This is a genomic window from Agarivorans sp. Z349TD_8 (assembly GCF_050870825.2).
Taxonomy (GTDB): domain Bacteria; phylum Pseudomonadota; class Gammaproteobacteria; order Enterobacterales; family Celerinatantimonadaceae; genus Agarivorans.
On the sequence record NZ_CP194037.2, the window covers coordinates 2,361,775 to 2,419,445 of the forward strand.

Annotated in this window: 47 protein-coding genes (2 of these 47 only partly in view); 27 read left to right on the forward strand and 20 right to left on the reverse strand. The window is 43.2% G+C overall.

What is annotated here, in order from left to right:
- The 3 genes in view from glgB to msrB are tightly spaced (at most 46 nt apart) and all read left to right on the forward strand, a layout consistent with a single transcriptional unit that may run on beyond the window.
- A protein-coding gene (glgB, locus tag ACRRS1_RS10710) for a 1,4-alpha-glucan branching protein GlgB (protein ID WP_432453199.1) crosses the window boundary here: on the forward strand, positions 1-799 show its 3' end. It extends 1,412 nt beyond the left edge of the window; only the last 799 of its 2,211 coding nucleotides appear in the window; the start codon falls outside the window, past its left edge; its stop codon occupies positions 797-799.
- Positions 800-845: 46 nt separating this feature from the next.
- Positions 846-2,945: a glycogen debranching protein GlgX gene (gene glgX / locus ACRRS1_RS10715; RefSeq protein ID WP_432453198.1), complete on the forward strand. Its 2,100-nt coding sequence runs from the start codon at positions 846-848 to the stop codon at positions 2,943-2,945.
- Positions 2,942-3,340, forward strand: a complete 399-nt coding sequence (gene msrB, locus ACRRS1_RS10720) for a peptide-methionine (R)-S-oxide reductase MsrB (RefSeq protein ID WP_432453197.1) — start codon at positions 2,942-2,944, stop codon at positions 3,338-3,340. Before glgX ends, msrB begins: the two co-directional genes overlap by 4 nt.
- A gap of 10 nt (positions 3,341-3,350) precedes the next feature.
- Here the strand turns inward: msrB and ACRRS1_RS10725 are convergent, their stop codons facing one another.
- On the reverse strand, positions 3,351-4,169 hold the full coding sequence (locus tag ACRRS1_RS10725; RefSeq protein ID WP_432456182.1) for a DUF2989 domain-containing protein: 819 nt from the start codon (positions 4,167-4,169) through the stop codon (positions 3,351-3,353).
- Positions 4,170-4,345: 176 nt separating this feature from the next.
- Here ACRRS1_RS10725 and ACRRS1_RS10730 point away from each other — a divergent pair, with 176 nt between their 5' ends.
- Positions 4,346-4,621 (forward strand): YeaC family protein, encoded by a 276-nt coding sequence (locus ACRRS1_RS10730; protein ID WP_432453196.1) that lies wholly within the window; start codon positions 4,346-4,348, stop codon positions 4,619-4,621.
- A 3-nt stretch (positions 4,622-4,624) separates the two neighbouring features.
- Here ACRRS1_RS10730 and ansA read toward each other — a convergent pair whose 3' ends face one another.
- Both ansA and sppA read right to left on the reverse strand, forming a co-directional pair.
- Complete coding sequence (gene ansA / locus ACRRS1_RS10735; protein ID WP_432453195.1) at positions 4,625-5,635, reverse strand: asparaginase; 1,011 nt, start codon at positions 5,633-5,635, stop codon at positions 4,625-4,627.
- 81 nt (positions 5,636-5,716) lie between these two features.
- On the reverse strand, positions 5,717-7,549 hold the full coding sequence (gene sppA, locus ACRRS1_RS10740) for a signal peptide peptidase SppA (RefSeq protein WP_432453194.1): 1,833 nt from the start codon (positions 7,547-7,549) through the stop codon (positions 5,717-5,719).
- A gap of 157 nt (positions 7,550-7,706) precedes the next feature.
- Between sppA and ACRRS1_RS10745 the strand changes: the two genes are divergently transcribed.
- Together ACRRS1_RS10745 and ACRRS1_RS10750 are read left to right on the forward strand one after the other, a co-directional pair.
- Positions 7,707-9,731 (forward strand): oxidoreductase, encoded by a 2,025-nt coding sequence (locus tag ACRRS1_RS10745; protein ID WP_432453193.1) that lies wholly within the window; start codon positions 7,707-7,709, stop codon positions 9,729-9,731.
- Between the two features lie 192 nt (positions 9,732-9,923).
- A complete protein-coding gene (locus tag ACRRS1_RS10750) occupies positions 9,924-10,463 on the forward strand; it encodes an NAD(P)H nitroreductase (protein ID WP_432453192.1) in 540 nt (179 codons plus the stop codon).
- Between the two features lie 210 nt (positions 10,464-10,673).
- Here the strand turns inward: ACRRS1_RS10750 and ACRRS1_RS10755 are convergent, their stop codons facing one another.
- Positions 10,674-11,357, reverse strand: a complete 684-nt coding sequence (locus tag ACRRS1_RS10755; protein WP_432453191.1) for a DUF3334 family protein — start codon at positions 11,355-11,357, stop codon at positions 10,674-10,676.
- Positions 11,358-11,543: 186 nt separating this feature from the next.
- Positions 11,544-12,944 carry an asparagine--tRNA ligase gene (gene asnS / locus ACRRS1_RS10760; RefSeq protein WP_432453190.1) on the reverse strand — a complete coding sequence of 467 codons (1,401 nt, stop codon included), beginning with the start codon at positions 12,942-12,944 and terminating at the stop codon, positions 11,544-11,546.
- Between the two features lie 153 nt (positions 12,945-13,097).
- On the opposite strand from asnS, the gene ACRRS1_RS10765 reads away from it, so the two are divergent.
- Positions 13,098-13,466 carry a hypothetical protein gene (locus ACRRS1_RS10765; RefSeq protein WP_432453189.1) on the forward strand — a complete coding sequence of 123 codons (369 nt, stop codon included), beginning with the start codon at positions 13,098-13,100 and terminating at the stop codon, positions 13,464-13,466.
- A gap of 51 nt (positions 13,467-13,517) precedes the next feature.
- Here ACRRS1_RS10765 and bioA read toward each other — a convergent pair whose 3' ends face one another.
- On the reverse strand, positions 13,518-14,804 hold the full coding sequence (bioA, locus tag ACRRS1_RS10770) for an adenosylmethionine--8-amino-7-oxononanoate transaminase (protein WP_432453188.1): 1,287 nt from the start codon (positions 14,802-14,804) through the stop codon (positions 13,518-13,520).
- A gap of 97 nt (positions 14,805-14,901) precedes the next feature.
- Between bioA and bioB the strand changes: the two genes are divergently transcribed.
- The 7 genes from bioB (at position 14,902) to ACRRS1_RS10805 (ending at position 23,202) form a co-directional block, all read left to right on the forward strand.
- On the forward strand, positions 14,902-15,954 hold the full coding sequence (bioB, locus tag ACRRS1_RS10775; RefSeq protein WP_432453187.1) for a biotin synthase BioB: 1,053 nt from the start codon (positions 14,902-14,904) through the stop codon (positions 15,952-15,954).
- Entirely contained in the window at positions 15,954-17,117 is a 1,164-nt protein-coding gene (gene bioF / locus ACRRS1_RS10780) for an 8-amino-7-oxononanoate synthase (RefSeq protein WP_432453186.1), read from the forward strand. Before bioB ends, bioF begins: the two co-directional genes overlap by 1 nt.
- Entirely contained in the window at positions 17,114-17,884 is a 771-nt protein-coding gene (gene bioC, locus ACRRS1_RS10785) for a malonyl-ACP O-methyltransferase BioC (RefSeq protein WP_432453185.1), read from the forward strand. Before bioF ends, bioC begins: the two co-directional genes overlap by 4 nt.
- Entirely contained in the window at positions 17,877-18,572 is a 696-nt protein-coding gene (bioD, locus tag ACRRS1_RS10790) for a dethiobiotin synthase (protein WP_432453184.1), read from the forward strand. Before bioC ends, bioD begins: the two co-directional genes overlap by 8 nt.
- A 91-nt stretch (positions 18,573-18,663) precedes the next feature.
- Positions 18,664-19,536: a protease HtpX gene (htpX, locus tag ACRRS1_RS10795; RefSeq protein WP_432453183.1), complete on the forward strand. Its 873-nt coding sequence runs from the start codon at positions 18,664-18,666 to the stop codon at positions 19,534-19,536.
- 275 nt (positions 19,537-19,811) lie between these two features.
- Positions 19,812-20,723: an ABC transporter substrate-binding protein gene (locus ACRRS1_RS10800; RefSeq protein WP_432453182.1), complete on the forward strand. Its 912-nt coding sequence runs from the start codon at positions 19,812-19,814 to the stop codon at positions 20,721-20,723.
- Entirely contained in the window at positions 20,716-23,202 is a 2,487-nt protein-coding gene (locus ACRRS1_RS10805) for a putative bifunctional diguanylate cyclase/phosphodiesterase (RefSeq protein WP_432453181.1), read from the forward strand. The genes ACRRS1_RS10800 and ACRRS1_RS10805 overlap by 8 nt, the downstream gene beginning before the upstream one ends.
- 23 nt (positions 23,203-23,225) lie before the next feature.
- On the opposite strand, the gene ACRRS1_RS10810 is transcribed toward ACRRS1_RS10805, so the two are convergent.
- Together ACRRS1_RS10810 and mobB are read right to left on the reverse strand one after the other, a co-directional pair.
- Entirely contained in the window at positions 23,226-25,364 is a 2,139-nt protein-coding gene (locus ACRRS1_RS10810; protein ID WP_432453180.1) for an FAD-dependent oxidoreductase, read from the reverse strand.
- A gap of 57 nt (positions 25,365-25,421) precedes the next feature.
- On the reverse strand, positions 25,422-25,940 hold the full coding sequence (gene mobB / locus ACRRS1_RS10815; protein ID WP_432453179.1) for a molybdopterin-guanine dinucleotide biosynthesis protein B: 519 nt from the start codon (positions 25,938-25,940) through the stop codon (positions 25,422-25,424).
- Positions 25,941-26,102: 162 nt separating this feature from the next.
- Between mobB and tamA the strand changes: the two genes are divergently transcribed.
- Both tamA and tamB read left to right on the forward strand, forming a co-directional pair.
- Positions 26,103-27,797, forward strand: a complete 1,695-nt coding sequence (gene tamA, locus ACRRS1_RS10820; RefSeq protein ID WP_432467836.1) for an autotransporter assembly complex protein TamA — start codon at positions 26,103-26,105, stop codon at positions 27,795-27,797.
- Complete coding sequence (tamB, locus tag ACRRS1_RS10825) at positions 27,794-31,534, forward strand: autotransporter assembly complex protein TamB (RefSeq protein WP_432453177.1); 3,741 nt, start codon at positions 27,794-27,796, stop codon at positions 31,532-31,534. The genes tamA and tamB overlap by 4 nt, the downstream gene beginning before the upstream one ends.
- Before the next feature lie 57 nt (positions 31,535-31,591).
- Here the strand turns inward: tamB and ACRRS1_RS10830 are convergent, their stop codons facing one another.
- Entirely contained in the window at positions 31,592-32,449 is an 858-nt protein-coding gene (locus tag ACRRS1_RS10830; protein ID WP_432453176.1) for a tetratricopeptide repeat protein, read from the reverse strand.
- 147 nt (positions 32,450-32,596) lie between these two features.
- On the opposite strand from ACRRS1_RS10830, the gene ACRRS1_RS10835 reads away from it, so the two are divergent.
- Positions 32,597-33,397 carry a response regulator gene (locus ACRRS1_RS10835; protein WP_432453175.1) on the forward strand — a complete coding sequence of 267 codons (801 nt, stop codon included), beginning with the start codon at positions 32,597-32,599 and terminating at the stop codon, positions 33,395-33,397.
- Between the two features lie 12 nt (positions 33,398-33,409).
- Here the strand turns inward: ACRRS1_RS10835 and ACRRS1_RS10840 are convergent, their stop codons facing one another.
- Positions 33,410-33,694, reverse strand: coding sequence for an HlyU family transcriptional regulator (locus ACRRS1_RS10840; protein WP_432453174.1), 285 nt, complete (start codon positions 33,692-33,694; stop codon positions 33,410-33,412).
- Positions 33,695-33,810: 116 nt separating this feature from the next.
- Between ACRRS1_RS10840 and rmuC the strand changes: the two genes are divergently transcribed.
- Positions 33,811-35,229, forward strand: coding sequence for a DNA recombination protein RmuC (gene rmuC / locus ACRRS1_RS10845; protein WP_432467835.1), 1,419 nt, complete (start codon positions 33,811-33,813; stop codon positions 35,227-35,229).
- A 47-nt stretch (positions 35,230-35,276) separates the two neighbouring features.
- On the opposite strand, the gene malZ is transcribed toward rmuC, so the two are convergent.
- Both malZ and ACRRS1_RS10855 read right to left on the reverse strand, forming a co-directional pair.
- On the reverse strand, positions 35,277-37,130 hold the full coding sequence (gene malZ / locus ACRRS1_RS10850; protein ID WP_432453172.1) for a maltodextrin glucosidase: 1,854 nt from the start codon (positions 37,128-37,130) through the stop codon (positions 35,277-35,279).
- 95 nt (positions 37,131-37,225) lie between these two features.
- Positions 37,226-37,939, reverse strand: coding sequence for a pseudouridine synthase (locus ACRRS1_RS10855; RefSeq protein ID WP_432467834.1), 714 nt, complete (start codon positions 37,937-37,939; stop codon positions 37,226-37,228).
- Between the two features lie 48 nt (positions 37,940-37,987).
- Here ACRRS1_RS10855 and ACRRS1_RS10860 point away from each other — a divergent pair, with 48 nt between their 5' ends.
- Positions 37,988-38,611 carry a single-stranded DNA-binding protein gene (locus ACRRS1_RS10860; RefSeq protein ID WP_432456181.1) on the forward strand — a complete coding sequence of 208 codons (624 nt, stop codon included), beginning with the start codon at positions 37,988-37,990 and terminating at the stop codon, positions 38,609-38,611.
- On the opposite strand, the gene ACRRS1_RS10865 is transcribed toward ACRRS1_RS10860, so the two are convergent.
- Positions 38,608-39,111: a DUF3087 family protein gene (locus tag ACRRS1_RS10865; RefSeq protein WP_432453170.1), complete on the reverse strand. Its 504-nt coding sequence runs from the start codon at positions 39,109-39,111 to the stop codon at positions 38,608-38,610. The two genes, ACRRS1_RS10860 and ACRRS1_RS10865, sit on opposite strands and share 4 nt — an antisense overlap.
- A 205-nt stretch (positions 39,112-39,316) precedes the next feature.
- Here ACRRS1_RS10865 and ACRRS1_RS10870 point away from each other — a divergent pair, with 205 nt between their 5' ends.
- On the forward strand, positions 39,317-40,480 hold the full coding sequence (locus ACRRS1_RS10870) for an efflux RND transporter periplasmic adaptor subunit (RefSeq protein ID WP_432459361.1): 1,164 nt from the start codon (positions 39,317-39,319) through the stop codon (positions 40,478-40,480).
- A gap of 10 nt (positions 40,481-40,490) precedes the next feature.
- Positions 40,491-43,613, forward strand: coding sequence for an efflux RND transporter permease subunit (locus ACRRS1_RS10875; RefSeq protein WP_432453168.1), 3,123 nt, complete (start codon positions 40,491-40,493; stop codon positions 43,611-43,613).
- Positions 43,614-43,742: 129 nt separating this feature from the next.
- Here the strand turns inward: ACRRS1_RS10875 and ACRRS1_RS10880 are convergent, their stop codons facing one another.
- Positions 43,743-44,975 carry an HD-GYP domain-containing protein gene (locus ACRRS1_RS10880; RefSeq protein ID WP_432453167.1) on the reverse strand — a complete coding sequence of 411 codons (1,233 nt, stop codon included), beginning with the start codon at positions 44,973-44,975 and terminating at the stop codon, positions 43,743-43,745.
- Between the two features lie 186 nt (positions 44,976-45,161).
- On the opposite strand from ACRRS1_RS10880, the gene ACRRS1_RS10885 reads away from it, so the two are divergent.
- Positions 45,162-45,773 carry a flavin prenyltransferase UbiX gene (locus ACRRS1_RS10885; protein ID WP_432453166.1) on the forward strand — a complete coding sequence of 204 codons (612 nt, stop codon included), beginning with the start codon at positions 45,162-45,164 and terminating at the stop codon, positions 45,771-45,773.
- A gap of 35 nt (positions 45,774-45,808) precedes the next feature.
- Here the strand turns inward: ACRRS1_RS10885 and fur are convergent, their stop codons facing one another.
- The 6 genes from fur to ACRRS1_RS10915 all read right to left on the reverse strand — a co-directional run bounded on the left by fur (position 45,809) and on the right by ACRRS1_RS10915 (position 49,172).
- Positions 45,809-46,246 (reverse strand): ferric iron uptake transcriptional regulator, encoded by a 438-nt coding sequence (gene fur, locus ACRRS1_RS10890; protein ID WP_432453165.1) that lies wholly within the window; start codon positions 46,244-46,246, stop codon positions 45,809-45,811.
- A gap of 358 nt (positions 46,247-46,604) precedes the next feature.
- The gene (locus ACRRS1_RS10895; protein WP_432453164.1) at positions 46,605-47,195 is read right to left on the reverse strand and encodes a lytic transglycosylase domain-containing protein; all 591 of its coding nucleotides are present in this window, start codon (positions 47,193-47,195) and stop codon (positions 46,605-46,607) included.
- Between the two features lie 85 nt (positions 47,196-47,280).
- Positions 47,281-47,808, reverse strand: a complete 528-nt coding sequence (gene fldA / locus ACRRS1_RS10900) for a flavodoxin FldA (protein WP_432453163.1) — start codon at positions 47,806-47,808, stop codon at positions 47,281-47,283.
- Between the two features lie 21 nt (positions 47,809-47,829).
- Positions 47,830-48,108 carry a LexA regulated protein gene (gene ybfE, locus ACRRS1_RS10905; RefSeq protein ID WP_432453162.1) on the reverse strand — a complete coding sequence of 93 codons (279 nt, stop codon included), beginning with the start codon at positions 48,106-48,108 and terminating at the stop codon, positions 47,830-47,832.
- Between the two features lie 19 nt (positions 48,109-48,127).
- Entirely contained in the window at positions 48,128-48,349 is a 222-nt protein-coding gene (locus tag ACRRS1_RS10910; protein ID WP_432453161.1) for a DUF2788 domain-containing protein, read from the reverse strand.
- Between the two features lie 55 nt (positions 48,350-48,404).
- A complete protein-coding gene (locus ACRRS1_RS10915; RefSeq protein ID WP_432463203.1) occupies positions 48,405-49,172 on the reverse strand; it encodes an alpha/beta fold hydrolase in 768 nt (255 codons plus the stop codon).
- Positions 49,173-49,358: 186 nt separating this feature from the next.
- Between ACRRS1_RS10915 and ACRRS1_RS10920 the strand changes: the two genes are divergently transcribed.
- The 5 genes from ACRRS1_RS10920 to ydiJ all read left to right on the forward strand — a co-directional run.
- Positions 49,359-49,919 carry a replication initiation regulator SeqA gene (locus ACRRS1_RS10920; RefSeq protein WP_432453159.1) on the forward strand — a complete coding sequence of 187 codons (561 nt, stop codon included), beginning with the start codon at positions 49,359-49,361 and terminating at the stop codon, positions 49,917-49,919.
- Positions 49,920-49,959: 40 nt separating this feature from the next.
- Positions 49,960-51,609 carry a phosphoglucomutase (alpha-D-glucose-1,6-bisphosphate-dependent) gene (gene pgm, locus ACRRS1_RS10925; protein ID WP_432467833.1) on the forward strand — a complete coding sequence of 550 codons (1,650 nt, stop codon included), beginning with the start codon at positions 49,960-49,962 and terminating at the stop codon, positions 51,607-51,609.
- 496 nt (positions 51,610-52,105) lie between these two features.
- Complete coding sequence (locus ACRRS1_RS10930; protein ID WP_432453157.1) at positions 52,106-54,580, forward strand: glycogen/starch/alpha-glucan phosphorylase; 2,475 nt, start codon at positions 52,106-52,108, stop codon at positions 54,578-54,580.
- 101 nt (positions 54,581-54,681) lie between these two features.
- The gene (astE, locus tag ACRRS1_RS10935) at positions 54,682-55,731 is read left to right on the forward strand and encodes a succinylglutamate desuccinylase (RefSeq protein WP_432467832.1); all 1,050 of its coding nucleotides are present in this window, start codon (positions 54,682-54,684) and stop codon (positions 55,729-55,731) included.
- Positions 55,732-55,940: 209 nt separating this feature from the next.
- A protein-coding gene (ydiJ, locus tag ACRRS1_RS10940; RefSeq protein ID WP_432459368.1) for a D-2-hydroxyglutarate dehydrogenase YdiJ crosses the window boundary here: on the forward strand, positions 55,941-57,671 show its 5' portion. 1,320 nt of this gene lie beyond the right edge of the window; the window shows 1,731 of its 3,051 coding nt (coding positions 1-1,731); its start codon is at positions 55,941-55,943; its stop codon lies off the right edge, out of view.

Here is a 57,671-nt window from a genome sequence, read left to right on the forward strand (position 1 = left end):
TGCTTTTGCTGGCGTTTCTCGTCCAACCTTTACCGGTGGCCTTGGTTTTGGGTTTAAGTGGAATATGGGTTGGATGCATGACTCCCTGACCTATATGCAAAAAGACCCTGCCTTTAGAAAATATCACCACAGTGAAATTACCTTTGCGATGGTGTACAACTACGATGAAAACTTCGTATTACCGATTTCTCATGATGAAGTTGTTCATGGTAAGGGCTCATTGATTGGTAAAATGCCAGGTGATGAGTGGCAGCAAGCGGCAAATTTACGCGCGTATACTGCGTTTATGTTTGCCCACCCTGGCAAAAAACTCAATTTCATGGGGACCGAATTTGCGCAGTCAAGTGAATGGAATCATGACACGAGTCTAGAATGGAACGTCTTGAAATACCCTAAACATCAAGGTCAACAAGCACTGGTTAAACAACTGAATACCGTCTATCGCAGTCATGCTGCTATGTATGAAGGTGACTATGATACCCAAGGATTTACTTGGATAGATTTAGATGACTGGGAAAACAGCATTCTAGCATTTCAGCGTAATGCGTTAAGTTCTCAAGAAAGCTTGTTTGTTGTGTGTAATTTTACACCAGTCCCTCGAGATGGTTATCGTCTGGGTGTGCCAGAGCAAGGTAGCTATCGGATTATCCTTAATACCGACTCAGAGCTGTATTGGGGAGGGAATTATGATGCAGGCATAGAGTTCCAAAGTGAGGCGATTACTGGCCATGGTCGAGAAAATTCCATCATATTAAACTTGCCTCCGTTGGCAACATTGTATTTAATCAAAATAGATTAGTTTTTGACAAGCCCCCTTGTAACACGAGGGGGGAAGTAAGGTTCGCATGTCTATAAAAAGTCAACTTCAAGCACTACCCATTCGGCTGAGTGCAGAGCAAGTCTCACCTGGCTGTAGTTTTCCCCTTGGGGCAAGCCTTGATCAAAATGGCTGTAATTTTTCAATTAACGTGGGTGATGCCAAACACGTTGAATTGTGCCTATTTGACTCGGATGAAAACGAGATATCACGGATTGTATTACCGAGTAAGCAGGGAGGGATAAGGTTTGGTCACATCGCAGGAATTAAAGCGGGTCAGTATTACGGATATCGAGTATTCGGAACTTATCAACCTGAACACGGTTGTTGGTACGATCCCCGCAAGTTAATTCTAGACCCCTATGCTAAAGCGATTTCTCGGCCTTTGATTTGGGATGCAAAGGCCTATCAAGAGGATGATGTGACAATGATTCCGAAGTGTATTGTTGTCGACGACGACTTTGATTGGCAAGGAGTCGGTAAACCCAATATCCCACGCCATGAAACTATTTTATATGAGACCCACGTTCGAGGCTTTAGTCAATTAAAACCGGACGTAGATCCAGAATTACAGGGGCGTTATTTGGGGTTGGTGAGTGCCCCAAGCATTGAGCATTTTAAAAACTTGGGCATTACCAGTATTCAATTAATGCCTATCGCAGCATTTATGTCTGAGCCTCGCTTGAAAGCTTTAGGTTTGAGTAACTACTGGGGATATAACCCGATTTTATTTATGGCCGCGGAGCCGCGTTATGCAGCAAATGATGCCTTAGTTGAATTTAAAACCATGGTCCGTGAATTTCATCGCCATGGTTTAGAAGTGATTTTGGATGTGGTGTTTAACCACACAGCAGAATCGGGTGCGGATGGGCCAACGTTGTGTTATCGCGGACTTGATAACAAAAGGTATTATTTATTTGAGCAGATTGGTGACAGCCCTAATTATAGTCAGTATACGAATAATACTGGTTGTGGGAATAGTGTGAGTTTAGATCACCCCATTGGACTGCGCTTAGTGCTTGATAGCTTGCGTTATTGGGTAGATGTTATGCAAGTCGATGGCTTCCGGTTCGACTTAGCGGTTAGCCTGGGCCGAGAAAATAATCATTTTAGTAGTCATGCTGCATTCTTCAAAGCGATCGCACAAGACCCCATTTTGTCTCAAGCTAAGTTAATCGCTGAGCCTTGGGATATTGGTCAAGATGGATATCAATTAGGTCGCTTCCCTGAGCGTTGGATGGAATGTAACGATCGATTTCGTGATACTTGTCGAGCATTTTGGAAAGGAGAGCACGGTTTGCTCGGCCAGATGGTTACTCGAATGATGGGCTCAAGAGATATGTTTCTTGCTAGCCGAAGAAGTATCCATAGCAGTGTTAATTATATTTGTTACCACGACGGTTTTACTTTAGAAGATTTAGTGAGCTACGAGCAACGTCACAATTATGCGAATGGCGAAGAGAATCGGGATGGACATGGGCATAATATTTCAGCAAATAACGGTGTTGAAGGCGTAACTGAAAATAAGAAAGTCTTGGCATTACGTCGTAAACAGAAACGAAATTTATTGGCGACCCTGATGCTTTCTCAAGGCGTTCCTCATTTTCTTGGTGGGGATGAATTGGGCCGCACCCAGCAAGGAAATAATAATGCTTATTGTCAAAATAATAAGATTAGTTGGTTTGATTGGACCTTGGATAGTGCGCAGCAACAGTTTTTGGATTTTACGCAGAAGCTGATTAAATTACGTAAGCGTTGTCCGTTATTTAATCATTTGCAATTGGAAAATGATAGTTACGAGAAATCCCATTATAGGCACCATAGTGTTCGTTGGTATCGACATGATGGTTTACACATGCGCCAAGAAGACTGGCATGATGCCCACGCATGGTCGGTTGCAGTGGAATTACGTTCTGTTCGAGACCCGAAAGAACGTTGGTTTTGGATCATTAATGCCTGTGATCACCCCATTGATTTCACCATTCCGAATGTAGAAAGTAGTTTTATTTGGGTGCAACAAATGGACACAGCCACTGATAATGCTATTTATTCGAAGAAACTTATTGCCCCCGACAGCCTTAAGTTAAGTGCCAACTCCATGTTACTATTAGAACAAATTCCTTCATGAGTCATCGTGTTTTGTTTAAAGAAGAGCAGGAGTGGCAACAGCTACTTGATCAATTAACTTTCCAAGTCACAAGAAAAGGGGCGACCGAACGTCCGTTTAGTGGCAAGTTATTACATAACAAAGAACAGGGCAGTTATGCTTGTGTTTGTTGTCAACAGGTGTTATTTCAATCTGACGCAAAATTTGATTCTGGTTGTGGCTGGCCGAGTTTTGATCGTGTTTCTGACCATCAAGCAATTAAGTTTATAAGTGACAAAAGTCATAATATGGAACGGGTAGAAGTGCGTTGCCAAGCTTGTGATGCTCATTTGGGCCACGTATTTAATGATGGCCCAACGGAAACTGGCGAGCGCTATTGCATTAATTCGGTAGCGCTCGACTTTAAGGCCAAATAGACGGAGAAGTTTACAAACGATATTGTCTATTTATTATTTGTTCAGCAATGGTCTCGGCTTGTTCTTCCAATTTTTCTTGTTGTTGTTCCGTCAGGTTTAGTTGGTAATTGAGACCTGAATAATCCTGTTGAATATGATCATCAAACTGGGAAGCAATTTGAGCCCAAATATAGGCATTGTTGTAGTCTTTTAATACCATGTATTGAGAAACAATCGCTTCGGCATATTTAGCTGGTATGGTTTCATCTTCAGGAAATAGCTTGAAGGTATTTTCTAATATAGTGATGGTTTTTTTCGCGTTCTTGCCATTGTAATACATGGCAAGTGTCCACTGTAATTCAGGTGATTTTAAAGCATCACTACCTTCTAAAGCCAAGAAACGTTGTTTAGCTTGCTTATCGCGGAGCTGCTTCCAGTGATACATGAGTAAAAACGGATAATCTGAATTTGTAGTTTCGGCTTCTAGGCGGGCCAATTCTTCTATCGACGTTAACATGCCAACCACTCGTTTTGTCTTACGTGATTTGTCGTATCTTGGTTCGATACTCGCTGCTAATTCTATACAAGCATTATAGTCTTTATAATCTTTGATGAGTTGGTATTTGTGCGGGTCATTAGGTTCTTTGGATTCATTATAACGGCTGAGTATGACGGCTGAACGTTCTTTTTTACACCAGCCATCTTGGTTTAGGTCTTCGCATAATTCCGGATTGTTGTTACAGACTTTTTTGGCCGATAGGCTACCAAAATTGAAAATATTAAAGCGGAGATCGCAAGCACTGAGTGCTAACGGTAAGAGTAAACATAAAAAACGTCCAGTTAGTTTCATGGTAGACAAGTCTTATTCCTGTATTATTTTTAGTATATTGCGATGCAGCTAAGGTTAGCATATTTTTATTTTATGTTGTCTTCAGCGTTACTTGAATTTTCTTTTGTTCGCTTGCTTATTGCTTGGCAGTTGGTTACTGGTTTGTTAATGTTCTTATTAGATTATAGGAGTGATAAATGGATGTAGAGAAATTGTTGGCTGCAATGAGCCCCGAAATTTACCAAAACATGCTGAATGCTGTTGAAACCGGGCGTTGGCCTGATGGTAAAAAACTGAATGCTGAGCAGCGAGATCATACTCAACAGTTGGTTATTTTGTATCAAGCCAAGCATAACCATCAACCACAACACTTTACGGTTGGTACTGACGGCGAATTAGTGATGAAGTCCAAACAGGAACTGAAACGACAATATAAAGATGAGCAAGTGATTGTACAACTTACTCAATCTTGATATTCAGACTGAAATCTCGCCGCGAATGTCTTGGCAAAGTAATTCGCGGATTCGCATACTTGGTAGGTTTTTGCTTAGTAAGTAATGCAACTTAGCTAAAGCCGCTTCGGTGGTCATATCCCCACCGCTGATGACCCCAGCTTTAGCCAAGGCATTACCGGTTGCATAGCCCCCCATATTAACTTTTCCGGTTAAGCATTGGCTTAAATTTAAAACAATGATCCCTCGCTCGCTGGCCTGCTCTAGTTGTTCGAGCATCGCTGGATGCTGGGGGGCATTCCCCACGCCGTAACTCAATAGAATCAGGGCCTTAACTGGCTGTTGTAATAAATTAGCTAATACTTCTGCAGAGATCCCTGGATATAAACTGACGACCCCAATTGGTTGTGGGACGATGGGGCTAACCTGTAGTGCACTAATGCCAGTGGGCTTTATTTCTCCGGCAATAACTTCAATATCTATACCGGCTTTCAGTAGCGGGGGGAAGTTTGGTGACATAAACGCATCGAAGCCGTCTGCATGGGCTTTAGTACTGCGGTTACCCCTTAATAGTTTGTTGTTAAAAAATAGACATACTTCATGAACCGGATAGTACGCGGCTAGATACAAGGCATTTAATAAGTTTGTTTGTCCGTCAGAACGCAGCTCACTTAAAGGGATTTGAGAGCCGGTGACTATCACTGGTTTGCTAAGGTTTTCCAACATAAAAGACAGCGCTGATGCAGTATATGCCATGGTGTCGGTGCCATGTAGTACTACAAATCCGTCGTATTTTTCATAATTGGCTTGGATGTCATCGGCGATGAATTGCCAGTGGTGAGGATCCATGTCCGCAGAATCGATTAAGGGTGAGAATTCATGTACGGTAAACAGGGGCATTTCTTCACGCTTAAATTCAGGCATGGCTTCTAAGCAATCGCTCATAAAACCCGCTTGAGGAATGTAGCCTTGTTCGCTGCGTTGCATACCAATGGTACCGCCTGTATAGGCGATATAAATAGATTTTCGGTTCATCAGACTATAATTCAAAAATTTTTTGAAATTATAGTCTGATGCTTTGTTAAAGCAATCACTGCGTAGCGTTAATGCTGTAGTTTATAGCTGTTCACAAATAGCGCAGTAACTGTATTGTCCGAGTGGATCGTTAAACATTTCGAGGGCGGGTGCTTGTTCAGAGAGAGCCTTTAATAAGCGCCAATGGGGAATCAAAGCTTCTAGTGAGCGACTAATTTGGGAGTCAAACAATTGGGCAATGAATTGCTCTCTCGGATTTAGCGGAACGGTTAAGCGGTCGATTTGATAGTCTTGTAGCTCACTCATATTTGCCGCATAGGCGATAGCATCATTCAGATCACCAAGTTGGTCGATTAAACCATTTGCCAAAGCGTCTTTGCCAGTCCAGATCCGTCCTTGAGCCAGTTTATCTAATTTTGCTATTTCGATGCCGCGTCCCTCTGAAACTAAGTTTAAGAAGTCATGATATCCATGTTCAATATTTAATTGAATAAGCTGTTTTAACTCCTCCGGAAGGGCTTGAAAAGGACTTAGTTCTGCAAGCGTGGTGGTGGCGTAGCCATCACTATGGACCCCAAGTTTTGCTAGCGCGTTTTCGATTGTGGCAAACATCCCGAAGATACCAATCGAGCCCGTAATGGTGGTTGGGCTGGCAAAAATTTGGTCGGCACTGGCAGAAATCCAATATCCGCCGCTAGCAGCAACACTGCCCATAGAAACCACGACAGGGATCCCTTTGGTTTGGAATTGCTGGAGTTTATTGCGGATCAGCTCAGAGGCAAAGGCACTTCCTCCAGGGCTGTCAACCCGCATCACCAACGCTTTGACTTGGTCATCTTGCAGGGCTTGGTCGAGTTGTCTTAACACTGTATCAGCGGCAATTACCTTCTCTTCACCTTCGCCCGAAACGATCGGCCCTTGGGCGACTAACAGGGCGATTTTGTTATCGTTTGCCTCGCTATGACTTAAAGTTCTTGATTGGGCGTAATCTTGGTAGCTGAGGTAGTGATAACCTAGCTTGTTATCGGCTTCACCAAATTGTTCAACAAAATATTGTTTTGCTTGATCTCGTGTAACCAGTTGATCAACTAAACCAAAGCGTTCTGCATAGAGGGCTGAATCGCCTTCAACCGTGGTTAAACGCTGTATCAGTCGCTTTGGTTCAGGGACTAGCTGCTGGGCATCAAGTTTACGATTTTGAGCAACGGTAATTAAATAGCCTTGCCACAGCTGATCCATCCAATGGGCTAAATCTTGTTTCGCTTCTGGTGACATATCGTTGCGTATGTAGGGTTCAACAAATGATTTGTGAGTGCCAACCCGAAATACATGAGTACTCACATCAAGCTTGTCGATAACATCTTTATAAAATAAACGACGAGAGTTAATACCGCGCATCAATACTGCGCCTTTAGGGTTGAGTAGCAATTCGTCGGCAAAGCTGGCTAAGTAATACTGGTGTTGATCATAATAGTCAGCGTAACTCAGGATTGGTTTGTTGCTGCTTTTAAATCGTTCCAGAGCTTGGCCAATGATAGCGAGTTTGGTTTGACTGGTCGGTGGAAGTTGGTCCAGTGATAGAATAATACCGGTAATATTGTTATCTGTTGCGGCGGCATCGATGGTGTCAACCAAGCGTTGTAGATCGATTTCTTTTTCCTGAGGATTACCCACTAACTCATTACTTAGTTCCGTCATTGGGTTAAGTCGTTGCCGTTGTTCTACAATTTGACCATCTAAATTGATGCGTAGCGCCGAAGCTTCTGGCTCAGTGCTTGGCGGCTCGCTCACTTGATTTATCGCTACGACAACGATAATTATCATGCCGATAAGTAACAAATTAACGATCAGTGAACGAATAAAATTTAAGCTTTTCCAGAATAGACTGAAGAGGTTTTTTATAAATTTAAACACTGGGACCCACTTATTAAAGTCAACGATGGATAAACGTTAACATAGACCCGATAAACAGGCATCTTGAATTATTTAAACAAATGTTTGAAACGTGAGTTTACTTCCGATAATCTATTAACAGTTTAATAACATTAATCATCAAGTTGAGGTGCCAGAGATGACCAAATACCCGCACTTATTAGCGCCCCTGGATTTAGGTTTCACCCAGTTGTCTAGCCGTGTATTGATGGGCTCTATGCATACAGGCTTAGAGGAAGAGAAAGGCGGTTTTGCCAAACTTGCAGCCTTTTATGCGCAGAGAGCAAAGGGAGGTGTTGGTTTGATCGTCACTGGTGGGATTGCGCCAAACTTTCGCGGCCGATTAACGCCTAATGGTTGCCAGCTCAGTTTTCCATGGCAAATCAAAAAACATCGCCTCATCACCGAGGCAGTTCATCAACAGGGGGGAAAGATAGCACTGCAAATTTTGCATGCAGGCCGCTATGCTTATCATCCATTTTCGGTCAGTGCCAGTAAGATTAAAGCGCCAATTAACCCGTTTAAACCTAAGGCAATGAGCGAGCGACAAATATTGAGCACCATTAAAGATTTTGCAACTAGCGCGAAACTTGCTCAACGTGCTGGCTATGATGGTGTGGAAATTATGGGCTCGGAAGGTTATTTAATTAACCAGTTTATTTGCGCGCGAACCAACCAACGCAATGATAGCTGGGGTGGTAGCTATTGTAATCGTATCAAATTCGCGTTGGCGGTAGTGAAACAAACTCGGGCTCTTGTGGGGCAAAATTTCATCATCATTTTTCGTTTATCGATGTTAGACCTGGTTGAAAAAGGCAGTACGTTAGAAGAAGTTATTCACTTAGCAAAAGCTTTGGAGCTGGCGGGGGTGACACTACTGAACACTGGTATTGGGTGGCACGAAGCCAGAGTGCCTACCATCGCGACGAGTGTGCCGCGTGGTGCGTTTTCTTGGGTGACGGAAAAAATAAAACAACACCTTAGTATTCCTTTGGTCGCGGTGAACCGAATTAATACACCCGAGATTGCTGAGAACATCTTAAGTTCTGGCCAAGCGGATATGGTATCGATGGCGAGACCTTTACTTGCCGATCCGCTGTTTGTACAAAAGGCTAAAGCGGACCAGTCTGAGCTGATTAATACTTGTATTGCGTGTAATCAAGCATGTTTAGATCATGTGTTTAAACAACGGCGCGCCAGTTGCTTGGTGAACCCGCAGGCATGTTACGAAACCGAGTTAACGTTCTCGCCGGTGATGGACGCTAAAAACATTGCGGTGGTGGGCGCGGGTCCGGCAGGATTAGCTTTTGCTTGTAATGCAGCACAACGCGGGCATCGGGTGACTATTTATGATGCGGCAGATCAGATTGGCGGACAATTCAATTACGCAAAGCAGATCCCTGGTAAAGAAGAGTTCTATGAAACTTTGCGGTATTTTTCAAATCAGATTAAACATTTAGGGATAATTTTAAAGCTAAATACTAAGCTAGATTCGGCGATGGTGGCCCAGTTGTCGGTCGATGAAGTGGTGATCGCTACTGGGATTGTGCCGAGAACGCCGCCCATCGAAGGCATCGCGCACCCTAAGGTCTATAACTATTTAGATGTACTAAAGGATCATAAAACAGTAGGGGAGCGGGTTGCAATTATTGGGGCAGGTGGTATTGGTTTTGACGTGGCTGAGTATTTGGTGGAACAACAGCCGTCCTTAGCCACCAATCTTGAGCGTTGGTTAGACAATTGGGGCATTGACTCTTCTATGGCCAATGCTGGTGGCTTGAAAAAGGAGGTCTTAAAGCATCATCCTTTACGACAAGTTTTTCTGTGTCAGCGTAAGGCGAGCAGGGTCGGTAAGGGGCTTGGTAAGACCACAGGATGGATCCATCGTGAAAGTTTAAAGCAAAATGGGGTCACAATGCTTGCTGGGGTTGAATATCTCAAAATTGACGACCAGGGTTTACACATCAAAATCGATGGCGTGCAATCGGTATTGGAAGTTGATCATGTTGTGGTGTGTGCAGGCCAAGAAAGCTTACGTTCGTTGCATGAAGAACTAAGCGCTTTAGGTCGTCATTCGCATCTGATTGGTGGGGCATTTTTGGCATCAGAACTTGATGCAAAAGCGGCTATTCGTCAAGGCGCTGAATTGGCCGCAATGATATAAGCAGTCATGCTGGTTATCTAGGCTTACACATCGCTGAAGAGCAAGCAGTTTGAACCCCACAAGCTATCGTTATAGCTACATTTTTGATTAATGTGGGCTTGTTAATCCTTTAGCTAACAAGGGGCAAGCAGCGCTTTACTTTTATGATATTTCAATCACAATGGTGTTACATTTTAACTCTTAAGGATCACAATGAACGCCTTAGACTTATTATTAGAGCGTCAGTCTTGTGCGCGTTTGGCCGCACCAGCTCCAGAGGGGGCTGAACTAGAAGTAATTTGGAATGCAGGTTTACGAGCGCCTGACCACGGTGGATTAACACCTTGGCGTTTCATCCATGTGAGTGGTGAAGGGCTCACTAGACTCTCCTCCATTTTTGAAAAAGCGGCGTTTGCCGAGCAAGCCGATGAAGAAAAAGCGAGAGCGATGCCTTTTCGAGCGCCGCTGATTACGATTGTGATCGCATCACCTAAATCGCATACCAAAGTTCCTGAGATAGAACAGGTGCTCTCTGCCGGTTGTGCTGTACAAGCAATGCAAATGGCAGCGCTTGCTCAAGGTTATAACGGAATATGGCGCACAGGAGCGATGGCTTATAGCTCAATTGTTAACGACGAATTGGGACTCGCTGAACAAGAGTCTATTGTTGGATTTTTGTATTTAGGCAGTCCCCAAGTAAAACCGAATAAACATAAACAGTTAGCCTTTAAAGATTATATTAGCTGGCTTTAGTTTTCCCGGGAAATGTCATTTGGCTTGTTTATCGATTTCAAGACTTGCAGGGTTGCTTGATACAGAGACATTGATGGCTATTTGAAGTCGCGGGTTATTACGTTTTTTATCGCATGACTGGTTACTTTCAGTCTAAACCTAAGTTACAGTTACTTCGGTTTAGACTGAAAAATAGCGATATCACTTAATCAATAGGTTCAGTCGACAGGCTTAAATACCGAGCTCATCGAGTAAATCTTGATCAATAGTTGCGGTCGCAGTGGCTATACTGGCTTGTTCTGATTTTTTATCGAGAGCTGCTTGCTCAATTAGTGCATCAGGATCAACATCATCTTCTGTTTCAAATTCATGCAACTTAATGAACTCAGTTTTGTCCATCGCCAACTCCAAGTAAAAGATGTTATTTTTTGCGGTGGTAAAGGTTACTCGGCGAGCTTGTGGGCGATCCAAGTTGGTATCGATAGAAATTAATACCTGTTTGTTTAACGCTAACATTTTGGGTTGATTCTGGGTGAGCGAAGTTTGCAATTCTTTGCCGATCACTCCGGTAAAGTAGCCGACCATCTGATTCATCAACTCACCCATAACATTTCCCACTTCGTCGGCTGTATGTTGTTGTGCTAGTTCTGACTCAGGGATCCCCATATGCAACATGTAATTTCTATAAATCTCCATGGCAGCAGGAGCGGTAAAATTAATTACCACTAAACCAGAGAATCCACCATCGAATAACACAAAACAACCAATGTCGGGTTTTAAACAGGTTTTGTTAATTTTTTGCACCATCGCTGAGAATCTAATGTCACTGGCGGTCGCCTTACTTAAGACATTGGTGACGGAATTACAGAGGGTTAATAATACATCTTCAGTGGTGACAACTTTCAATCTTTTCATGTAGGTCCTTCTTAAAATCGCGATGACTTTTACATTATTAATGCGCCTAAGTATGGATGATGTGTCGGGTGCTGTATAGTTTTGTTTATCCTCTATGAGGACTCAATCAAGCTCATGCTTAACAAAGTAGGTACAAAAAAGCCCCAGTCTTTGGGGCTTTTCAAATAACCAATCATACCTGAGAGTTTAGTACTCTGCGTTTTTAGGTGCGCGTGGAAAAGGAATTACATCGCGAATATTGGTCATACCGGTAACATAAGAGACTAAACGTTCAAAACCTAAACCAAAGCCTGAGTGCGGCACAGTACCGTAACGACGTAGATCGCGATACCAAGAGTAGTCATCTTTATCTAAGCCCAGCTCAGCGAGGCGTTTATCGAGCACGTCTAAACGCTCTTCGCGCTGACTACCACCAATTATCTCACCAATGCCTGGTGCTAATACATCCATGGCCGCAACAGTTTTGCCATCGTCATTTTGGCGCATGTAGAAGGCCTTAATGTCTTTGGGATAGTTTTTGACGACCACCGGAGCTTTGAAGTGTTCTTCGGCTAAGTAGCGTTCGTGTTCTGAAGACATATCGATGCCCCATTCTACGTCGAATTCAAACTTGCGACCGGAATCGATTAGAATTTGAATTGCGTCGCTGTAATCGACCTGCGCGAAATCTGCTTCAACAAAATTTTGTAGGCGACTCACGGCTTGTTTGTTGACCCGCTGGGCAAAGAAATTCATATCATCCATGCGCTCGTCCAATACCGCTTTAAATACATACTTAAGCATATCTTCGGCGAGTTTGGCGGCATCGTTTAAATCGGCAAAGGCGACTTCTGGTTCAACCATCCAAAATTCGGCCAAATGGCGACTGGTATTTGAATTTTCAGCGCGAAACGTCGGTCCGAAGGTGTAGACCTTAGATAATGCACAGGCGTAGGTTTCCACATTTAATTGACCGGATACCGTAAGAAAAGTCTCTTTACCAAAGAAGTCTTGTTGATAATCGATTTCACCTTTGTCATCTAAAGGTAAGTTGTTCATGTCTAGCGTGGATACGCGGAACATTTCACCTGCACCTTCAGTATCACTACCAGTAATGATTGGGGTGCTTACCCACATATAACCCTGCTGATGATAGAAGCGGTGAATCGCTTGCGCCAAACAGTTTCGGACCCGGGTCACGGCACCAATGACATTGGTGCGTGGTCGTAGGTGGGCATGTTCACGAAGATATTCAATACTGTGGCGTTTGGCTGACATTGGGTAACTATCGGGATTTTCAACCCAACCCAGCACTTCAACTTGCTCGGCCTGGATTTCAAAGGACTGGCCTTGTCCGGGGGATTCTACCACTTCACCACTAACCATTACCGAACAACCTGCGGTAAGCTTTAACACATCATTCTCGTAATTAGATAGAGTATTGGGAGCGACCGCCTGAATTGCCTCAAAACATGAGCCATCATGAATGGCTAAAAAAGAAAGACCAGCTTTAGAATCGCGGCGAGTGCGGATCCACCCTTTGATAGTAACTTGTTGACCAACGCTGAATTTACCACTCAATACGTCTGTCACTGAAGAATGCGTCATAGCAAACAATTGCTCCAATCTGATAGTGCTAAAATTATAAGGGAACCAATGTTACTTGGTGAGGCCAAAGACTCAAGTAAAAATTGATAAAACATTAGAAATCGCTATGTTATCTTAATTAAACTGCTGAGTATTCAGAATATAGGTAAGCGAATGCCAAAAAAACGAATCGAGCGAAGAAAGGGCCCAGACGGCTTACAAAAATTATTTGTGCTGTTTTCTTTGTTAGCTTGGGGGGCTTTCTTGGCAGCTCTCATCGTTTATCACTACGCTCGTCCGGAAATAGCCTATTCGGCATTTCAACCTAATGATGGGGTGGGTTACCGTGATCACTGGCAAGAAAACCTGCGAACGGTGTTTGTTTATTTGTTGTGGACTTGTTGTGGGATTACTCTGACCACGATCGGCTTCAATTGGAGTCGATCCCGCCGCAAGGGGGATCATTTCATTATTAACATGGGCTTATTAGCTTTGATCGTGTTAACCACTTTGTTTGCATACTACTTAAATGTTTTTTCTTAGTATTGTAGCGCCTTGTCCTTCAAGTTATCGCCAACCAAAGACCCTACTTAGTTAGTCATGTCTTGTATCAAGTTCAGCTAACGCAGTATAGATAGCATGGCATAATTTGCTGAGTTGTTGGGCACTGATCACGTAGGGCGGCATGATGTAGACTAATTTTCCAAAAGGTCTGATCCATACTCCAAGTTCAACAAATTTGGCCTGAATATCAGCGACATTTACCGCCATCTCAGTTTCCACGACCCCGATCGCGCCTAATACCCGAACATCGGCCACCGCGTTAAGCTGTTGGCAAATCGCTAACTGTTTTTTTAGTTGCTGTTCGATAGCCGCGACCTGTTGTTGCCATGGCCCATTTTGGAGTCGGTCGATACTGGCGCAGGCAACGGCACAGGCGAGGGGATTTCCCATAAATGTCGGACCATGCATAAATACACCAGCCTCGCCACTACAGATGGTGTTGGCAATGGTTTTGCTGGTGAGAGTGGCGGCCAAACTCATATAGCCTCCAGTAAGTCCCTTACCTAAACAAAGTATGTCAGGCGCAATATCGGCATGTTCACAGGCAAACAGTTTACCAGTACGGCCAAACCCGGTTGCGATTTCATCGGCAATCAACAGTAATCCGTAGTGGTCGCAAAGACGCCTTAGTTGTTTTAAATACTGAGGATGGTAAATTCGCATCCCTCCTGCACCTTGTACAATGGGCTCGATAATTACCGCGGCGATTTGTGAGTGGTGGGCGTCTAACATCTGTTGCATCGGTATAAAATCTTTTGGATCCCATGCTTGATCAAAGCGAGTTTGTGGTGCAGCGCAAAATAGATGTTCAGGCAGGAAACCTTGATAAAGCTGATGCATGCCGCCTTGCGGATCGCATACTGACATAGCGCCAAATGTATCGCCATGGTAACCGTGACGAATAGTGGCAAACTTAGTCCGTTTTTGGCCTTTAGCATGCCAGTACTGCAAGGCCATTTTCAAGGCCACTTCCACCGCGACGGATCCCGAATCGCTAATAAAAACCTGTTCTAAGGATGCTGGTGTTAAGTCGACTAAACGCTTGGCAAGCTCTACCGCGGGTTGATGAGTTAAACCACCAAACATCACGTGTGACATTTTAGCTAATTGCTCGCTGGCGGCTTGATCTAACTCTTTGACTTGATACCCGTGAATGCAGGCCCACCAAGAAGCCATGCCATCAACCAAACGTCGGCCGTCTTCGAGTTCAATTTCACAGCCGGATGCTGACGCCACCGCATAACAGGGCAGAGGAGCAATTGATGAGGTGTAAGGATGCCAAAGATGGTCTTGATCGAACTGAATATCTGTGCTCATTATTTAACCGTTAGTAAAGTTTTGGGTAATTTGAAGTTGACAGCTGGCTGGCTGTGGATAGACTAGCCGAATACTCTATTTAATGAAAGTTTTAGTTATGACTCAAACACTTCGCCATGATTGGACTGTTAACGAAGTTAATGCGCTGTTTTCGCTGCCATTTAATGATCTGATGTTTCAAGCTCAATGTGTACATCGAGCTAATTTTGACCCAAACCAGGTTCAAGTTTCTACTTTGCTATCGATTAAAACTGGTGCTTGTCCAGAAGATTGCAAGTATTGCCCACAGAGTGCTCACCACAAGACCGATCTAAAAACAGAACGTCTATTGGAAGTTGAGCATGTCCTTAAAGAAGCCGAAAAAGCCAAGGCGAATGGTTCAACTCGGTTTTGTATGGGCGCTGCTTGGAAAAACCCGAAACAGCGGGATATGCCTTACCTCGTCAAAATGGTTGAGGGCGTCAAACAGATGGGAATGGAAACTTGTATGACGCTGGGTATGCTAGAAAAACAACAGGCTGAACGCTTAGCCGAAGCTGGTTTAGATTACTACAACCATAATCTCGATACTTCGCGCGAGTTTTATCAAGAAATTATTACCACTCGTACCTATGATCAGCGCCTAGATACTTTAGAACATGTGCGCTCTGCCGGCATGAAAGTCTGTTCTGGTGGCATTATGGGAATGGGAGAAACCGCCACCGATCGCAGTGCTTTGTTAGTGCAACTGGCGAATCTACCGAGTCATCCCGAAAGTGTACCCATCAATATGTTGGTAAAAGTCAAGGGAACCTTGTTGGAAGATGTTGAAGACATGGACCAGTTTGACTTTATTCGTTGCATCGCTGTCGCTCGAATAATGATGCCGCGCTCTCATGTTCGCTTATCGGCTGGTCGCGAGGAAATGAATCAACAGGTGCAGGCACTTTGTTTTATGGCGGGCGCAAACTCCATTTTTTATGGTTGTAAGTTATTAACCACACCAAATCCAGATGAAAACCAAGATTTACAGTTGTTTAATAAATTGGGCATTCGCCCAGAATCGGCAGAACTCAAGCATGGCACCGAAGAACAAGAGCAAGATCTGTATCAGTCTTTGATTCAACAACAGAATCAAGCCGATGATGCTTTCTTTTATGATGCCTCTTAATGGCTTTCGAGTTTATTCATCAGCAAGTCCAGCAACGTAAAGTTAAACAACTGGTGCGCGAGCGATTTTGCCTCGGTAGCGGCCAGGGTCGCTTCATTCAGGTTTCTGATCAGCAATATTTAAATTTCTCCAGTAATGATTACTTGGGGTTGTCGCAACATCCCAAGGTTATTGCCGGCTGGAAGAACGCAGCTGATCAGTACGGAACGGGCAGTGGTGGCTCACCTTTGGTGACCGGGTATCAATTACCACATCATCAACTCGAACAGGCTTTATGTGAGTGGCAGGGAAAAGCTGCGGCTTTATTATTTAGCAGTGGATTTAGCGCGAATCAGGGGATCATTAAAGCTTTGCTCAGTAAGCAAGACTTGTTGTTGCAAGATAAATTGAATCATGCATCGTTAATGGAAGCAGGGAGTTTATCCGCTGCTCAGTTTAAACGTTTTACGCATAATTCGACGGAACGTTTGCAAACCTTACTGGCTAGCCGTAAGGCGAATAATTGCTTAGTGATCACCGAGGGTGTATTTAGCATGGATGGGGATCAAGCCCCGTTAAATGCAATCAGCCGTCTATGTAAGCAGCATGATGCTTGGCTAATGGTCGATGATGCCCATGGCGTGGGTTGTCTCGGTGATCAAGGGCGAGGCAGTATTCAAGATGCAGACTTAGCAGCAGATGACATTCAATTGCAAATGTTAACCTTTGGTAAGGCCTTAGGGGTCTCTGGTGCGGCGGTGTTATGTGATAGTTCGGTGCGAGATTATCTGATTAATTTTGATCGCAGTTATATCTACTCTACCGCAATGCCAGCAGCACAAGCTGCAGCCGTCACTGAAGCTATCGCAGTGCTGCAAACTGAACCGGAATTTCAAGAAACGCTACACCAAAATATCCGATTATTTAAAAATCTTGGCAGAGATTTAGGCTTACCCTTGCTTGAGTCAGATACGGCAATTCAACCGATTATTTTAGGTTCAAGTGAGCGCGCTTTATGGATCAGCGAGCAACTCAAGTTGCGTGGCTTTTGGGTCAGTGCAATACGTCCACCAACTGTTCCGGTAAATACGGCTCGGTTGAGAGTGACCTTAAGTAGCTCTCATCGGGCTGATGATATCTCTCGTTTATTGGACACTTTGGTTGATTTATTAAGAATTGAATGATGAATATTGATAAGCAGCAGGTTGCTCGGCATTTTTCCAAAGCCGTGATTAGCTATAATGATTTTGCGCAGTTGCAAAGAGATATAGGCGATAATTTATTGATGCATCTGCCTAAAACACCGACCTCTCGGGCACTTGATTTAGGCTGCGGTACTGGCCATTTTGCGCACAAGCTGCAAGCGACAGCATCGCAAGTTGTGGGCATCGATCTCTCGTTCGCAATGGCGCAATACGCACAACAACAGAACCATAATTTTTATGCCATGGTTTGTGATGCGGAATGTATTAGTTTGAGCGACCAAAGTGTAGACATTGTATTTTCGAATTTAGCCCTGCAATGGTGTAATAACTTAAGTCGTGCGCTCCGCGAGATCAAACGAATTTTACGTCCAGGCGGGATCTGTGTTTTTTCGTCATTACTTGATGGTACTTTGTGGGAACTTAAACAAGCTTGGTGTGAAATTGACGATACCCCCCATGTAAATCAATTTATGGCTGAAAATTGCCTATATGAGCAAATCCGTTTGGCGGGGTTTGCTGATCCGCAGGTGCAAACTGAGACCCGTACTTTGTGGTACCCCGATGTTTTTGCCTTGTTGGCTGAATTAAAGGGAATTGGTGCTAACTATGTGGTTGATGCAAAACAAGGCTTAAATACCGCCGCAAAGCTACGTCAATTAGCGAAAGTTTACCAACAGCAATTTGCTCAGAAAAACCAGGTGAGTGCCACTTATCAAGTGTGTTATGGAGTACTGATCAATGATTAAAAGTGTGTTTATTACCGGCACCGATACCGAAGTGGGTAAAACCCTCGTGAGTTGCGCTTTGATGCTGGCCTTACAACGCCAGAATACACAGCTAGTGGTGAATGGTTTCAAGCCGTTAGCAGCAGGAGCGGAACAGGGGCCAGATGGTTTGAATAATGAAGATGGTTTGGCTATTCAACAATACACTTCGTTGCCTTTAAGCTACCAACAGGTTAACCCCGTGACACTACAACAGGCCATTGCACCACATATTGCCGCCCGTTTGGAGAATGCGCCGATTGATATTGCGGCTATGGACAGCGGTTTAGATTTACTACAAGCGCAATCAGACATTTTGTTGGTTGAGGGGGCTGGGGGGTGGCATGTTCCGCTTGACGATCAGCAAGCCACATTCTCACAATGGGTTGTCAAACACCAGCTTCCGGTGATCTTGGTGGTTGGCGTGAAGCTCGGCTGTCTGAATCATGCCTTGCTAACGGTAGAGGCAATTAAGGCTAGCGGTGTAAAATTATTGGCATGGGTTGCCAATCATTTGAGTGATGATTCTGAGATAGCGACGCTAAATATTGAGTATTTAAAAAATGCCATTACGGCACCTTGCATCGCAACCATTCCTTATAAAACAAAGGTAAATCCTGAATTAATAGAAAACTATTTTGATTTGAGGGTTTTTCATGGCGCAATATAAAGTGGAAATTATTTGTTAAACTATTGAAAAATGTGAGCCATACCCCATATATTATGGTGTAGTATTTTCCCATATAAGATAGAGGCAAACGATGAAACGTATATTGTTGTTTTTAGCGACGAACTTAGCCGTAGTATTGATACTTGGTATCGTTATGAACATCGTGTTTTCGGCTTTGGGGATCTCTACCCGAAGTGTCGGTGGTTTGTTGGTGATGGCTGCCATTTTTGGTTTTGGTGGCTCAATTATCTCTTTATTGATGTCTAAGTGGATGGCGAAGCGATCGACTGGCGCACAAGTCATTGGTGCCCCACGCAACGAAACCGAAGCGTGGTTAATCAATACTGTAGCGCGTCAAGCTAAGGCTGCTGGGATCGGCATGCCGGAGGTCGCGATTTACCATGCTCCAGACATGAATGCTTTTGCGACTGGCGCTAAACGTAACGCTGCCTTGGTGGCAGTGAGTAGTGGTTTACTAGAAAACATGAGTCGAGACGAAGTGGAAGCGGTTCTCGCCCATGAAATTAGTCACGTGGCTAATGGGGACATGGTGACCTTAACGTTAATTCAAGGGGTGGTGAATACCTTTGTTATTTTCTTAGCGCGGATTATCGCAAATGTGATTAGCTCGACGATGAGCAACAATAATCAAAATGGTCAAGGTTTAGGTATGTTTGCCTACATGGCGACGGTGTTCGTACTCGAAATGGTATTTGGCATCTTGGCCAGTGTCATCGTGATGTGGTTTTCTCGCCAACGAGAATATCGCGCCGATGAGGGTTCGGCTAAGTTGGTTGGTAAACAGAAAATGATTCGTGCCTTACAACGCTTAGGTGGAAGTCGAGAACCTGAAATGGAAGGTTCGTTGATGGCTTTTGGAATTAACGGTAAACGTTCAATGAGTGAATTATTGTTAAGCCATCCGCCCTTAGAAAAACGTATTGCGGCACTTCGCGCTCTCTAATTTGACTAATTATTCATGTTTTTTTGATAAAGCGCCGCATGTGAGGCGCTTTTTTTGACTAGGAACTCATTCTTGAACTGTAAACTTTTAAGTTCGTAATGTTTACTGAAAATTTTAAATAGATTGCTTCCTTTTTACGATTGAGCCAAGCAGAATGGTTGCTTCTGTTTTACTAAATACTCAGGATGAGTTCATAACAAGCTAGGGATATGAGCGTTAACTTACCTTCGATTAACCAGATTCGGTACTTGCTTATACTATTTATGGCAAGTGTTATGGCAGCTTGCCAAGCACCAGCTCAAACTCTGCGCGTTGCGGTGTCGCCTTGGCTCGGCTTTGAATCAATTTATCTCGCTCAGCAACTTGCTTATCCAGGTTTTGACCAATATAGCCTAAACGAATTAACCACTCCCAGTCATGTAATGCATGCTCTTAAAAGTGGGCAAGTGGATGCTGGCTTTTTGAGCCTTACCGAAGTCATTAGTTTATTGGCCGAGCGTGTTGATATTACAGTTGTGGCAGTGATCGACCGCAGCGTTGGTGGTGATGCGCTTATCACACAGCAGCCGATTCGTGATATTGATTCTTTAAAAGGGCAGCGAATTGGCTACGAAAGTCTATCGGTGGCTTCACTGGTGATGGACGATTGGCTCAGAGATAGTGCTTTAAAAGCCGAAGACTTTGTGTTGGTAGAAGCAAAACTAGATGAGCAATTAGCTTTGTTTCGTAAAGGGGAAATTAGCGCAGTGATGACTTCTGGTCCATTGCAGAGCCGCTTAGTCGATAACCTTTCGGCAAACGTTTTATATCAAAGTGCCGCTCATGGACAGCCTTATTATCGAGTGTTGGTGGTTCGTAATGAAGTATTAAAACAGCAACATCAGCATATTCTTAGTTTGCTTGATAACTTTTATTCTGCCAGCTCTTGGTTAGAACAACATTCTCGGGAAGGCTTTAAATTAATTGCCAAGCGAACTCAGCTTTATAGCAAAGAAGTTAAACAAGCCTATAGTAAGATCCAAGTCCTGAATGCTCAGCAAAGTGCTGCCTTATATTCAGATCAATCTATTCTCAAACATGCTCACCTTAAGGCGCAGCGTATGGCTGAGCTCGAGTTAATTCACCGAATTCCTGATTTATCTAATAATTTTTCGAGTGAATGGTTGATGGAGTTAACCGGTGTTTAGATTAAAGAGGATCTCTCTTAGCGTTGTAATTCCAAGTTTTGCACTGGTTTTGTTACTGATTGCTCAAGGTCTACTGTTGCTTGGAACACTTAACCAACAGCATCAACAATTGGCGACTCAAGCGACCCAACGTCTACTCAATATTGGTTATCAGCTACAGCAAAGTTTGTCTGATAGTTTGTCGCGTCATCAATGGGATATTGCCGAACGTCAAATTAGCTTAGTGTCTTTAAACCAACATTTAGATTCACTGCAGGTGATTGATCCTCAAGGTTTGGTTCAATTGTCTAACCATCGTTCCGAAAAAAATGTGTTTGCGGCTGACAATAACAATTATTTTAATGCTGAGATGTTCGCTCAAGTCAAACAGCAGCGCACTCCTATCAGCCAAATATTACCGCAACAGTGGCAGGTGAATTTGTATTTCCCCTTAGATATGGGCCCTCGGGAAGATAGTTTACGCCGAGCAGAGCAGGGCGCAATTTTCTTTAGTTTTAATCTTAAAGATAGCTGGTTGGTGCAGCGTCAAATCATTTTTGATCAGGCGATTAAAAGTTTTAGTTATATGGCGATTGCGATGCTGTTGTTGGTATCAATGTTAAGTCGCGTGCTGGTCAATCCATTGAATAAATTGGTCGGTAAAACCACCCAAATACAAACCCATAATAGCACTTCGATTATTGCGAATAGTCAAGGAGAGCTCGGTGCCTTAGAACTTGCCATTAGTAAAATGGCTGAGGGGATCCACTGTAGTTTTGCTCAGTTGCAACGTAGTGAGCAACGCTGGCAGTTTGCGTTGAATGGCTCGGGTGATGGGATTTGGGATTGGAATTTATTAAGTAATACGGTCTATTACTCCCCCCAATGGAAGTCTATGTTGGGTTACCAAGATGGACAGATTGGCGAAAAGATAGAAGAGTGGGAGTCGCGAATTCATCCTGAAGACTTAGATAAAACTTTGAATGATTTACGAAAACACCTAAAAAAGAACACCAAAGTTTATGAAGCGATGCACCGGATTAAACATAAAGACGGGCATTATCTTTGGGTCTTATCAAGAGGTATGGTCGTTGAGCGCACAGAACGGGATTTGCCTTCTCGAGTGATCAGTACTCAAACAAATATTTCTGAGGTTCGTTCTGCGCAAGAGTTAGTGCGCTTTCAATCTTCCCATGATGATATTACACGCTTATCTAATCGGCGAAAATTGATTGAAAATCTTGATTTGGAAATTGAGCGTGGACGCCGAAGTAATCAAATTGGTGCCTTGATTTATTTGGATATCGATCATTTTAAAAACGTTAACGATATGCTGGGGCATGCCGCCGGTGATTTACTATTGAGGCTGATTGCTCATCGTTTAAGGGAAGGGCGTAATAGTGGAGAAACAGTGGCTCGTTTAGGGGGCGATGAATTTGCTTTACTGGTGCCCAACTTATCTAGTGACCGTGAACAAGCGAAGGCAAAAGCTTCAGAGTTAGCAGTACATTTAGCTAAGGTGATCCATAAAGAGTTTGTGATTAAAGGGAATCAAATTAGCCTTAACTTAACGACTGGCGTCGCTCTATTTCCTAATCTCGACAGCAATGCCACAGAAATTCTTCGCCAAGCCGATATTGCGCTGTATCACGGCAAAGACTTGGCGCGTTCTAGTGTGCATGTATTCTCCGCGAAAATGGCAGATGAGATCCAAGAGCGGCATCAGCTTACGAGCATGATGCGTGAAGCGGTAGAAAAAGAAGATATGGTCGCCTATTTTCAACCGCGTTATAACGCTAATTATGAAATGGTTGGCGCAGAAACTTTATTGCGTTGGTTTGATTCTAAAATGGGTTGGATTTCGCCGGGTCGGTTTATTCCTCTGGCGGAAGAGAGTGGATTGATTGTATTACTTGGTCAATGGGTGATGCGCAGCGCCTGTGAAACCTTAAAAACTTGGCAAGATCGCGGTTTACCCGATAATTTTAAAACCTTATCGATTAACGTCAGTCCTAATCAATTCCATCGCGATAGCTTTATCAAAGAAACCTTAGATATTATTCAGCGTTCTGGCTGTGACCCTCGACTGATTGAATTGGAGATCACCGAAGGGGTACTCGTGGACGATGTTCAGGAAACGGTGGCCAAAATACAAGCGCTGCGTGATATTGGGGTACGCTTTTCGGTGGATGATTTTGGTACCGGATACTCTTCTTTGGCCTATTTAAATAAATTGCCAATTAACTGTCTTAAAATTGATAAGTCTTTTGTGAGTGAACTGCATAGTGGTGGCAGCGAGTGTGCGATTATTACCACGATTATCTCAATGGCTGAGAACTTAGCGCTTGAAGTTATTGCGGAAGGTGTCGAAACTGAGTATCAGCTGGAATTCTTAAAATATCGTCGCTGCACGGTTTATCAAGGCTTCTATTTCAGTGAAGCACTTGAGCCAGAAATCTTTGAAGATCGTTTGTTTATAGATCAGGCTGAAACCGCCTGATCTGATGGTGCGGTTTTTGAAGCTTAAGCCCCTCGATTCCATCGATGATATCTCTCCAATAGACTGAGTAATTTTTGCGGTGCATGATTTCGTTTCCATTCACCGGCGACATATTTATTGGCTTCCATGAGCGTTGGATAAGCATGAATAGTTGACAGTATTTTGTTCAAGCCTAGCTTATGTTTCATAGCGAGGGTAAATTCGGCTAATAGTTCACCTGCATGTTCAGCGACAATGGTTGCACCTAAGATTTTATCTTTGCCGGGAACCGTAAGTACCTTAATAAAACCTTGAGTTTCACCGTCTGCAATTGCGCGGTCTAATTCTTTTAGCTGAAATAGACTAATTTCATAAGCAATTTGTTGCTGTTTTGCTTGCTGTTCGTTGAGTCCAACACGGGCTACTTCAGGATAGCTATAGGTTGCGGCAGGGATCACCGAGTAATCTGCGGCAAAGGTTTTAAAGCGGCCAAACAGTGCATTTACTGCTGCATACCATGCTTGATGAGCTGCAAAATGGGTAAATTGATAGGGACCTGCGACATCTCCCACGGCATAGATGTTCGGATAATTAGTCTGTAGTTTGCGGTTGACTGCTATGGTGCCCTGTGGCGCGAGCAATAAGTCTAGCGCTTCAAGGCCAAAGCCTCGGGTATTCGCGGTTCTGCCTAGGGCTAAAATAACTTTATCAAATACCAGTTGTTGTTGCTGTCCATCTTTTTCTAAGATGACGCTTTGTTCGCCGTTATGTTGGATAAATTGGGTCGCTTTCCACCCCAAGTACAAGTGGATACCTTCTTTGGTAAATTGTTGTTCGATGATAACACTGACTTCAGGATCTTCACGAAGCAATAAATGCTCGCCCATTTCAACTTGACTTACCTGTGAACCGAGCCGAGCAAAACTTTGGCTGAGCTCGCAGCCAATTGGACCTCCGCCCAAGATTAATAAGCGCTGCGGCAATTCAGTTAACTTCCATAAGGTATCAGAGCTGAGATAGTCGATGTTTTCTAAGCCTGCAATTGCAGGAATCAGTGGGCGGGCCCCCGTCGCTATCACAAGGTTTTTTGTGGTGAGCCGCTGCCCATTTATTTCAACCTCCCATGGGCTAACAATGCGAGCTTCTCCCTGTAAACACTCAACGCCCAAATTCGTGTAACGTTCGATGGAATCATGCGGTTCGACTTGTTTTATGACTCTGTGGACTCGCTGCATGACTTCTGCAAAATTTGCCTTGGCGGTTACTTGTTGATAGCCAAAGTGCTGCGCCTGTTGCGCTTGGTATGCAAACTTGGCGCTACGGATTAACGCTTTGGAGGGGACGCAACCGGTATTTAAGCAGTCGCCTCCCATTTTATGTTTTTCTATTAGAGTCACTTTCGCTTTAACTGCTGCTGCAATATAAGAACTCACTAAACCACCAGCACCAGCACCAATCACGATGAGGTTATTGTCAAATTGCTTGGGTTTGGCAAAGCGAGCGTATAGTCGTTGCTGTTTATAACGCTTGATCAAAGCTTGGCTGATATAGGGCAGTAAACCAAGCAGGCTAAACGCCAATATTAGAGAAGGGGATAATATCCCAGCTAAGCCATCTAATTTAGCCAGTTCAGTGCCAGCATTTACATAGACAAGAGTTGCCGGAAACATGCCGACTTGGCTCGCCCAGTAAAAAGTACGCAAGGGCAAGGTCGTGAGTGCCATCACTAAGTTGATTAAAAAAAATGGGAAAATAGGAATCAAACGTAAACTAAGTAAATAAAAGGCTCCTTCCTTTTCAATGCCTTGATTGATTCCTTTTAATTTGTGGGTATAACGGCGTTCTAAACTGGTTCTTAATAGATAGCGGGCCACGATAAAAGCAAGGCTTGCTCCGATGGTGCTGGCAAATGACACGAGGATCACTCCATTTACCACGCCAAATAAGGCGCCGGCTAATAGCGTTAATAACGCCGCGCCGGGAACCGAAAAGGCAGTCACTAAAACATAAAGCAGAAAATAGCCAAGCAAAGACCAGGTGTAGTGTTGCTCAACGATGGTTTGTAATTCTGCTTGTTGCTGCTTAATCGTGGAAAAGCTCAACCATTGCCCTAGGTCAAACCAGCTTGCTGTTGCTATTATCAAGGCGAGGATGACAACTACAACCCATTTATTTTTATTCATATTTTGCTCTATGGTAAGTGCTTATCCCTAATAGACCCTTAACTGAATGATATTCTTTCACTCGGATATTTGGCTGAGATAATCAATAATAAAATCTAGAACCTGTGATGCTTGGTTTAAATCAAGTACTGGTAAAGGTGCATGAAGGGCCTCATTGCAGCTTAGGGCAATAATATTGGGGTCGTTAGGGTAGAGTAGCGCTTTACCGAGTGCCGGACGATGAACTTCAATTTTATCGATGTTACTTTCCCGATAGCCTTCCACCAAAACCAAATCACATTGTTGCCATTGTACCCATTGTAGTTGTTGTTCTAGCTGCTCGCTCTGATGCTGCTGACTAAAGTGATAACGTTGCTGAGGACAAGCTAGAATTACTTCGTTGGCACCACTGTTAAATAAACGATGACTGTCTTTACCGGGTCTATCCAAAAGGATTTCATGGTGACTGTGTTTTATCACGGAGACTCGCAAATCTCGTTGCTTTAACAAAGGTAATACCTGGCAGAGTAAACTGGTTTTTCCACTGCCACTATAACCCGCCAAGCCTAACACTGGTTTGGGCCATTTTTGTCTCATTGAACCTGTCCTGAAAGGGTTTCGATCTAGCTTAGCGAGGCGGAGGATACTTTTCGAGTTTAATTTCTGTCGGAATTTACCATTCACTTTCGATAAGTAGTTTTAAACTGCTTAAAAAACATTAAACTGAGCGCTGCATAAAACTTAATAAGGAATGTTGGCTTGCTTGGTCGTTTATTGCCGATAATTGTTGTGATGATTGCCTTTTCGGTAAAAGCGCTAGACTTTGACTATCAAGGACTCGATGGTTCACTGAAAGACAATGTGAAGGTTTACCTTGAGGCGCAAACTTTCCCCGAGAATAGTAGTGATCGACGCATCATCAGCGCCAGTACTGAACAAACTAAAAATGCTTTACGTGCTTTAGGTTATTACCAAAGTAAAATTTTGGTAAGCCGAACCGATGAGGAGCGATTTTTGGTGGCGGTAGAGGTGGGAAAACCGTTGCTGGTCAATCAATTGAACATTGATTTAACTGGTGCTGCAACGCGTGATAGTCGTTTTAAAAAAGTAATTGTAAACAGTGGATTGGTAAAGGGGCAGTCGTTTTCTCATGTTGCTTACGATAACTTGAAAGCAGAGTTAAATCGTCTGGCTTCTCGTTATGGCTATTTTGATGCGGCTTATAGCCAGGCTGAGATTAAAATTAGTATCAAGCAGAATACTGCCGATATTTTTCTGAGTTACGACTCTGGTCCGCGTTACCATTTTGGCGATATTATTTTTTCCAATCCTGATTTACCTCAGCAAATGTTTGCCAATCTTGCTGATTTTAAGCAAGAGGATAAATATGATGCAAAAAAGGTGGGCCAATTTAATCAGCGTTTAGGGGAAACTGACTATTTTCAGCTGATTTCGGTGCGACCGGATCTGGATAATCGTCATGAGCAACAGATTGATCTGTTGGTTGACTTGGGCTTGAAGCCCAGAGACACCATTGAAGTGGGAGGCGGGATCACCACCGACATAGGACCTCGAGTTCGTTTGAAATGGAATCGACCTTGGGTCAATGACAAGGGGCATAGTCTTAGCTTTGAGCTGGAAGCGGCCCAACCGAAGCAGAGTGCATTGTTTGTTTACCGTATTCCTATGAACAATCCGGTGGATGATTATCTCGATATCCAAGCGGGATATCTGCTTGAAAAAACCAATGATACCGAGAGTGACAAGATTGTGATTTCTACCACCCGCCAATGGAGTTGGGATAATGGTTGGACTCCGTCGGTTTTTGTAAAATGGCAGCATGAAGAATATGTGCAGGCCAATCAGCAATCGGTTAGTAATTTGGTATTACCTGGGGTTAATTGGGCTAGGCTGCGCACTCGAGGCGGTCTTGACCCTTATTGGGGAGATAATCTACAAGCCAGTATTGAAGTTGGACACCCTTACTGGGGTTCTGACGTCGAGTTGCTGCGGTATACCTCGTTAGCCAAGTGGTTACGCGCATATCAAAAGCATCGCTTGTTATTGCGTGTGGATTTAGGTGGGGTGTTAGTCGACAACCTTAGTGATGTTCCAGCCTCGATGCGCTTTTTTGCCGGTGGAGACCAAAGTATCCGTGGTTATGATTACAAAACCATTTCGCCTACAAATAACCAAGGCCAGTTGATTGGGGGAAAATACCTAGTCACTGGTAGTGCTGAATACAATTACCAATTTGCCAAGAATTGGCGAGTCGCCACTTTTGTTGACGCAGGTACCGCAACGAATGACTTTTCTGAGCCAACATCTGTTGGGGTTGGCATGGGGATCCGCTGGATCACTTTAATCGGTCCTTTACGTGTCGATATCGCTAAGGGTTTGCAAAATGAATCCGATCCCTGGAGATTGCATTTCTCTATAGGTCCCGATTTATGATCTTTAAATGTATTAAGTTTGTGGTCATCGCCGTGAGTGCGGTGCTTTTTAGTTTGATTATTGCGCTATCATTTAGTCCAAGTACCGAGTGGTTGTTAGTGCAAGTGTCGAAGGCCGTCGATGGTTTAACGATCCTTCAGCCTCAGGGCAATTTCTATCAAGGTATTCAAGCTCGGCAAGTGGTTTGGCAGCAACCAGGTTTGACTGTACAGTTAAACCAGCTCAAGCTTGGCTTTGATTGGGTGTGCATTAGTCAAACCCAGCTCTGTATCGATCACTTGGATACAAGCCGTATTAGGCTTGATCTTGATTCCGAGGTGATGGCGGCTAGCGTGTCGACCACTGAGCCTGCACCAAGCACTTCGCCAATATGGACGCCGCCAGTTCCTTTTGTTTTACAGCGATTGAATGCAGGGGATGCCTTACTCAATCTAGACGGGGTCGCGCTTAGCTGGCATCAGTTGGATTTGCGGGCAAACTGGCAGCACCAGACGATCGAGCTTGAGCAATTATTGCTAGAGCAATGGGCAGTCGTTCTGCCAGAATCTCAGCTTAATACTACTTCAACTCAGCCAAATAGCTCGCCGCTCCCCGATACATTGACAATATCATTACCCGATATTAGCCTGCCTTATCAGGTGAATGTGAAGCAACTTCGTTTTAGTCAGGGGCGGGTCAATGACGGTCAGAATGACTACCTGTTTCCTGAGTTGACACTCGCCGCGACAGTCGGTTTTTCATCGGTAGATATTCAGGCGCTGCACTTACTTAGCCCTTGGGGCGAGTTAGACCTGAGTGGTCGTCAGGGTTTTCAAGCGAGTTTTGCTTCACAATTAATCGGCTCTTGGAAGATGCAAGTAGAGCAGCAGCCACTTGACATCGAATTTTCGTTACACGGCGACGGTACTGATTTAGTCAGCGATATTCACAGTCGTGGTTGGTTGGCCGCAGAGCTACAGTTACAGAGCGCTTGGCTTAAGCCAAATATTCCTTTCCAATTAGACGCCAAGTTGCAACAGAAATTTCCATTATTGTCCGAGCAACTTTCACTGGCCAGTTTCAAGCTTCATGCCGAAGGCGGACTCAAGCAGTATCATTTACAATGGCAAAGTGAGCTTTCGGGTTTACAGGACTTGTGGCTAAACGGGAAAGTGACAGGAAATTTAAGCCAAATAGAACAGTTTTCAATGCTTGGTGAATTGTTGGATGCGCCGCCGGAAAATTCGTCAACAGTGGCGCCAGAATCGACAGCGAAGCCTAAATCTCTGGGCGGGTTTCAGTTACAAGGTTCGGCATCCTGGCAAGCTCAGTTGCAAGCCAAGGTTTCGCTCAATATAGAGCAATTAGCGCTTCATCATTGGTTGGCCCTAAGTGAAGAGTTTGCATTACCTAAAATAGATGGCAAGCTCAACGCGCAGCTCAGTGAGCAACAATGGCAAGTCTCTCAAGCCGATTTTACTGGCCTTTGGTTTGAGCTACCCTTAAGCACATCATTAACGGCTGAGGGAAACCTGAAGGGGCAAACTAACCAAGGCCATTTAGACTTGCGTTTGGGTCACAGTCAATTACTTGCCGACGTAAATCTTGTCGGTGATAAACTACGCTTGAACAGTACTCTAGATACCCCCCAGTTGGCAGAACTGCCTTGGTTGAGTGGGGGGCGCGCAGGCTTAAATTTAAAACTGAAAGGGCCGCTTCATCAGCCTTTCATCGATTGGGCCTTGCAAGCCGATGATATTGAAACTAAGCAGCTTGGTCTCGATTCACTCAGTAGTAAAGGTCAGTTGAATTTAGACTCGGGTTTGACGGGAAAATTTGGTTTGAATTTGTCCCGATTGACGTTAGCAGAGCAGGTAATTGACAATGCCAGTATCAACTATAGTAGTGACAAAAGTCATCAGCAGTTAGCCCTTAAGCTTGAGCAAGTTGCTCGTAAATTAAGTATGTTATTGCAGGGTCAAGGAGATTTGCAGCAATGGAATGGGCAAGTCAGTGATGCTGATATAGAAGCGGAGCTGGGGACTTGGTCTTTGTCTCAGCCGATTGATTTAACCTTGGTTGAGGGAATAGCCACCGTTGGTGCTCATTGCTGGAGTAAGCGACCGAGCCAGTTGTGTTTGAACGCGCCCTTAAGCAGTGATGGGAATAGTACACTCGATTTAAGTATTGAACAGTTCGATTTTGCCAGCCTTAAATTGTTTATGCCGGAAGGACTAGCATTAGAAGGCCGCGCCTCCTTGCACCTCGATTCTAGCTTGAATCGATGGCGACCCAAAAAAGGGAAACTTAAGCTCAAATTTTCACCGGGTCGCATGCTAAGGCATCATGAAAACGAAAACTTAAGTTTGGCGTATCAACAACTGGATCTGAGCGCGGATCTCGAAAACCAGCGCTTACGTTGGCAAGCACGCTTGTCATCGGAGCAATTAGGAACGATTCGCTCTCAGGGGAATGCCGATTTGCTACGTGATGGTGAGCTTGCAGCCGAGCTTCGCTTAGAAGATCTGCAGCTATCTCCCTTGTTACCTTTTGTTGAAGCGTTGAATCATTTGTCAGGCCAGGTGAATGGAACTGTGAGCGTCGCGGGCAAACTTAAATCACCGAAGTTGCAGGGAGAAATTAAGCTTGTCGAAGGAGTAGTCAGTGGCCCCGATATTCCTTTAACGATAGAGCAGCTGCAAAGTCGTCTGATCTTTAATAATCAAACGGCAAGTTTAAATGGCAGTTTTCGTAGCGATGGCCGAGATGCAACTTGGCAAGGTCGATTTACATGGCCAAATGACAAATTACTCGGTGACATCGACTTTACCGCCGATAAACTGTTAGTCAATGTTGATCCTTATGCAAACCTTGTTGTTTCGCCAAATATAACGGTGGCTATTAGCGATAGTTTGATAGCTGTTGGTGGCACGGTTAGGGTGGATGAAGGCGAAATAAAAGTGAAGTCTTTACCTGAGTCAGCGGTAACTGAGTCAAATGATGCGATGGTGATGGAAGAGCAGAGTGGGACTCCGACCACCAAGCATACCTCTTTGGATGTGACGGTTACCTTGTCCGATAGTTTGAGTTTACAAGCTCTTGGATTAGATACTCGCTTGCAGGGGCAGTTAAATTTGAAACAACAGCCCACAGAGCCTTTGATTGCAAATGGACGGATTGAACTCGTTGACGGTAAGTTTATGGCTTATGGTCAAAACCTTATCATAGAGAAGGGTTGGTTAATGTTCACCGGACCTTTAGATCAACCTTACTTAGATTTTCAAGCTATCCGAAATCCCGCCACAATTTCAGACGATGTTACGGTGGGCGTCAAGGTTGTCGGTTTGGCCGATGCGCCTCAAGTCAACTTATACTCTGATCCTGCGATGTCGCAGAATGAAATGTTGTCATATTTGTTACGTGGACGTGCGTTAGGCGATAACGAACAAGATAGTAATGCTCTCTCTGCAATGTTGTTGAGCGCTGGGGTTAATCGTGCTGGTGGTTTGGTTGGCAATGTTGGGAATACTCTGGGGGTTAAAGATTTGTCCTTAGCGACAGCAGGCTCTGGTAGTGCTACTCAGGTTGAGGTAAGCGCTTATATATTACCCGGAGTGCAGGTCCGTTATGGGATGGGAGTATTTGATCCGGTGAATGAATTGACCGTGAAGTATGAGCTATTACCGAAGTTGTTTATTGAAGCCTTCTCTGGCCTAAATAGTGCCTTGGACATCTATTATGAGTTTCATTTGGAGTAAAAAACAAAATGGATCCAAGCCAATATAAGTAGATATTGGCTTGGGTTAAAGAGCCGTCTAGTAGAGTAGGCTAAAGTACTTACGTCTAAATTGAGAGGCCAGAGGATCACCATTTAAGGTCGCCAAAATATCTAAAAAGTTCTTTTTGATCTGACCATCGAGACTTTCTAGGTTTTTTTGTAATATGCTAAACAATAATTCTAAGGCCTCTTGGTTACGCCCTGCTTGTGAATATTGAATGGCTAAGTTTAAGCGGATCTGTTCATTATCTTCAGGGCTGTTTATTTTCGCTTCCAAGGCCTTTATTTCCGGGCTGTCGGCAGCTGCTTGCAATAATTCCAATTGGCTTTTTAAAGCGTGATAATCGGCTTGTTGCTCTTCTAAAGGCAAACCATTTAATAGTCGTTCGGCTTCTTCTGTCTGCTGATTATTTAACAAGGCTTGGATCAATACTAAGATGATGTCGTTGCGTTGCGGAGCAAGTTGATGCGCTTGACGAATCTGCATTAAAGCTTCGACGGGTTGTTCTTCTGCTAACAGAGCCTTTGCCTTATTGAACAGTTGTTCTTCAGGGGGAGGCAGATAACGACCAATGGTTTCACTAATCACTTCAGGGGCGGGGATCTCAGCGAAACCGTCCACTGGGCGTCCTTCTTTTAAAATAACCACGGCGGGTGCTTGAGTCACTCCCAGCTGTTGAGCCAATTGGGCTAATTCATCCATGTTCAAGCGCGCCAAAATAAAGCTAGCGTCGCTTTGTTGGTGAATATTTTGTAATAATTGGAATAGTGCTTCACATTGAGGACTAGCGGGTGACCAAAAATGAACCACCACGGCTTGATTGAATGACCCTTCTATTAATACTTGTTGGGCGTTTTCGAAACTAATATCGATAACAGATGTACTCGGCTGCATAGTGTTTCCTAAAAATTATTTAAGCTTAATTTGGTGATTAATCGCTAGTTTTTCAAGTCAAAGACCAAGATTAGCAAATTAGCGATAATAATGCGGAAATTTAACAGGTAAACTAAGCATCTGTTCAATTTACTCTAACAGGACGTGATGGAATCTTTGTCGTTAGGCGATCTTACAATTTTATTGGTCGAACCATCTAATATGCAGCGCAATATCATACGCACTCGTTTTCACGAAGCGGGCATTGATAACTTTTTAATGGCTGAAAACTGCCAACAAGCGGTGAACTTGGCAATTCAGAGTGCCCCCGACTTAGTCGTAAGCTCGATGTACTTTATGGATGGCACCGCGACGGATTTAGTGCAACAGTTACGCGCTAACGACTTAAGCCGTGATATCGCCTTTATGTTGATTTCGAGTGAAGCCTGCCACCATACCCTAGATGCGATTAAACAGGCAGGGGTGATAGCAATTTTACCGAAGCCTTTTGAATTTACTCATTTGTTAGCCGCATTACAGGCGACGATTAGTTACATAGAACCGGATGCTTCTTATCTGGCTAATATTGATTATTCAAGCAAACGAATTTTGGTGGTCGACGATAGCCAAACCGCGCGGCGGCACATTTCTAAAGTGCTGGAAAACATCGGTATTCGTCAGGTGCTGGTGGCTGAGCACGGACAACAAGCCTTAGCTTTGCTTGAACAGCATCCAGTTGATTTAGTGATTACTGATTACAATATGCCGGTGATGGATGGGGCGGCTCTAATTGAGTCTTTGCGACAGCATCCAAGGTTTTGTGATATTCCTGCCTTGATGGTGACATCGGAAAATAATGGCGCGAAGCTTGATGGAGTTCGTCAAAGTGGTGTCTCAGCTTTAGTCGATAAGCCTTTTGATATTGATGTTGTCAAACAAGTCTTAGCGAGCTTGTTTGACCATCAATAAGTGATTCCGCCATTATTCGAAGATCTGATCACCCATTTGATCGATGAAAGTTTTACATTTATGCACCGCCAGTTCTGCTGCATCTTCAGCGCTGGCGCAGGTATCGGAGCGGATAAAATGATGTTGTTTTACTTCATCAGCAATGGTTTTGCTAATCATTGCTGAGACACGATACTGACCATTGGCTGACTGTGGGCAGGCGGCGATAATAAAACCTTTATATTCTTGCTCAGGGTAGCTTTTGGCTGGTGTGGGTGTAGATTCAAATAATTTCTTAAATGCCGAAAAAATACTCATCTTAGTGAATTTCCTAAAATTAAACTAAAAATATTAGTGCGACGGCGCGTTTAGCCCTCACCCTAAGGTATGATGCATGATAACGAGCATCTCATCTTAAGCGCAATGGAATTACCGTGATATTAGAGTTTATTTCATCCCAGTTTAGTCAATTTAGCGGTCTATCGACCATCTGCCTATTGTTGTTAGTGATTTTGCTTTATATACAAAGGCAGCTTTCTCGACGTTCGATGAAGGAACAATTCGCTGGATTGAAATTACAGCTTGAGCAAACGAGTGCTCAATTAGTTACCACGGGCCAAGCTTTGGAAGACGCGACTATAAGTCTTCATCAGCAACAGTTAAAGAATGCAGCTTGTGAAAATGAACTCCATCATTTACGCGAGTTGTCAGAGCAATTTCAAGCTAACCAACAATTGTTACAACGCGAGCAGCAACGCTGTGCGCTGTTGCAACAAAAAGACCTTAACTTACAAGATCGGATCCGTTACCTAGAACAGAGCGAAGCTCGAGTGAGTGCTCAGTTTGAGCTGTTAGCTAACAAAATTTTCTCGGAAAAAGGTCAAGAATTACAACAACAAAGTAAGCAAAGTATCGAAGCGGTATTGCAACCTTTAAAACAACAGTTAGACGGTTTTAAACAACAAGTTCAAAGCAGTTATGAGAATGAAGCCAAACAGCGACATTCACTAAAAGATCAAATCGTCACTTTGCAACAACTCAATCAGCGAATGAGTGATGATGCGGTAAAACTAACTAAAGCACTTAAAGGCGATAATAAACAGCAAGGGGATTGGGGAGAATTGATCCTCGAGCAAATTTTGCAATCTTCTGGTTTGCGAGAAGGTTATGAGTACCACACTCAAGTGATGGGGGTAAACCAACACGGCCAGAAAATAAAACCCGATGTTGTGGTTAAATTGCCGAATGACAAAGCGGTGATCGTCGACTCAAAAGTCAACCTTGTGGACTATGAGCGCTATTTTAATAGTGAAGACAAAGAGCAGCAGCGTAGTGCTTTAAAGGCACATGTTAAAAGCCTACGTCAGCAAATTATTGGTTTAAGTAAAAAAGATTACCAAACCTTATATCAGCTGAACTCTTTAGATTACGTATTACTATTTGTGCCGATTGAAGGTGCCTACCTTAGCGCGCTGGAGCATGATCCCCTGTTAATTAAGTTTGCGATTGAAGCCAATATTTTGCTAGTGAGCCCTAGTAGTTTGATGGTTGCCTTGCGAACCATTCAGAATTTATGGCGCAGTGAACATCAACAACAGAATGCACAAATCATTGCGCAACGCGCTGGTAAGTTATTTGATAAGTTTGTCGCTTTTACTGAAGATTTAACGACACATGGCCAACAAATACAGCGAGCTTCTGATAGCTATCACAGTGCGATGAATAAACTTAGCTCAGGCAAAGGCAACTTGATTAGGCAGGCTCAACAATTGAAAGACTTACAAATTAGTTCAAGCAAATCGCTAGCGGATAATTTTTTGGAAAACAATAAATTGTCAGATGAAGGGGCGTGAGGGTAGCACTGCCAAGTATTCGTATTGGCAGTGCTTTGAATGTTACTCTACATCGCTGGTCGGTGTTCTATAGAGCTGAATATTTGTGAAGATTGGGCGGCACATTCAATCGTTAATTGATTGTGATTGAGTGTTAATTGTACTCCAGATAATCGTTCAAGGTAGCAGCGTGATTCCAGTACGAAATGTTCTAACGAGATGGTGAGTTCTTGGGCTGGCCCGCGATTGACGACCACAATACTGTGTTGACCAGGTATCCAACGTAGATAGACCCAGATGTCAGCTTGTTCTGCAAGACTTATCAGATCCCCCTGTTGTAGTTCTATACGCTCTTTACGCAATGCGATTAAGCTTTGGTAATGCTTGAACAGCTTGTGATCCCATTGATCTTGATCCCAAGGGAAGCAGCGACGACAGTCTGGATCGTTGCCACCAGTGACTCCCACCTCGTCCCCATAATAGATAGACGGTACACCGATATAAGTGAGTAAAAGCGTTACGGCGATCTGCTTCAGTTGACGATTTTCTTTGACTAGATGTAAAAATCTTGGGGTATCGTGACTGTCTAATAAATTATATTGGGCGAGTTGATTAGCAAATGGGATTGAGGCTCGGGCCTCGGCAAGCCAGGTTGCTAAATCGACTCCGCTTAGGTGAATTGGTGCATGTCTTGGTACGTCGGTGTCGGTGAGAAAGGCAACCACAGGATGGCAAAATCCATAATAATTCATCGCGCCGTCTTGTTGTTCGCCTTGTAACCATTGGCTAGCTTCTGAAAAATGCTCTCCGATCATATAGGCTTGTGGGTTGGTTTGTTTAATCGCATTTCTAAATTGGCGGATGTGATGCGCGTTATTTAGGGCGCTGTTGTGTTCACCGAGCATGTGTGCCACATCAAAGCGCCAACCATCAATTTGATAGGGCGGTTTGAGCCAATGTTTAAGCATGGCGTCTTTTCCAGAATAGATCGCTTGCTGAACTTCTGGCTCAGCAAAATTCAGCTTAGGCAGACTGGTAATCCCCTTCCAAGACCAGTAGTGGCCGTCGTTATCAAAATGATACCAATTACGATAGGGAGAGGAGGGATGATTATAAGCGCCGTTTTTGCCTTGTTGATAGAAGTCGATCCAAGGGTGTTGATTCGAGGTATGATTTACAACAGCATCGAGCATTAACTTCATATGTCGTGTTTTTAAGGCTGCGCTTAATGATATTAGCGCCTTGTTTCCGCCAAAGTGAGGTTCAACTTGCCAGTAATCAACGCAGTCATATTTATGGTTGCTGGGGGAAGCAAATATTGGATTCAGGTAGAGGGCGGTGACTCCCAGTTGTTGAAGATAATCGAGTTGTTGTTCGATGCCTATTAAATCGCCACCGTAAAATTCGGTAGCGCCGGTTCCTGAGTGAGTTTTTGCTACTGGCTCTCCCCATTGTTTTTGCACCACAGGCCGACCATCTTGGTGATATTGATAGGTATCGGCGGACGGGGTTATGTCGGGTTTGCCATTGGCGAACCTTTCAGGAAATATCTGATAAAAAACCTGTTGTTTGACCCATTCAGGAGGCTGAGCATCAGAATGAATTTTAAAGTGATAATGTTTTTGAGGAAGGCGCACCGACTCACCTGCCGCATGCAGATAGACTTGTCGATCGCTATACACAAATTTAAAGCAGTAGAGAGTATGGGGAGCATGAACACTCATCGGAATTTTAACTTGCCATTTTAGCCAAGAGCCACTGGTTGAGCAGGGCTGCATGTCCATGAATAGTTCCTCATGGTCTGGCTCAATTCGAATCAGGAGTTGTTCATATTGCTCTGCTGGATCAGTATACAAGGTAATGAGGTAATGCTCGGCTTGTCGAACGACTTGGCTTTGCGGATGAAATCTAAAACTTGTCATATCTATACCTCGCTGGTTTGCAATCTTGCTTCGTTCGATTCGTTGTCAAACAACAGATTGAGCTTAACACTGTAAATTTACTAATGATTTATGAGTCATTTGGCTTGTTCAAAGCTTGCTATTTCCTGGGGAGTCAAGGTTCTATATTCACCCGGTGCAAGTTGTTCATCGAGCTTTATTTGCCCAACTTGCCAACGATGTAAACCAAGCACTTTATTCCCTAAAGCGGCAAACATACGTTTTACTTGATGATATCGTCCTTCGGTAATTTGTAGGTCAACTTCTGTTGCACTGAGTGGCTCAACTAAAGCGGGTTTGGTTAATTTATCTTCACCACGCAACAAAATACCTTGTCGAAGTTGCTCTAAATCCTGCAAACTGAGCGATTCTGCTAGTTGGACTCGGTACGCTTTATATTTCCCACTGTTGGGGCTAGTGACGCGATGGGACCATTGTCCGTCAGTGGTAAGCAGTAGTAAGCCACTGGTATCTAAGTCTAAACGTCCGGCTGCATGGAGTGGAACGGGTGCAGCGGTGGTAATTAAAGAGAGCGCACTTGGATGACCGGCTTCCGCGGCAGTACTCAGGTAGCCCGTGGGTTTATGGAGCATGAAATAATGCTGAGAGATTAAGCTTAATGGTTGACCATCTAGATGTACTTGTTGCTCCGCATACAGCGTTTGTTGTGCTTGTACCTTCAATTGGAGGTCAATTGTCACTCGCTTATTTTTGATTAGTTTTTTAGCATCACTGCGGGAAATGGACATTGCTTTTGAAAGGTATTTGTCTAATCGACAAGGGTATTTCATAATGGCCCTAATATAAGCATAAATGAGGATATTAACGTTAAATTGGCTATGACAACAAACGCTTTATGCCGCTCAGATATTGAATTATTGGGCAATATTGTAACCAAGCAAGTGACCCTTCGTTATTTTAGCGATGGGACTGCTATCACTCAATTTGACTTGTTGGTAAAGAAAAAAACGAAACCGCCAGCCAAGGAACGTGTAGATGTGTTCACGGTTACTGCACGCGCAGATGAAGCGGAGCGCTTAAAACAATATGCCAAAGCCGGAGATGGGGTGGTTGTCAAAGGGCGACTTAGATATCAAAAAGACTCTGAAGGGCGGATTATTAGCGCCATAGAAGCAGAACAACTAAGTTTTATTGGCGCGCCTACCCAGTTGTACTGGAACAAGTTAACCTTAGTTGGCCAATTGCTTAGTAAGTCTTCATTACGTCAGAGCGTGAATAACCAAAGTTATTTAAAGTTACAGCTAGCCACTGATGACGCGGAACCGTCACAGCTTACCAGCTGCAATCTGTGGGGTTACCCCGCAGAATTAGTTGATAAGCAATCGAATGTAGGTGACAAGCTAGTGATTGACGGTAGTCTAAAGAAAGCTTTTGCCGAAGACTTGCTCATTTCTCCGGTGCTGGTCGATGGTCATACATGTGTTTTGATCAACCAGTTCTAGTAAGCTTTTAATATCTCGCTGTGGTAATCGTTTATATTAATAACAAGACCTTGTTTTGCGATTGCCTCATCAAGCTGCTGTTCGGATAAATTCAGTTCAGTTAGCATGAGAGTGTTGTCGTCAAGTTGCCAAATTTGACGGCTTCCCTGATAGCTAAACTTGATTGCAGTGAAGGCATTCAATTCAGCTCGATCACAAGCTTGCACGAGAGAAGACATCTTTCGATTAATTTTGTTTAGTTCTTGTTTTAAATTCCAAATATAGACGACCTCATCAAACCAAGGCTGATTTTTGCAATAGCGAACGATTGGAAACATCGACACCACTGCGCTCACGACTCCAAGCAGATTGAATATAAAATTATCATCATTCTTAGAAAATAAGTAAATCCAACAACTTGACCAAACTAAGCTTAAGATAATTAATACCGTAGATATGCCAAAGTAGCAGTATCGGGAGCGAGTCTGATAACGTTGTTTGTCTACTGGTTTTAGTTGCATTATTGTTCCTTCAACGATATTTAAAGAGAATGATTCTAATAAATTATTAGTCATTATATATGACCAAACCGTGACTTTTATATCGCTATTTTTGATGATTTAAAAAAACTATCAATTATTCCAAATTCTCTAGTTTTCAGTTTGTTAGTTAGCAACTATGATAAACTTATAGTTTCCTCTTTTATATTGTTAACAAGGAATATTTATGAAGCGTTCCAAGGAAATAGGCCGCATATCTTCGGTGTTAGGAATGATGCTTTTGTCAGTCTTTTTTGTGAGTGGCTGCGATAACGCACCACCTCCAGCACCAAAGGTCATAGCAAAGGTTAAAGTTTTAGAAGTGACCACCAGAGAAGTCAGACCAAGTAACGAATTTGTTGGCAGAACTGAAGCCACCCAAGATATTATTTTAAAAGCAAAAATTAGAGGTGAATTAGTAAAAATTAATTTTGTTGAAGGGAGCATTGTCGAAAAGGATCAGTTGCTTTTTGAAATTGATCCTGAGCAATATACTACCGCGCTTAACGCTTCAAAAGCTTTAGTGGCTCAAGCGAAAGCTGCATTTGATACCGCGGTTCTCAATTTTAAACGCGGTGAAGGTTTAATTAAAGATAACTTCATCAGTCAATCTGATTACGATAATTTATTATCGAAAAAGCTTCAGGCTGCCGCTGCATTACAGAGTGCCCAAGCTGATTTAGACAATGCCAAGCTAGAACTTGGGTATACCAAGATATATGCGCCATTTACCGGACGGATTAGCCGTTCAGCTGTTTTTACCGGAGATTTGATTGTGCCGGAACAAACTGAATTGGCGAGTTTGGTGCAAATGGAACCTGTTTGGGTAAATTTTCAAATCCCAGAGAAAACTATTATGGCTGCGCAACGTGCCCATAAATCGATATCTACACCTTTCAAATTGGGAGATTTCCCAGTCAAAATGCGTTTCCCTGATGGCAGCATGTATCAAGAAACGGGCAAGATGGACTTTGTGGATAATCGGGTCGATGCAACGACGGGTACTTTGGCGATTCGCGCCGAATTTGCCAATAAAGATGATCTGGTGGTGCCGGGCTTGTATGTCACGGTGATCATTGAGTCACCTAATATGCAACAAGTGATGCTGATCCCGCAGCGTGCGGTTCAAGAAGATCAACAAGGTCGATATGCATTAATTGTGGATAAACAAAATATAGTTCAACGAAAAAACCTTGAGTTAGGGGAACGTTACGGGATTGACTGGGAAGTGAAAAACGGATTGGACAAAGGGGATTTAGTCATCAGCGAGGGCTTACAAAAAGTTCGTATTGGTGCTGAAGTCGAACACGAGATGGATACTATCCAGCCTTTCACTGAAGCTCAATCTTAAGGAGTCGGTGATGATTAGTAAGTTTTTTATTCATCGACCCAAATTTGCCTTTGTTATTTCTATTGTTTTAACTTTGGCTGGCTTGTTGTCGATCCCGGTATTACCGGTTGCTGAATTTCCCAATATTTCTCCGCCTTCCGTTTCGGTGACGACCAGTTATCCTGGTGCGAGTGCCGATGTGGTGGCAGACACTGTGGCCAAGGTTATTGAAGCCGAAGTTAACGGCGTTGAAAATATGATTTATATGGAGTCAAAAGGCGCCAATGACGGCAGTTACTCCTTAAGCGTTACTTTTGAAGTTGGTACCGACGTTGACATGGCGCAAGTGAATGTGCAGAACCGGGTTCAGCAGGCTATGCCTCGTCTACCTTACGAGGTCCAGCGCAGCGGAATTAAAGTTCAAAAGCAAGATCCCAATATTTTGATGATGCTCAACTTGATATCACCCAATGAAGGTTTAGATAATTTATTTCTGAACAACTATTTGGGGATCAACATCAAGGATAACCTTGCCCGAGTGAATGGGGTATCAAAGGTTAGCATTATTGGTGGGATGGATTACTCAATGCGGATTTGGTTAAATCCAGACCGAATGGCTAGTTTAGGTGTTAGCGTTGATGACGCGATTGCGGCTATCGAAGAACAGAATATTCAAGTTGCCGCAGGCCGGATTGGTGCAGCACCTGTGCCCCGGGATCAACAGTTTCAATATACCTTATCCACGAAGGGACGTTTAAGTCACCCCGAAGAGTTTGAAGAAATTATCGTTCGTTCCAATCCGGATGGGAGCGCCGTATATTTAAAAGATATTTCTAGGGTTGAATTGGGGGCGGCAAGCTATGATGCTGAAGCAAAACTGGATAATAAGGACTCAGCATTACTGTTTATTTATCAAACCAGTGGTGCCAATGCTTTAGAAGTCGCAAAAGGTGTTAGAGAAGAACTGGATCGCTTAAGTGTTCAGTTTCCCGAGGATATGGATTACAAAATCCTTTACGACACGACAGAATTTGTTCAAACCTCGATTAATGAGATGTTAGAAACGCTGTTGATTGCGGTGGCTTTGGTTATCTTTGTGGTTTATGTTTTCTTACAAGATTTCAGGCAAACCCTAGTACCTGCTATCGCGATACCGGTCTCATTGATTGGTACCTTTGCATTTCTATTGGCAACTGGCATGAGCATTAATACTGTTTCGTTATTTGCTTTGATCCTTGCAATTGGGATTGTGGTCGATGATGCGATTGTGGTTGTGGAAAATACCACCCGTTTAATGCAAGAAGAAGGTTTGAACGCTGTCGATGCGACTATCAAATCGATGCAAGAAGTGACAGGCCCTGTGGTCGCAACCACTTTGGTACTGTTAGCTGTATTCGCCCCTACCGCTGTGATGCCGGGAATCACTGGACAAATGTATGCTCAGTTTTCCATTACCATTTGTATCTCGGTACTCATTTCTTCCGTGAATGCCTTAACCTTGAGTCCGGCACTATGTGCCTCTTTATTAAAAACCCCTAAAGTTCATGAAAAGGGCTTTCATGCTGTCTTTAACCGCTATTTTGATAAAGCCACTGGGAAATATAGTGGTTTTGTATCGGGGATGGTCAGAAAGTTGTCGATTGTTGGAATTGTTTATGTGCTATTGCTTGGTGCGACTGGCTATTTTGCAACTTCATTACCGACTGGTTTTGTACCGACTGAAGATAAGAAGGCATTTTTTGTAGATGTTCAATTGCCTAATGGTGCATCAATTAACCGAACCAAAGACGTAATTGGCAAAATGGTTGACGAACTCAACCAGTTGGATGGTGTGACTAACGTTATTTCGGCTAGTGGTTATTCAATTATTTCAGGCGCGGTGTCTTCAAATGCGGGGCTTATGGTGGTGATTTTATCCCATTGGGATGAACGTAACGATCCCGCATTAATTGAGTCGAGTATTTTAGCAAAAGCAAATGCTGCGCTGAGTCGTTATGGCGAAGCGCAAGCGATGGGATTTTCGTTGCCGGCTTTACCGGGGGTGGGGACCGTCGCAGGTGTTGAGTTTTATATTCAAGACACCTTGGGGCGAAGTCCTGCGCAATTGGCCAGTGTGATGCGGGCTACCGCAGTAGAAGCCGCAGGCGTTCCGGAACTAGCCGCTGCTTTTAGTACTTATCGTGCGGATGTACCACAACTGTTCGTTGATGTTGATAGACAGAAAGCAAAAGTGCAGGGGGTACAATTGAATAGTATTTTTACCACGCTGCAAACGATGCTAGGCTCTAAATACGTCAATGATTTTAACCGTTTTGGTAAGGTCTTTCGGGTATACATGCAAGCCGAAACTGAATATAGAAACTCTGAACAAGATATTTCTCGTTTCTATATTCGCAATAAGTTTGATGAAATGGTCCCTCTAACAACTTTGGTGACTGTTGAGCCTAAATTGGGGCCGGAGTATATCAACCAATTTAACTTATATGGCGCAGTGAAAATGAATGCTTTCCCAGCACCGGGCTATAGTACAGGGCAAGCGATTGAAACGGTTAAACGAATTGCGGAAAATAGTTTTCCGGTCGGTTATACCTACGAGTGGTCAGGGCAAACTTATCAGGAGTTAAAAGCTGGTAATTTGGCACCGCTTATTTTTTCTCTAGCCCTCATTTTTACCTATTTGTTCTTGGTCGCTCAGTACGAAAGCTGGACGATACCTATTTCAGTGATGCTTGCGGTACCTATCGCGATTTTAGGGGCTTTTGTTTACATTTGGATTATGGGTTCCGATGTGAACTTATATACTCAAATCGGCTTGGTTTTATTGATCGGTTTAGCCTGTAAGAATGCTATTTTGATTGTTGAATTTGCCAAGCAATTGCGAGAAAGCGGTATGACAATTCGAGATGCTGCGGTAAAAGCTGCTCGCCTACGTTTTCGAGCCGTATTGATGACTGCCTTCTCGTTTATTCTAGGGGTGATCCCCTTAGTGATTGCGACTGGTGCAGGGGCGGCTAGTCGCGTGTCTTTGGGTTATGCGGTGATGGGCGGGATGATCGCAGCCACCCTTGTTGGGACTTGTCTGGTGCCCGTTTTTTACGTAATGATGCAAAGTATGAGAGAAAAAGTAAAAGGTAAACAAGACATTATCGAATAATAGTCCAATGACTAACTTAGATAAAAAGCGGAAATCAGTTGATGATTTTCGCTTTTTACCTAGAACACGCGTAAATGAATTTATTTGAAGTGAAGTAAAGCTAAAAATAGTAGGGCTAACGGATTTGAATTATTCTTGCTCGGGGTCGAAGAAATAACAACAGCGAAGTTTAGGGTCGAAATTCTTAATTAGCGCCTGCGGTACGTCTTCCCATTTTACAGTTTGACTAATTTTGACGTCTGACTTACTGAGATCGATGACGCTAGCATTGCTGAAGCTTTTACCTTTTTCTAAAAGTAAAACTCTCGGTTTAAGTTTTTGTTTAGGGTTGCTCGACATCACCATTGCATAAGTTTGATCGGATAAGCTTACTATGGAGCCGGGGGGGTAGATACCTAAAGTATTCATTAACTGCTCTAAGTATAACTTGTTATATTTTGTTCCTGCATACTTATAGAGAAAGGCGAAGGCTTCTTGAGGTGTGAGTTTTTTCTGATTTGGTAAAGGTGAACATAGGTGTTCAAAAGCATCAACAATCGACAGTAACTGAGTGGTTTTATCTAGCTCTTTTGCTTTTAAACCTTTTGGGTAGCCGCTACCATCTAATCGTTCATGATGATTTAGCACCATCGGCAGAATTTCTTTTGGAAATGAACCTGCTTTTTTAATCAGGTCAGCACTAAATTTAGGATGAGTTTCAAAAAAACTCTGTTCTGCGGATTCCCATTCATTGGGTTTTCTGCGGATCTGCTGGGGAACTTTGAGTTCGCCAATGTCATGAACCATCGCCGCAATACACAACATCGAACATTCTTTCTCAGTAAAACCTAAATTCTTGGCCACTAAAGCAGAGAGAACAGCGACATTTACGCTGTGGAAAAAAATATCTTCTTCGCTACTGGGTTCCAAAATAACATAAACACTATGTGGTGATTTAGATTTAAACATCAGTTGTAAAGTGATATTTATTTGTTCGAATATACTGTAATAAGCTTCTTCAGGTTTATTGGTAAATTTAGTCAAGGCCAGACGAAAACTCTCTGAATTACGTAAGAATGCTTTATTCGCACGTTTTTGAGCGTGCCTTAATTCTTCTAGTATTGCTTGTTCCGGATCGATTTCTGCGATTGCTTCTGGTGCTTGCTCGTCGGTCGTAGCCGTGGTCACTAAGTTAACGTTAACGGTTGATTTATTGGGGAAAACTGTAATCACATCTAGGCCTAAAGAACGAACAACAGTTAATTGTTCTTCATTTTTTATTTTGAAGCTATTTCGCATAAAAGGGTGGGCAGTCCAACCAATCGGTAAGCTAATATAATGACCAACCTGTAAGCTGTTGGTGGGGATTTCTACTTTAGACATAAGCCCGTTACATAAATTCCTTTTCCTTATTGTAGTTAATACCTTAGTTTTTATAAATGCTTTAAGCTGTATAATTAGTCGCTTAGCCGAATTAATGACGTTACAATTACCCTCAAGCCGAAAATCTTGGTATAAACCTGCCTCTCTTGCAGGATCGCTCTTAAAATCGAGTACAGTATTTACTGAATGAAAAACAAACATATAACCTTAGCTATTACTGGCGCGTCCGGTGTTATTTATGCTATCCGGGTACTTGAGTTGCTCATCGAAAAGCAATTTACAGTGCATTTATTGATATCTAGTGCGGCAAAGGTCGTTATTGCAACGGAATTAGGCGAACAGTGGCCAACCGCAAAAGATAAAGTAGAACAGTTCATGCAGGAACGTTTTAAAGCTCAAAAAGGGCAAATTTTGTTACCTGGTAAAACGGATTGGTTTTCGCCGGTCGCTTCAGGTTCTGCTGCACCTAAAATGATGTTGGTGTGTCCTTGTAGTATGGGAACTTTGGCATCAATTGCGATGGGCCTATCAGATAATCTGCTGGAGCGAGCTGCTGATGTTGTCATTAAGGAAAAGGGACGTTTAGTCTTAGTGCCGCGGGAAATGCCTTTTTCTGCGATTCACTTAGAAAATATGTTGAAGCTCGCCAGAATAGGGGTTGATATATTGCCAGCTTGCCCTGGTTTTTATCACAACCCACAAAGTATTGAGCAACTCGTCGATCATGTGGCCTCAAGGATCCTCGATCATTTAGGGGTAGATAATCAGCTGGTAGGGCGTTGGGGATATGCTCAATAGAAAACAGGTGTATGTTGTTACACCTGTTTGAGTTGTCAGTTTTCTTCAGAGTTTTCCGTACAATCTTGTTGAATACAGTGCCCATAAAGATAAAGACTATGATTAGTGAGTTGAATACCATTGTTTTTAGCAATGTCGCGCTGGCGTTGCTCGATCACTTCGTCGTTAAATTCGATGACCTTCCCACAATCAAGACAAACTAAGTGGTCATGATGATTTTGAGTATTTAACTCAAATACTGACTTTCCGCCTTCGAAGTGGTGACGCGTAACAATACCTGCATCATCAAATTGATTCAGTACTCGATAAACGGTTGCAAGGCCAATTTCTTCGCCTTGTTCAAGTAGTAATTTATATAAATCTTCGGCACTGATATGCTGGTTATTCGGTGTTTGTAGCAAATCCAGAATTTTCATTCTGGGTAGCGTAATTTTAAGACCCGCTTTTTTTAGTGCGTGATTATTATCAGACATAGGTGATTTTTATCCCTTGCTGTTATCCATTCCATAACTGCCCGTAGTATACGGGCTTACGCACTAAACACAAAGCCCCAAGCTAAAAACTTGCTGCATTGATGTGGGTTAAGCCAGCGAATTTGTGCACTTGGCTTCGTTTTCGCGATGAACCACTACTCGTAGTGACTCGCCGATTACTGATGAAGCTCGCACATAGACTAGCGATGATAGTCACTAGGAAAAACTGACAGGTTTATTCCCGCTATGCCCTCTAACAGTATGCTGTAATAGTTTGTTTCTACATAAGCGCTGCAGATAGATGTGAACTCTTGCAATCAAAGTGGAGCTAAAATGGAACGCTCTGTTAGTTTAACCGCTAATTAGTTTGGCTGAGGTTTTGTTTGTAACGTTTAATGACTTTACGGACATAATCTTGGGTTTCTTGGTAAGGAGGGATCTTAAAACCATAGCGTTTTACGGTATTTTCTCCTGAATTGTATGCGGCAAGCGCTAATTGCAGCGATTGGAACTCATCTAATAACCAGCGAAGATAACGGCTCCCGGCCTCTATATTTTGCTCTGGAACAAAGGGATCGGTGACTGAAAATCGTTTTGCCGTTGCAGGCATTAATTGCATTAAGCCCATCGCGCCACTGCGTGAAACAGCATTGTTTTTATAATTAGATTCAGTTGCAATGATGGCATGGATTAAGGCCGGATCGAGATTGTATCGCTTTGCGGTGTCAATAATCAGTTGTTGATAAGCATTGTTGTTGAGTGGATTTGGGGCCTGTACGATGGATTTTGGTTTTGCAAATGCTTTCGGGGTGCGCATTAACAAACGCCATTTTGAGTCTTTTTTCTCTTGAGAAAAATGCATAACCCCTTGTTGGTCCTGATAAAACCAAACATCGGCATAGCTAGAAAAAGACACTATCAGTGAAATTAATAACAGTAATTTTGGCAATGCTCAACACCTCTAGCCAAAGTTAAGCATAATTATTGCCAATTGTGTTAGTTTATTAAAGAAAAACTGGGCTTTGCCCAGTCACTTAATCTTCTAACTCAGCCAAACACATCTCTTGGTAGACTTGCTGACACCAAGCTTTCACGCGTTCTTGAGTTAACTCCGGCTGGCGATCTTCGTCAATGCCTAAGCCTACAAAATGTTTATCGTCAGCTAAGGCTTTAGATTCTTCAAAATCGTAACTCTCAATTGGCCAATGCCCAACAACGGTAGCACCTTTATTCACGACGATATCGTTGATGGTACCCATCGCATCTAAGAAATACTCAGCGTAGTCTTCTTGGTCGCCGCAGCCGAAGATCGCAACCAGTTTTTCTGAGAAGTCAATTTGTTCCAGGTCAGGGAAAAAATCATCCCAATCACATTGTGCTTCCCCATAATACCAAGTGGGGATCCCTAATAGGATCAGTGAAAATTCATCAATGTCTTCTTTGGTCGACTTGGCGATATCTTTCACTTCAACTAGTTTTTTACCTAACTCTTTTTGGATCATTTGTGCAACGGCTTCGGTGTTGCCGGTGTCACTGCCAAAAAATATACCTACGCTTGCCATATTTTTCACCTGTATTACAAACTATTGATTTATTGAAAATTGACTATTCAATATTTTTTCAATCAATTCACTTCTGCTAATACCTGATTCGTCAGCTAATTGATTCAGTTTTTCGAATAGGTGTTGTTCAACTTTTAATTCTATTCTTTTAAGCCCATTTGCACGATCTCGTTTAAGTTGATTTCGTTTGTTGGCTTTCAATTGATCTTTGCGTTCTAAGGGGTTGGTTCTTGGCCGACCCACTCTTTTTTCGCTCGCAAATAGATCAATTGTGGTTCGATCTGTATTTTGTTTTGCCATTACTTTTAGAAACAACCGTTTAGCCTAAACCACTACCTTCCCAAGATAGCTGAATTAAGCCTTTTGCGACAAAGCCTGCACATCCTAAAAACAATACTAACCATACAACGGCGCGGCCGAAGGGGGGAACATTGCCTTTTTTGAGTACATCTTGAATAGCCATGCCAATAAGAAAAAATAAAATAACAAAGCCAATCGTTAAGGCAAGGCTTTCTATTTGATCGATGTATTGAGCAAACATGGCTATCCTCGGGAGAAAATTCGACGCGCACTATATCACAAAGCACAGCGAGGTGTTAAATATGCGTGCCTAAAAAACGCTCAGTCAAACGATTGAAAGTAGCAGGTTTTTCGGCATGTAGCCAATGTCCGGTCGCCGTTATTACTTTTAATTCAGCTTTGGGGAACTGTTGTACGGTACTGAGTTGCTGCTGACTAACAATATAATCCGAATTTTGTCCTTTGATAAACAAACAAGGCTGATTAAAAACGCCTAAAGGTTCCCAGTCAATAATGTTGTGGTAGCACCGAGATAATCGTTGGACATCAAATAACCAAGTCCAACCATTTTCTGCTTTAATTAAGGACTTAAGCAGAAATTGTCTAACACTTGGTTCATTAATATAGTGGGCTAACAATTGGTCAGCTTCGCTTCGACTGGTTACGGTGGCTACATCAAAGCTGTTTAAACCGCTAAATACCGCCTGGTGGTTATGTTGGTAGGCGACAGGTGCAATGTCTGCCACCACAATTGCAGACACTAGATCAGGGTAAAGCTGGGCGGTGGCCATTGCGACTTTCCCCCCCATCGAATGGCCGACAATAGCACATTGCTCAATCGCCAGTTGGTCGCATAGATCTTTTATGCTATTCGCTTGGGTTTGGTAATTCATTGATTCGCTGCGTGGTGAGAAGCCATGATTGAGCGCATCAACACTAATCACTTGATAATCATTTTCAAGCAAATGTTTCGCTAATATACCTAAATTAGATAAGCTGCCAAATAGGCCATGAATTAGTAAAACGGGGTAGCCCGTTCCTTGTTGTTTGTAGTGCAATTTCAAAATTTACCCTCTGCTCATTCGTCGACTAGTCTGCCTATCTCTCCTCGTATCTACAAGCCCTAAAAGGTGAGTTTAGTGGGCAAAATTTCAGCTTTTAATAGACTTATAAGGGATTAATGATGAGTTATTAACTTTGCTATGTATAATAAATCCATATTTAATCTGGCTTTATAAATAAAAATGGCAATGAAGACTATAGAAATTGAAGATGACTTGTATTTATACATTGCGGGACAAACTCAGCACATCGGCGAAAGCGCCTCTGATATCTTAAGACGCTTACTGGATGCACAATCCCAATTAAATGCCAGCTCAGAGTTAAATGATGCTCGCGTTGGTTCTCAAGCACTACCGTCTGTGCCAGCAGAACCAGTGATGGGCGAAGATGTCGAAGCGGATAAAGTTATTTCTTCTATACAGCATGTTGAATTTGATTTTTCTGGTATCGCAGAAGCGGGCAGCTCCACCAAACGATTTTTAGCTTTACTCTCTCAACTTTACTGCTTAGACCACTCTCGTTTTGCTAAAGCTTGTGTGATTAAGGGGAGTAAGCGGGAGTACTTTTCTCAAGCGAAAGAAACATTGTTAGCCTCTGGGAAAACGAGTAAGCCCCAAGCCATTCCTGCCAGCCCTTACTGGGTGATCACCAATACTAATACAGCCCGAAAACGTTACATTCTTCAGCATGTCGCTAGTGAGATGGGCTTGCAAGCAATACAAATAGAGCGTGTATGCGAGGCGCTCTAAACTTTTTTATTTTATAACTTAAGCAACGGAGACGCTATTCATGGCTATTCATCCTTTAGCAGGTAAGCCAGCTCAGGCTGAGCACCTAGCAAACATCCCACGTCTGGTCGCAGATTATTATTTGCTTGAACCCGATGTGAATGTACGCGAACAGCAGGTGGCATTTGGTACATCAGGACACCGCGGAAGTTCGAGTCAGCGGGCTTTTAATGAAAACCATATTTTGGCGGTCAGTCAGGCGATTGCAGAATATAGGGCAGAGCAGGGCACAACTGGTCCTCTATATATAGGTAAGGATACTCATGCTTTATCTGAACCAGCATTTTGCTCGGCAATTGAAGTGTTTGCTGCGAATGGTGTTGAGGTTCGCTATCAGGAAGGCTTGGGCTATACCCCAACGCCAGTTATTTCACATGCGATTTTGGCCTACAATCGTTTAGGTAAAGAACAAGCAGATGGCGTAGTGATTACACCTTCTCACAATCCACCAGAAGACGGTGGCTTTAAATATAATCCGCCAAATGGGGGCCCCGCCGATAGTGACGTGACCAAGCTTGTACAAGATCGGGCCAACGAAATTTTAGCCAATGATCTAAAAGACGTGAAACGTTTAAGCTACGACGCCGCGATTAAAATGCCGTCAATTGAAGCGATTGATTACATCAAACCTTACGTAGACGATCTAGCCAATGTATTGGATATGGATGCGATTGCTAAAGCAAAAGTTAAAATTGGTGTTGACCCTCTTGGTGGAAGTGGGATTGCTTATTGGCCTGTGATTGCCGAGACTTACGGTTTAGATATTGAAGTTGTTAATAAACGGGTAGACCCGACGTTCTCATTTATGACTTTGGACAAAGACGGTCAAATCCGTATGGATTGCTCGTCGCCTTATGCGATGGCGAGTTTAATTGCGCTTAAAGACAAATTTGATGTCTCGGTTGCCAATGATCCTGATTATGATCGCCATGGTATCGTCACCAAAAGCAGTGGCCTGTTAAACCCTAACCATTATTTAGCGGTCGCCATTGATTATCTGTTTTCTCACCGCGAGCAATGGCCTGCCACTGCCGCCATTGGCAAAACACTAGTGTCCAGTTCAATGATCGACCGTGTTGCCGTAAAACTTGGCCGCGAGTTAAAAGAAGTGCCAGTTGGCTTTAAGTGGTTTGTTGATGGTTTGTTCGATGGCAGCATCGCTTTTGGTGGAGAAGAAAGTGCTGGCGCTTCTTTTCTTCGCAAAGATGGTGGCGTTTGGAGTACTGATAAAGATGGCATCATTTTAGCCCTGCTGGCTGCCGAGATTATTGCAGTTACAGGCAAGGATCCTGGTGAACACTATCAAGCTTTTGTCAATCAATTTGGTGAACCTTGTTATAAACGTATTGATGCACCTGCGAGTATCGAGCAGAAGGCAGTACTAAGCGCGCTTGATCCAGCCATGGTGGAAGCTCAAGCTTTAGCTGGCGAGCCGATCATCGCTAAGTTGACTCGTGCTCCGGGTAATGATGCGGCTATCGGAGGACTTAAAGTTGTCACCGAGAATGGTTGGTTTGCGGCACGCCCTTCGGGCACTGAAGCGATCTATAAGATCTATATGGAAAGTTTTAAGGGTGAACAACATTTAGCCCAGATAGAACAAGAAGCCCAGAGCATCGTTTCGGCGGCCTTAGCGAAAGCTGGTCTATAAGCCCCTCTGTCATAATATGCGAATTTAAATTCACATATTATGACTTTTTATTCGATGAAAACGTATGCCAGCTGTATTAAATTGCACAAACTGTAATATTCTTGTTACAAAGTGCTCCTACAATAACCAAGCTGAAAATGTATTTAAACCTGCTCCCAAGACCCCGTATTAATTGATTCCGATCAACATTTTTTGTAATTTGCCAATGAAAGCATTTTCAAGCTCTAGGCTTTTCTAGGGTTTTCTTTACACTTCGTTTCAGTTCTTTTAGTTAAAATGTACTTTTGTAAAGAAATGCATAAAAATTTAGTGTTGCGAGAGGCTTTTTTAACTAAATGTGATGTCGAACGTATATAATATTCGTTTGCATCGGTAACATGAGCTTGGAAATTTTTCCGGGCACTTGAAATTCACGACTAGCATTTGTTGTTCGGTTAACCAACTGATGCTACGTTTGAAGATGTCACCACAAAGGTTAGATACAAAGGAAATCCACATGGCCGCTAAAAAGGCAAAAGCAAAAAACGCATTAGCGTTATCGAAAGAGCAATTTAAAGATTCAATCCTGAAGCATTTGCGCAGTACGCTCGGTACTGACGAAGGACGCGCTAATAATAAGGCGTGGTGGAAAGCAACATGTTCGTCAGTCAACGAGTTGGTCTTTGAGCGTTTAACTGAAACGTCAAAAGCAAATGCAGAAAATGATTCAAGGGCTGTTCATTATTTTTCTTTAGAATTCTTGATGGGTCGTTTAACGGTCAACAATCTGCATAATGTTGGTGTTTTCGAAGCCGCTCGTGATGCGTTGAGCGATTTAGGAAAAGATATTAATGACATCTGCGATGAAGAACCAGACATGGCCCTTGGGAATGGTGGTTTAGGTCGTTTGGCGGCTTGCTTCATTGACTCTTTAGCGACTTTAAATTACCCCGCGGTCGGTTATGGCATTCACTATGAACATGGTTTATTCCGTCAAGAAATTCAAGGCGGTCGCCAAATTGAACGCCCCGATAGCTGGCGCGAGTATGGTAATCCTTGGGAAATTTGCCGTCCAGAGTCAGTTCAGGAAGTCCCTTTGTACGGTTATGTAGAAACCGTATTCGGTGAAGATGGCAAAATGCGTAAAGTTTGGCACGCGGGTCGTCAAATTAAAGGTGTGCCATGGGATATTCCAGTGGTTGGCTACGAGGCTAAAACTGTGAACGTATTACGTTTGTGGGAATCTAAAGCCGCTGACTTCTTTGATTGGGATGTATTTAATGCCGGTGGTTATATCGATTCTCAGGCGGAAAAATCTCAAGCCGAAGCGGTCTCTAAAGTACTTTATCCAAACGATGAAAGTGAACAAGGTAAAGAGCTTCGCTTGATTCAGCAATATTTCTTCTGTGCTTGTTCACTGAAAGATATTATTCGTCGTTATAAACGTAATCACACCGACTTCTCACAGTTTTCTAAGCAAGCGGTAATCCAGTTAAATGACACTCACCCAACTGTCGCTATTCCTGAATTGATGCGTATTCTGATCGATGAAGAAGGGCTGGTATGGGACGACGCTTGGAAAGTATGTAGCGAAACCTTCGCTTATACTAACCACACTCTATTGCCTGAAGCTTTAGAAAAATGGGCTGTTTACTTGTTCGAGAAAGTCTTACCTCGTCACCTTGAAATCATTTATGAAATCAACCGTCGCTTTTTAGAAGATCAAGTTGAAGCAAAATGGCCTGGTAACGATGAAATGAAGCGCCATTTGTCTATCATCGAGGAAGGTGAAACACGGATGGTCCGCATGGCTTACTTATGTGTTGTCACTTGTTTCAAAACCAACGGTGTGGCAGCAATGCACTCTGAATTGGTAAAACAGGATCTATTCCCCGAATTCAGTGAATTATGGCCAGAACGTTTTGAAAACGTCACAAACGGTGTCACGCCTCGTCGCTGGTTGCTCGCTTGTAATGAAGAGTTGGCTAGTATGTATACCGACTTAGTTGGCGATCAATGGCCTCGTGATCTGACTTTATTGAGTAAAGCCAACGCTTTTGCGGATGATGCTAAATTCCAGAAGCAATTCATGGATATTAAACACACCAAAAAAGTTCAACTGGCTAAAGTAATCCAAGAGCTATGTGATGTTGAAGTCGATCCAAATGCGATTTTCGATATTCAAATCAAGCGTCTTCACGAGTACAAACGTCAGCATCTAAACGTGCTACACATTTTGGCCCTATACCGTCGCTTGTTGGAAAATCCTAATTATGAAATGAACAAACGTGTGTTCATCTTCGGTGCGAAAGCGGCACCGGGTTACAAGCTAGCTAAAGACATCATTTACGCTATCAACAAGATCGCTGATAAAGTTAATAACGATGAGCGTATTCAAGGTAAGTTGAAAGTCGTATTCCTACCAAATTACCGGGTTACACTGGCTGAAAAATTATTCCCAGCTGCAGATGTTTCTGAGCAGATTTCTACTGCCGGCTATGAAGCTTCCGGCACTGGTAACATGAAATTTGCGCTGAACGGTGCATTAACTTTAGGTACTCTTGATGGTGCGAACGTTGAAATTGCTGAAGAAGTGGGCGAAGACAACATCTTCATCTTCGGTTTAAATTGTGACGAGGTGAAGGCACTTAAAGCAGCTGGCTACAATCCATGGGATTACTATTACGGTAACCCAGAATTGAAAGCGGTTCTTGATTGGTTAGAAACTGACTTCTTTACGCCTGGCGCACCAGGTGAGTTGTCAGCGATTAAGCACAGCCTGTTAGAAGGTGGTGACCCTTACCTATGCTTGGCTGATTTTGCGTCTTACTCTGAAGCAAATATCGCAGTTGATAAGCTATACAGCGACAAAAAAGAATGGGCACGTAAAGCAATTATCAACTCAGCGTCTGTCGGTAAATTTAACTCTGACCGCTCAATTGAAGATTATGTTGATCGTATCTGGCATCTTGAAAAAGTCTTGCCTAACTAAGCTCAGTTTATGAGATACAAAAGGGGGACTTGGTCTCCCTTTTTTTATGTCTATAAAAACCGCATACTGTGTTGTTCTTAACAGAAATGAAGGGATGAGATGTGTCAAAAACCGCATTATTAAAACAAGGTATATTGGCCTATACGCTCGCATCACCACGAAGTACAGACACCTTTAGCTTTTACTTGCAGAATAAAACCAAGGTTACAGTGAAGGGAGCAGGGTTATTTTTATTTGAACCGAAGACGACTGCCCAGCGGGTGGTGATTTTATCTGCGGGGATCCATGGTAATGAAACCGCGCCGATTGAGTGTTTAGATGTTTTGGCTTCTCAGATGTTGAGCGAGCAATGGCTTATTTCTCAACCGACTTTAATTATTTTGGGAAATCCGCCAGCCATGATTGAAGCAAAACGAGAATTATCGGTGAACCTCAATCGTTTGTTTACCGGACAATATCAACAGTACCCGGTATGTTATGAAGTGAATCGGGCAAAACAACTGGAACAAATGGTGGCGGATTTTTACCAGCTATATCCTAAGCTGACGCGTTATCATCTTGATCTACACACCGCGATACGCGCATCCAAATACCCTAAGTTTGCAGTTTACCCTTACACTCATGAAAAAGCTTGGAAGCTTAGTAGCTTAGCGCTGTTACAAGCCTGTGGTGTAAATTGCGTATTATTCTCAAATCAAGCAGCGGCAACATTTAGTTTCCACAGTAGTTTTGTTCATGGCGCAATAGCATTTACCGTGGAATTGGGTAAAGTCCAGCCTTTTGGGGAAAATGATTTGTCAAACTTGGCTGACTTACAATGCAGCCTGATTCGTTTAATGAGTGCTGAGCCATTGGATATATGGAATTTTCAAGCTGAGCAGGCTCAGCTGTTTGAAGTGAGCGATGTGATTGAAAAAACCAGTTCAGAATTTCGGTTTAATTTTAGCCCAGAACAAGCCAATTTTAGTGAGTATCCAAGTGGCTATTTATTAGCCCGTGATGGCGTAAACAATATCGTTATTGAGGACGGTCCGAAAGCAATAGTTTTTCCAAATGATAAAGTTGCCATCGGTCAACGCGCAGTTCTGTTGGTAAAAAAAATGAGTCGTCAGTCGCTTTCCCGGGCGTATGTTTCTGGGAGGCTGGTTTAATAAATTTGCAATATAGTTGAATGATATATAATCAGGTTTGATTTCTACAGAGTTAAATTTTTATATTCAACCATCTGCTTAACAGGAAGCGCTGTTGTTTAAATGATTTTTAGATGATTGATTTGTTACAACGAAAGGCATGCAGAAGGGCTTTTTGGCGTGATATAATCCCGTCAAATTTTAATACCTTGTGTTGGGACAACGGATTTATGATCCCGAAGTTAAGCCCTAAGAATTCTCTTGAGTCTCTGTATTTAGATTATTTACAAAAACTTGAACAATCATCTTTCACTGGTGAGATAGCAACCTCTTACGCGAGTCGTTTGTCTGTGGCGACAGATAACTCGGTGTATCAGTATTTACCACAAGCGGTGGTGTACCCGAAAGGCACTGCGGACATCAAGCAGCTTTGTCGGATCGCTTCAGCTTCGTCTTTTGAAAGTATTAAATTAACACCGCGTGGTGGTGGTACTGGTACCAACGGTCAATCTTTAACCGAAGGTATTGTGGTTGATTTGTCCAAGTTTATGAACCAGGTATTAGAGCTAAATGTTGAACAACGTTGGGTGAGAGTGCAGACTGGCATCGTAAAAGACCAACTTAATGCAATTTTAAAACCCCATGGTTTATTCTTCTCGCCGGAACTCTCGACCAGTAATCGGGCAACTCTTGGAGGCATGATCAATACTGATGCCTCAGGACAGGGTTCGATGGTTTATGGCAAAACCAGTGATCATGTATTGTCGGTCATTGCGGTGTTGGCCAATGGTGAGGAACTAAAAACCGGCAGATTGGCTGTTGATCAGCTTGATCAGCAGCGTCCTTCGCTTCGTCCTATATTTGATGCGGTCAAGCATGCCTGTATCGATAAACGGCAGCTCGTAGAAGATAAGTTTCCTCAGTTAAACCGTTTTCTAACTGGCTACGATTTAAAAAATGCCTACCATGCGCAGAGTGATAGCCTCGATTTAACGCGTATCTTATGTGGCTCTGAAGGCTCTTTAGCTTTCATTACTGAAGCTACACTTGATTTAACCGAAATTCCCAAATTCAGAAGTCTAATTACGGTTAAGTATGATGCCTTTAGTTCAGCGCTACAGCACGCCCCCAGTTTGGTTGCTGCTCAAGCATTATCGGTCGAAACGGTTGACTCGAAAGTGCTTAATCTTGCTCGCCAAGATGTCGTTTGGGAGAGTGTAAAAGAATTGATCCGAGATGTACCAGAGCATGATCTGCAAGGTATTAATATTGTTGAGTTTGCCGAAAACGATATTGAACTTCAAGGGCAAAAAATTGCGGCACTGGAAGCGATACTAACTCAAGCTGACGCTCGCGAACTTGGAGTGATTGGTTTTCAACGCTGTGACGATTTAACCAGCATCAACGCGATTTACAATATGCGTAAAAAGGCTGTAGGTTTACTGGGGAATACCGATGGTGCTGCAAAGCCTGTTGCTTTCACCGAAGATACCTGCGTCCCACCAGAGAACCTCGCTGACTATATTACTGAGTTCCGCGAGTTATTGGACTCAAAAGGTTTACAATACGGCATGTTTGGCCATGTTGACTCTGGCGTATTGCATGTTCGCCCTGCTTTGGATATGTGCGATCCTCAGCAAGAAATTTTGATGCGCGAAATTTCTGACCAAGTGGTTGCCTTAACCGCTAAATACAAAGGCTTAATGTGGGGAGAGCACGGGAAAGGCTTTCGGTCGGAGTATGGTCCCGATTTTTTTGGGGATGAGCTATTTGCAGAATTACGTAAAATCAAAGCCGCCTTTGATCCGCATAACCAAATTAATCCCGGAAAAATCTGTACTCCTTTACACAGCGACGAGCATTTAGTCTCAGTTGATGGCACAAAACGAGGTCAATACGATCGAGAGATCGCCATTGAAGTAAGAGATAGCTATAAAAATGCCATGGATTGTAATGGTAAT

Excerpts from the sequence above, each read along its gene's own strand:
- glgX (WP_432453198.1), top strand. The coding sequence starts at position 846 with ATGTCTATAAAAAGTCAACTTCAAGCACTACCCATTCGGCTGAGTGCA.
- msrB (WP_432453197.1), top strand. The coding sequence starts at position 2,942 with ATGAGTCATCGTGTTTTGTTTAAAGAAGAGCAGGAGTGGCAACAGCTA.
- ACRRS1_RS10725 (WP_432456182.1), bottom strand. The coding sequence starts at position 4,169 with ATGAAACTAACTGGACGTTTTTTATGTTTACTCTTACCGTTAGCACTC.
- ACRRS1_RS10730 (WP_432453196.1), top strand. The coding sequence starts at position 4,346 with ATGGATGTAGAGAAATTGTTGGCTGCAATGAGCCCCGAAATTTACCAA.
- ansA (WP_432453195.1), bottom strand. The coding sequence starts at position 5,635 with ATGAACCGAAAATCTATTTATATCGCCTATACAGGCGGTACCATTGGT.
- ACRRS1_RS10745 (WP_432453193.1), top strand. The coding sequence starts at position 7,707 with ATGACCAAATACCCGCACTTATTAGCGCCCCTGGATTTAGGTTTCACC.
- ACRRS1_RS10750 (WP_432453192.1), top strand. The coding sequence starts at position 9,924 with ATGAACGCCTTAGACTTATTATTAGAGCGTCAGTCTTGTGCGCGTTTG.
- ACRRS1_RS10755 (WP_432453191.1), bottom strand. The coding sequence starts at position 11,357 with ATGAAAAGATTGAAAGTTGTCACCACTGAAGATGTATTATTAACCCTC.
- asnS (WP_432453190.1), bottom strand. The coding sequence starts at position 12,944 with ATGACGCATTCTTCAGTGACAGACGTATTGAGTGGTAAATTCAGCGTT.
- ACRRS1_RS10765 (WP_432453189.1), top strand. The coding sequence starts at position 13,098 with ATGCCAAAAAAACGAATCGAGCGAAGAAAGGGCCCAGACGGCTTACAA.
- bioA (WP_432453188.1), bottom strand. The coding sequence starts at position 14,804 with ATGAGCACAGATATTCAGTTCGATCAAGACCATCTTTGGCATCCTTAC.
- bioB (WP_432453187.1), top strand. The coding sequence starts at position 14,902 with ATGACTCAAACACTTCGCCATGATTGGACTGTTAACGAAGTTAATGCG.
- bioF (WP_432453186.1), top strand. The coding sequence starts at position 15,954 with ATGGCTTTCGAGTTTATTCATCAGCAAGTCCAGCAACGTAAAGTTAAA.
- bioC (WP_432453185.1), top strand. The coding sequence starts at position 17,114 with ATGATGAATATTGATAAGCAGCAGGTTGCTCGGCATTTTTCCAAAGCC.
- bioD (WP_432453184.1), top strand. The coding sequence starts at position 17,877 with ATGATTAAAAGTGTGTTTATTACCGGCACCGATACCGAAGTGGGTAAA.
- htpX (WP_432453183.1), top strand. The coding sequence starts at position 18,664 with ATGAAACGTATATTGTTGTTTTTAGCGACGAACTTAGCCGTAGTATTG.
- ACRRS1_RS10800 (WP_432453182.1), top strand. The coding sequence starts at position 19,812 with ATGGCAGCTTGCCAAGCACCAGCTCAAACTCTGCGCGTTGCGGTGTCG.
- ACRRS1_RS10810 (WP_432453180.1), bottom strand. The coding sequence starts at position 25,364 with ATGAATAAAAATAAATGGGTTGTAGTTGTCATCCTCGCCTTGATAATA.
- mobB (WP_432453179.1), bottom strand. The coding sequence starts at position 25,940 with ATGAGACAAAAATGGCCCAAACCAGTGTTAGGCTTGGCGGGTTATAGT.
- tamB (WP_432453177.1), top strand. The coding sequence starts at position 27,794 with ATGATCTTTAAATGTATTAAGTTTGTGGTCATCGCCGTGAGTGCGGTG.
- ACRRS1_RS10830 (WP_432453176.1), bottom strand. The coding sequence starts at position 32,449 with ATGCAGCCGAGTACATCTGTTATCGATATTAGTTTCGAAAACGCCCAA.
- ACRRS1_RS10835 (WP_432453175.1), top strand. The coding sequence starts at position 32,597 with ATGGAATCTTTGTCGTTAGGCGATCTTACAATTTTATTGGTCGAACCA.
- ACRRS1_RS10840 (WP_432453174.1), bottom strand. The coding sequence starts at position 33,694 with ATGAGTATTTTTTCGGCATTTAAGAAATTATTTGAATCTACACCCACA.
- malZ (WP_432453172.1), bottom strand. The coding sequence starts at position 37,130 with ATGACAAGTTTTAGATTTCATCCGCAAAGCCAAGTCGTTCGACAAGCC.
- ACRRS1_RS10855 (WP_432467834.1), bottom strand. The coding sequence starts at position 37,939 with ATGAAATACCCTTGTCGATTAGACAAATACCTTTCAAAAGCAATGTCC.
- ACRRS1_RS10860 (WP_432456181.1), top strand. The coding sequence starts at position 37,988 with ATGACAACAAACGCTTTATGCCGCTCAGATATTGAATTATTGGGCAAT.
- ACRRS1_RS10865 (WP_432453170.1), bottom strand. The coding sequence starts at position 39,111 with ATGCAACTAAAACCAGTAGACAAACAACGTTATCAGACTCGCTCCCGA.
- ACRRS1_RS10870 (WP_432459361.1), top strand. The coding sequence starts at position 39,317 with ATGAAGCGTTCCAAGGAAATAGGCCGCATATCTTCGGTGTTAGGAATG.
- ACRRS1_RS10875 (WP_432453168.1), top strand. The coding sequence starts at position 40,491 with ATGATTAGTAAGTTTTTTATTCATCGACCCAAATTTGCCTTTGTTATT.
- ACRRS1_RS10880 (WP_432453167.1), bottom strand. The coding sequence starts at position 44,975 with ATGTCTAAAGTAGAAATCCCCACCAACAGCTTACAGGTTGGTCATTAT.
- ACRRS1_RS10885 (WP_432453166.1), top strand. The coding sequence starts at position 45,162 with ATGAAAAACAAACATATAACCTTAGCTATTACTGGCGCGTCCGGTGTT.
- fur (WP_432453165.1), bottom strand. The coding sequence starts at position 46,246 with ATGTCTGATAATAATCACGCACTAAAAAAAGCGGGTCTTAAAATTACG.
- fldA (WP_432453163.1), bottom strand. The coding sequence starts at position 47,808 with ATGGCAAGCGTAGGTATATTTTTTGGCAGTGACACCGGCAACACCGAA.
- ybfE (WP_432453162.1), bottom strand. The coding sequence starts at position 48,108 with ATGGCAAAACAAAATACAGATCGAACCACAATTGATCTATTTGCGAGC.
- ACRRS1_RS10910 (WP_432453161.1), bottom strand. The coding sequence starts at position 48,349 with ATGTTTGCTCAATACATCGATCAAATAGAAAGCCTTGCCTTAACGATT.
- ACRRS1_RS10920 (WP_432453159.1), top strand. The coding sequence starts at position 49,359 with ATGAAGACTATAGAAATTGAAGATGACTTGTATTTATACATTGCGGGA.
- pgm (WP_432467833.1), top strand. The coding sequence starts at position 49,960 with ATGGCTATTCATCCTTTAGCAGGTAAGCCAGCTCAGGCTGAGCACCTA.
- ACRRS1_RS10930 (WP_432453157.1), top strand. The coding sequence starts at position 52,106 with ATGGCCGCTAAAAAGGCAAAAGCAAAAAACGCATTAGCGTTATCGAAA.